This window comes from uncultured Chloroflexus sp. (assembly GCF_937951745.1).
Classification (GTDB): Bacteria; Chloroflexota; Chloroflexia; order Chloroflexales; family Chloroflexaceae; genus Chloroflexus.
In genome coordinates this window covers 1-57,671 of record NZ_CALFBQ010000041.1, presented here as the reverse complement: position 1 = coordinate 57,671, position 57,671 = coordinate 1, and the positions used below count along the sequence as shown (strand labels likewise).

The 57,671-nt window shown below is 58.2% G+C and carries 52 protein-coding genes and 1 tRNA gene (1 of these 53 running past the window's edge); 32 read left to right on the top strand and 21 right to left on the bottom strand.

Going from position 1 to position 57,671, the window contains the following annotated elements:
* On the bottom strand, positions 1-512 hold the 5' end (the start) of the coding sequence (locus Q1A59_RS10370) for a histidine kinase N-terminal 7TM domain-containing protein (protein WP_298406614.1). The gene continues 1,768 nt to the left of window position 1, outside the view; the window shows 512 of its 2,280 coding nt (coding positions 1-512); it begins with the start codon at positions 510-512; its stop codon lies beyond the left edge, outside the window.
* A 245-nt stretch (positions 513-757) separates the two neighbouring features.
* Between Q1A59_RS10370 and Q1A59_RS10365 the strand changes: the two genes are divergently transcribed.
* From Q1A59_RS10365 to Q1A59_RS10315, 11 genes are all read left to right on the top strand, one after another.
* Entirely contained in the window at positions 758-1,231 is a 474-nt protein-coding gene (locus tag Q1A59_RS10365) for a putative iron-sulfur cluster-binding metallochaperone (protein WP_298406616.1), read from the top strand.
* Positions 1,232-1,307: 76 nt separating this feature from the next.
* A complete protein-coding gene (locus Q1A59_RS10360; protein ID WP_298482872.1) occupies positions 1,308-2,213 on the top strand; it encodes a GGDEF domain-containing protein in 906 nt (301 codons plus the stop codon).
* Between the two features lie 45 nt (positions 2,214-2,258).
* Positions 2,259-2,783, top strand: a complete 525-nt coding sequence (locus tag Q1A59_RS10355) for a type 1 glutamine amidotransferase domain-containing protein (protein ID WP_298406620.1) — start codon at positions 2,259-2,261, stop codon at positions 2,781-2,783.
* A complete protein-coding gene (locus Q1A59_RS10350) occupies positions 2,780-4,180 on the top strand; it encodes a glycosyltransferase family 4 protein (protein WP_298406622.1) in 1,401 nt (466 codons plus the stop codon). Before Q1A59_RS10355 ends, Q1A59_RS10350 begins: the two co-directional genes overlap by 4 nt.
* Positions 4,180-6,021, top strand: a complete 1,842-nt coding sequence (locus Q1A59_RS10345; RefSeq protein WP_299644946.1) for an SLC13 family permease — start codon at positions 4,180-4,182, stop codon at positions 6,019-6,021. Before Q1A59_RS10350 ends, Q1A59_RS10345 begins: the two co-directional genes overlap by 1 nt.
* A gap of 79 nt (positions 6,022-6,100) precedes the next feature.
* Entirely contained in the window at positions 6,101-7,168 is a 1,068-nt protein-coding gene (locus tag Q1A59_RS10340) for a hypothetical protein (protein ID WP_366144824.1), read from the top strand.
* Between the two features lie 444 nt (positions 7,169-7,612).
* A complete protein-coding gene (locus Q1A59_RS10335; protein WP_298406628.1) occupies positions 7,613-8,995 on the top strand; it encodes a circularly permuted type 2 ATP-grasp protein in 1,383 nt (460 codons plus the stop codon).
* A gap of 19 nt (positions 8,996-9,014) precedes the next feature.
* Entirely contained in the window at positions 9,015-9,797 is a 783-nt protein-coding gene (locus tag Q1A59_RS10330; protein ID WP_298406630.1) for a helical backbone metal receptor, read from the top strand.
* Positions 9,794-10,666 (top strand): DUF547 domain-containing protein, encoded by an 873-nt coding sequence (locus Q1A59_RS10325; RefSeq protein WP_298482868.1) that lies wholly within the window; start codon positions 9,794-9,796, stop codon positions 10,664-10,666. The genes Q1A59_RS10330 and Q1A59_RS10325 overlap by 4 nt, the downstream gene beginning before the upstream one ends.
* An 86-nt stretch (positions 10,667-10,752) precedes the next feature.
* Positions 10,753-11,283 (top strand): glycine/sarcosine/betaine reductase selenoprotein B family protein, encoded by a 531-nt coding sequence (locus tag Q1A59_RS10320; RefSeq protein ID WP_298406633.1) that lies wholly within the window; start codon positions 10,753-10,755, stop codon positions 11,281-11,283.
* 18 nt (positions 11,284-11,301) lie between these two features.
* Positions 11,302-11,580, top strand: coding sequence for a hypothetical protein (locus Q1A59_RS10315; RefSeq protein WP_298406635.1), 279 nt, complete (start codon positions 11,302-11,304; stop codon positions 11,578-11,580).
* 38 nt (positions 11,581-11,618) lie between these two features.
* On the opposite strand, the gene Q1A59_RS10310 is transcribed toward Q1A59_RS10315, so the two are convergent.
* On the bottom strand, positions 11,619-13,076 hold the full coding sequence (locus Q1A59_RS10310; protein WP_298406637.1) for a 1,4-alpha-glucan branching protein domain-containing protein: 1,458 nt from the start codon (positions 13,074-13,076) through the stop codon (positions 11,619-11,621).
* 44 nt (positions 13,077-13,120) lie between these two features.
* Positions 13,121-14,761, bottom strand: coding sequence for a serine/threonine-protein kinase (locus tag Q1A59_RS10305; RefSeq protein ID WP_298406639.1), 1,641 nt, complete (start codon positions 14,759-14,761; stop codon positions 13,121-13,123).
* A gap of 150 nt (positions 14,762-14,911) precedes the next feature.
* On the opposite strand from Q1A59_RS10305, the gene Q1A59_RS10300 reads away from it, so the two are divergent.
* The 8 genes from Q1A59_RS10300 (at position 14,912) to Q1A59_RS10265 (ending at position 24,674) form a co-directional block, all read left to right on the top strand.
* Positions 14,912-15,577 carry a winged helix-turn-helix domain-containing protein gene (locus tag Q1A59_RS10300; protein ID WP_298406641.1) on the top strand — a complete coding sequence of 222 codons (666 nt, stop codon included), beginning with the start codon at positions 14,912-14,914 and terminating at the stop codon, positions 15,575-15,577.
* 16 nt (positions 15,578-15,593) lie between these two features.
* Complete coding sequence (aroA, locus tag Q1A59_RS10295) at positions 15,594-16,901, top strand: 3-phosphoshikimate 1-carboxyvinyltransferase (protein ID WP_298406643.1); 1,308 nt, start codon at positions 15,594-15,596, stop codon at positions 16,899-16,901.
* Positions 16,898-17,479 (top strand): hypothetical protein, encoded by a 582-nt coding sequence (locus Q1A59_RS10290; RefSeq protein WP_298406645.1) that lies wholly within the window; start codon positions 16,898-16,900, stop codon positions 17,477-17,479. The genes aroA and Q1A59_RS10290 overlap by 4 nt, the downstream gene beginning before the upstream one ends.
* A gap of 21 nt (positions 17,480-17,500) precedes the next feature.
* The gene (gene galE / locus Q1A59_RS10285) at positions 17,501-18,484 is read left to right on the top strand and encodes a UDP-glucose 4-epimerase GalE (protein ID WP_299644945.1); all 984 of its coding nucleotides are present in this window, start codon (positions 17,501-17,503) and stop codon (positions 18,482-18,484) included.
* Positions 18,474-20,489 carry a protein kinase domain-containing protein gene (locus Q1A59_RS10280; RefSeq protein ID WP_298489961.1) on the top strand — a complete coding sequence of 672 codons (2,016 nt, stop codon included), beginning with the start codon at positions 18,474-18,476 and terminating at the stop codon, positions 20,487-20,489. The genes galE and Q1A59_RS10280 overlap by 11 nt, the downstream gene beginning before the upstream one ends.
* Before the next feature lie 93 nt (positions 20,490-20,582).
* Complete coding sequence (locus tag Q1A59_RS10275; RefSeq protein ID WP_298406651.1) at positions 20,583-21,530, top strand: MoxR family ATPase; 948 nt, start codon at positions 20,583-20,585, stop codon at positions 21,528-21,530.
* Between the two features lie 219 nt (positions 21,531-21,749).
* Entirely contained in the window at positions 21,750-24,287 is a 2,538-nt protein-coding gene (locus Q1A59_RS10270; protein WP_298406653.1) for an ABC transporter permease, read from the top strand.
* 120 nt (positions 24,288-24,407) lie between these two features.
* A complete protein-coding gene (locus tag Q1A59_RS10265) occupies positions 24,408-24,674 on the top strand; it encodes an acyl-CoA-binding protein (RefSeq protein ID WP_298406656.1) in 267 nt (88 codons plus the stop codon).
* Positions 24,675-24,767: 93 nt separating this feature from the next.
* Here Q1A59_RS10265 and Q1A59_RS10260 read toward each other — a convergent pair whose 3' ends face one another.
* Positions 24,768-25,052, bottom strand: a complete 285-nt coding sequence (locus tag Q1A59_RS10260) for an RNA-binding protein (protein ID WP_298406658.1) — start codon at positions 25,050-25,052, stop codon at positions 24,768-24,770.
* Between the two features lie 349 nt (positions 25,053-25,401).
* On the opposite strand from Q1A59_RS10260, the gene Q1A59_RS10255 reads away from it, so the two are divergent.
* Together Q1A59_RS10255 and Q1A59_RS10250 are read left to right on the top strand one after the other, a co-directional pair.
* Entirely contained in the window at positions 25,402-26,409 is a 1,008-nt protein-coding gene (locus tag Q1A59_RS10255) for an MFS transporter (RefSeq protein ID WP_299644944.1), read from the top strand.
* Between the two features lie 132 nt (positions 26,410-26,541).
* Entirely contained in the window at positions 26,542-26,667 is a 126-nt protein-coding gene (locus tag Q1A59_RS10250; RefSeq protein WP_299644943.1) for a hypothetical protein, read from the top strand.
* A gap of 813 nt (positions 26,668-27,480) precedes the next feature.
* Here Q1A59_RS10250 and Q1A59_RS10245 read toward each other — a convergent pair.
* Positions 27,481-28,026 carry a hypothetical protein gene (locus tag Q1A59_RS10245; protein ID WP_298406661.1) on the bottom strand — a complete coding sequence of 182 codons (546 nt, stop codon included), beginning with the start codon at positions 28,024-28,026 and terminating at the stop codon, positions 27,481-27,483.
* 180 nt (positions 28,027-28,206) lie between these two features.
* Between Q1A59_RS10245 and Q1A59_RS10240 the strand changes: the two genes are divergently transcribed.
* Together Q1A59_RS10240 and Q1A59_RS10235 are read left to right on the top strand one after the other, a co-directional pair.
* Positions 28,207-29,298 (top strand): NAD(P)-binding domain-containing protein, encoded by a 1,092-nt coding sequence (locus Q1A59_RS10240; protein ID WP_298406663.1) that lies wholly within the window; start codon positions 28,207-28,209, stop codon positions 29,296-29,298.
* 55 nt (positions 29,299-29,353) lie between these two features.
* Positions 29,354-29,429, top strand: a tRNA-Arg gene (locus Q1A59_RS10235).
* Positions 29,430-29,535: 106 nt separating this feature from the next.
* Here the strand turns inward: Q1A59_RS10235 and Q1A59_RS10230 are convergent.
* Positions 29,536-29,877: a potassium channel family protein gene (locus Q1A59_RS10230; protein ID WP_298406665.1), complete on the bottom strand. Its 342-nt coding sequence runs from the start codon at positions 29,875-29,877 to the stop codon at positions 29,536-29,538.
* A 196-nt stretch (positions 29,878-30,073) separates the two neighbouring features.
* On the opposite strand from Q1A59_RS10230, the gene pepF reads away from it, so the two are divergent.
* A complete protein-coding gene (gene pepF, locus Q1A59_RS10225) occupies positions 30,074-31,882 on the top strand; it encodes an oligoendopeptidase F (RefSeq protein ID WP_298489959.1) in 1,809 nt (602 codons plus the stop codon).
* 63 nt (positions 31,883-31,945) lie between these two features.
* Positions 31,946-32,704, top strand: a complete 759-nt coding sequence (locus Q1A59_RS10220; RefSeq protein WP_298406670.1) for an expansin EXLX1 family cellulose-binding protein — start codon at positions 31,946-31,948, stop codon at positions 32,702-32,704.
* Positions 32,705-32,718: 14 nt separating this feature from the next.
* On the opposite strand, the gene Q1A59_RS10215 is transcribed toward Q1A59_RS10220, so the two are convergent.
* Positions 32,719-34,323 carry an ATP-binding protein gene (locus Q1A59_RS10215; protein WP_299644942.1) on the bottom strand — a complete coding sequence of 535 codons (1,605 nt, stop codon included), beginning with the start codon at positions 34,321-34,323 and terminating at the stop codon, positions 32,719-32,721.
* Between the two features lie 149 nt (positions 34,324-34,472).
* Here Q1A59_RS10215 and Q1A59_RS10210 point away from each other — a divergent pair, with 149 nt between their 5' ends.
* The 4 genes from Q1A59_RS10210 (at position 34,473) to Q1A59_RS10195 (ending at position 37,265) form a co-directional block, all read left to right on the top strand.
* Positions 34,473-34,826: a response regulator transcription factor gene (locus tag Q1A59_RS10210; protein ID WP_298406672.1), complete on the top strand. Its 354-nt coding sequence runs from the start codon at positions 34,473-34,475 to the stop codon at positions 34,824-34,826.
* Positions 34,827-34,998: 172 nt separating this feature from the next.
* A complete protein-coding gene (locus tag Q1A59_RS10205) occupies positions 34,999-35,790 on the top strand; it encodes an HAD-IIA family hydrolase (protein ID WP_298406674.1) in 792 nt (263 codons plus the stop codon).
* Between the two features lie 55 nt (positions 35,791-35,845).
* Positions 35,846-36,091, top strand: a complete 246-nt coding sequence (locus tag Q1A59_RS10200; RefSeq protein WP_298406676.1) for a hypothetical protein — start codon at positions 35,846-35,848, stop codon at positions 36,089-36,091.
* Positions 36,092-36,344: 253 nt separating this feature from the next.
* A complete protein-coding gene (locus Q1A59_RS10195; protein ID WP_299644941.1) occupies positions 36,345-37,265 on the top strand; it encodes a sortase domain-bontaining protein in 921 nt (306 codons plus the stop codon).
* Between the two features lie 309 nt (positions 37,266-37,574).
* Here Q1A59_RS10195 and Q1A59_RS10190 read toward each other — a convergent pair whose 3' ends face one another.
* From Q1A59_RS10190 to Q1A59_RS10140, 11 genes are all read right to left on the bottom strand, one after another.
* On the bottom strand, positions 37,575-38,642 hold the full coding sequence (locus tag Q1A59_RS10190; RefSeq protein ID WP_299644940.1) for a methyltransferase domain-containing protein: 1,068 nt from the start codon (positions 38,640-38,642) through the stop codon (positions 37,575-37,577).
* A 41-nt stretch (positions 38,643-38,683) separates the two neighbouring features.
* On the bottom strand, positions 38,684-39,325 hold the full coding sequence (locus Q1A59_RS10185; protein WP_299644939.1) for a phosphatase PAP2 family protein: 642 nt from the start codon (positions 39,323-39,325) through the stop codon (positions 38,684-38,686).
* Between the two features lie 11 nt (positions 39,326-39,336).
* Positions 39,337-40,491, bottom strand: coding sequence for a glycosyltransferase family 1 protein (locus Q1A59_RS10180; RefSeq protein ID WP_298406684.1), 1,155 nt, complete (start codon positions 40,489-40,491; stop codon positions 39,337-39,339).
* Positions 40,492-40,493: 2 nt separating this feature from the next.
* Positions 40,494-41,549, bottom strand: a complete 1,056-nt coding sequence (locus Q1A59_RS10175; protein WP_298406686.1) for a lysylphosphatidylglycerol synthase transmembrane domain-containing protein — start codon at positions 41,547-41,549, stop codon at positions 40,494-40,496.
* Positions 41,550-41,645: 96 nt separating this feature from the next.
* The gene (locus Q1A59_RS10170; RefSeq protein WP_298406688.1) at positions 41,646-42,602 is read right to left on the bottom strand and encodes a GDP-mannose 4,6-dehydratase; all 957 of its coding nucleotides are present in this window, start codon (positions 42,600-42,602) and stop codon (positions 41,646-41,648) included.
* On the bottom strand, positions 42,599-44,074 hold the full coding sequence (locus Q1A59_RS10165; RefSeq protein WP_299644938.1) for an O-antigen ligase: 1,476 nt from the start codon (positions 44,072-44,074) through the stop codon (positions 42,599-42,601). The genes Q1A59_RS10170 and Q1A59_RS10165 overlap by 4 nt, the downstream gene beginning before the upstream one ends.
* A gap of 11 nt (positions 44,075-44,085) precedes the next feature.
* A complete protein-coding gene (locus Q1A59_RS10160) occupies positions 44,086-45,585 on the bottom strand; it encodes a sugar transferase (protein WP_298406693.1) in 1,500 nt (499 codons plus the stop codon).
* Positions 45,586-45,649: 64 nt separating this feature from the next.
* On the bottom strand, positions 45,650-45,793 hold the full coding sequence (locus Q1A59_RS10155; protein WP_298406695.1) for a hypothetical protein: 144 nt from the start codon (positions 45,791-45,793) through the stop codon (positions 45,650-45,652).
* A 189-nt stretch (positions 45,794-45,982) separates the two neighbouring features.
* On the bottom strand, positions 45,983-50,584 hold the full coding sequence (gltB, locus tag Q1A59_RS10150) for a glutamate synthase large subunit (protein WP_298406697.1): 4,602 nt from the start codon (positions 50,582-50,584) through the stop codon (positions 45,983-45,985).
* A 378-nt stretch (positions 50,585-50,962) separates the two neighbouring features.
* Positions 50,963-51,841, bottom strand: coding sequence for a J domain-containing protein (locus Q1A59_RS10145; RefSeq protein ID WP_298406699.1), 879 nt, complete (start codon positions 51,839-51,841; stop codon positions 50,963-50,965).
* 161 nt (positions 51,842-52,002) lie between these two features.
* Positions 52,003-52,386 (bottom strand): hypothetical protein, encoded by a 384-nt coding sequence (locus tag Q1A59_RS10140; RefSeq protein WP_298406701.1) that lies wholly within the window; start codon positions 52,384-52,386, stop codon positions 52,003-52,005.
* A gap of 278 nt (positions 52,387-52,664) precedes the next feature.
* Here Q1A59_RS10140 and asd point away from each other — a divergent pair, with 278 nt between their 5' ends.
* On the top strand, positions 52,665-53,711 hold the full coding sequence (gene asd / locus Q1A59_RS10135; RefSeq protein ID WP_298406703.1) for an aspartate-semialdehyde dehydrogenase: 1,047 nt from the start codon (positions 52,665-52,667) through the stop codon (positions 53,709-53,711).
* The gene (locus Q1A59_RS10130) at positions 53,708-54,760 is read left to right on the top strand and encodes a hypothetical protein (RefSeq protein ID WP_298406704.1); all 1,053 of its coding nucleotides are present in this window, start codon (positions 53,708-53,710) and stop codon (positions 54,758-54,760) included. Before asd ends, Q1A59_RS10130 begins: the two co-directional genes overlap by 4 nt.
* Before the next feature lie 99 nt (positions 54,761-54,859).
* Here the strand turns inward: Q1A59_RS10130 and Q1A59_RS10125 are convergent, their stop codons facing one another.
* Entirely contained in the window at positions 54,860-55,288 is a 429-nt protein-coding gene (locus Q1A59_RS10125) for a response regulator (protein WP_298406705.1), read from the bottom strand.
* Positions 55,289-55,551: 263 nt separating this feature from the next.
* On the opposite strand from Q1A59_RS10125, the gene Q1A59_RS10120 reads away from it, so the two are divergent.
* Positions 55,552-56,409 (top strand): carotenoid biosynthesis protein, encoded by an 858-nt coding sequence (locus Q1A59_RS10120; protein WP_298406707.1) that lies wholly within the window; start codon positions 55,552-55,554, stop codon positions 56,407-56,409.
* Here the strand turns inward: Q1A59_RS10120 and Q1A59_RS10115 are convergent.
* Both Q1A59_RS10115 and Q1A59_RS10110 read right to left on the bottom strand, forming a co-directional pair.
* A complete protein-coding gene (locus Q1A59_RS10115) occupies positions 56,330-57,136 on the bottom strand; it encodes a lysophospholipid acyltransferase family protein (protein WP_298406709.1) in 807 nt (268 codons plus the stop codon). The genes Q1A59_RS10120 and Q1A59_RS10115 overlap by 80 nt on opposite strands.
* 54 nt (positions 57,137-57,190) lie before the next feature.
* The coding region (locus Q1A59_RS10110; RefSeq protein ID WP_298406711.1) for an NAD(P)H-dependent oxidoreductase at positions 57,191-57,671 on the bottom strand (481 nt) is incomplete at its 5' end.

The following is a 57,671-nucleotide window of genomic DNA, read 5'->3' as shown; positions in this document are numbered from 1 at the left end:
GGCGCTTGCCACGAGGCGCGGGCCAGCACGATGATCCCAATGGCGAGACAGACGTAAGCATAGACCGTATGAAACCAAAATGCCGGCCCCCTTGTGACCGACAGCCAGAGGAATGGGCGTGAGGTGTCAGCTTCGACGGTGGCCCACCAGAGGTTATGCAGATTGTTGGTGAGTGCAATGACCAGCGCTATCAATTCGGGCACAAAGATGCCGCGCCGGAGCCAACGTGGCACCCGCCACCATTCACCCGAATAGGCGAGTGCAATAAGGAGCCAGCACGGCCCGATCAGTACCGTCCCTACATTTTGCAACAATGACCAGAAGAGAGTACCTTCAAAGGTCGTGTCAGCAATACTTAACGCATGGCACATATTCCACCATCCAACTGCAGCGAGTAGGAGGGTGAAAGGGCGGCCACCGCGATAGTAGCGGTTTTGCCACATCATGATCGCTAGACCGGCCGAGATAACTGCCGGAATGAGATAGATCATCACAAATGGGATTGCCGCCATTGGTGCGTTCCACTCAGATGTGATCGCTGCCATCTTTCGTCTGAAAAAAACTCTTTTGGCCAATCTGATGTGGTAAGGCGAGGGTTGCGTCGTTTTTACGATACCTCCTATTGTACTTCAAACGAATAAACGGCAAACAACGATTTCCTTACACTATTGATATCAGGATCACTTGACCTTCCACTAGCTAGAAGGCGTATGGTAACGACAGCCGTGTCATTGCCGGTCGCGAAGGAGTCATCACAATGCGAAAAAGCCGCGCGTGCTCGTCACCTGCTGAAACAACAAGCCATGAAACACATGCGCAGTTGGGGCTGTGTCCAGCTTGTGGTGCTAAGGGGGTGTCTGTTTCGATACAGACCGTGAAAGTAATGGCTGCAATCAGCTTGCGTTGGTTGCGATCAACGTCGTATCAATTTTGTCATACGCCTCACTGTCCGGTCGTCTACTACTGTGTAGCTGATGCACAGACACTTACGGTTGATCAGGTGCGTGAACGAGTATATCAAAAAGAAACAGATCAATCTAACGTTTTTATCTGTTACTGCTTCCGGTATCGTGCCAGTGATCTTCAGCAGGCTACCGCCGCTGAATACGAAGCCATCATTGCCGATATCAGAGCGGGTATAGCCGCCGGCCAATGCGCTTGCGAGTTACGCAATCCACAGGGATCGTGTTGTTTGGGGAATGTATACCGCGCGCTCCGCGATAGAGGCTGACCCATCACTGTCTTGTCGAGAAGGTTGAAGTGTGCTATCGTTGACGCAGGATCGGTCATCTAACTGCAGGCAGGCTATGGTATCCGCCACCCAGCTCTTTCCAATCTTGACGAGCGATCAGGCGTTGATAGCACAGCTCAGTGCGCTATTGGGTTCAGCGTGGCAGGTTGTGCCGGTAGCCACGGTTGCATCCTCGTCACCGCATCTTATCGACTTGCGCGAACAGATACCGCCCGATCTCGCCGCGCAAGCCGAGCAGTCGCCTTTGATTGGTCTCGTAGCAGATGTGGATGCTGCCGTCGCCGCGTTACAGGCGGGCGCTCATGAAGTGCTGACAGTAGCTGATTTACAGCCGTTATGTTTGCTGCGCGCGTTGGCGACTGCGCAAACGCGCTGGCAGATTGAGCAAACGCGCCGCCACCAGTTGGCCGAGGCGCGGGCCCAAGCGCATGCCTTGACGGTGCGTTTGCAGAATGAGCAGATCCGCGATCCGCTCACCGGTCTGTATACGCGCCGCTATCTCAACGAGACGCTGGAACGCGAGTTGCGGCGCGCCGATCGTGAACAGGTGGTGTTGAGTGTGGCGTTGATCGATATTGACCAACTTGAACAGGTGAATTGGCAATTTGGCCGTGCGCTCGGTGATGCGGTGTTGCAACATCTGGCGAGTCTGATTGGCCGGCAAGTGCGTGGCGGCGATATCTTCTGTCGCTACGGCAGCGATGAATTGCTGCTCGTATTACCGCGGGTGACGTTAGAAACCATCTTGCACCGCGCCGAACAGTGGCGCGATGCAGTGGCGCGGACGGTGATTCGCCCTAGTACGCTTGATCTGCAAGTGACGATTTCGATCGGCGTAGCCGCCTTCCCTCGCGATGCGCGCAATGCGGCTGATTTATTGAGCCGCGCAGGGGAGGCATTATACGCGGCGAAGGCGGCTGGTGGGAATTGTGTACGGCCGTGGCCGGGTTCGGGCAAGTAGAGACGTTGCACTGCAACGTCTTTCCATAATACAGGAGCACCAGTCATGCGACTAGCAGGCAAACGGATTGCAGTTCTATTGGCCGAAGGGGTTGAAGACCTTGAGTTTTACGTGCCACTGATGCGCCTGCAAGAAGAGGGCGCTGAGGTGTTGGCCGCTGGGCTTGATCTGCGCCCGGTGCGTGGTAAGAATGGGCTAGAGATGACCCCCACGACGACCATTGCCGAATTGCGCGCCGATGACCTGTTTGGCTTGGTGTTGCCCGGTGGTTGGGCGCCGGATAAGCTCCGTCGCTATCAGGTGGTGACCGATTTGGTGCGAGCGATGGATGCCGCCGGTAAGGTGATAGGGATTATCTGTCACGGCGGTTCGATCGCGATTTCCGCCGGGATTGTGCGCGGTCGTCCGGCCACTGGCTCGACCGGGATCAAAGACGATTTGATTAATGCCGGCGCGACATGGGTGGACGAAGCTGCCTTCCGCGATGGTCATCTGGTGTGGGGGCGGGTGGTGGCCGATATTCCCGCCTTCTGCCGCGAGCTGGTGGCGGCTTTGGTGGAGCGTGCATGACCCCGCGTATCGCTTATTGTTCACCCGTCAACCCTGCCCCGTCGGGTATTTCCGATTATAGCGAGGAGCTGCTGCCCTACCTCGCCCAATACGCTGAGATCACGCTGTTTGTTGCGGATGGGTTGCGTCCGACAAACCCGCAGCTTGAGCGGCAGTTCACGGTCTTGCCTATCCGCAAGCTTGAACGGCTAGCCCGGCGGGGAGCGTTTGATGCGATCGTCTACCATATAGGCAACAGCCCTGCTCATGCCAGTATCTGGCGGGTTGCGCAGCGCGTTCCCGGCGTGATCGTGCTGCACGATTTCGTGCTGCATCACTTTATGCTATGGTACGCGGCGAATGTGCAGCACGACGTGCAACGTTACGTGACAATGATGCGGGCGCGCTACGGCGCGGATGGCGAACATGTTGCTCAGCTCATGATCCGTTCGCGCTTTAGCGAAGCAGCGTTTTCGTTTCCCTGCAACGAAGATGTGCTGGCCGCTGCCAAGGCGGTAATCGGGCATAGCCGGTATCTGTTAGATCGGGTAGCTGCCATCCGGCCCGATCTGCCGCGTGGTCTTGTGCCGATGGGAGTGCCGTTGCCGCCAGTGATTGATCGAAACGAAGCGCGCCGGCGGTTGGGCATTCCGCTTGAGCTGCCGTTATTGGCTACATTTGGCCATATCAATGCTTGGAAACGGATCGAACCAACGCTGCGGGCACTGGCTCTCTTGCGCCGGGAGGGGATCGATGCTCACTGCGTGTTAGTCGGTTCCGTGTCGCCTAATTACGACCTCAAGAGCGTGATCCAACGGCTTGGCCTGCAAGCCGCAGTAACCGTCACCGGCTATGTTGAGCGTAGCCAATTTGAGGATTATGTCGCGGCGACCGATGTTTGCCTGAATTTGCGCTACCCGACCGCTGGCGAAACGAGCGCCAGCCTGTTGCGTCTGCTCGGCGCGGGCAAGCCTACGCTGGTCAGCGCAGTTGATGCTTTCCGCGAACTACCGCCCGACGTTGCGGCGCAGGTGGATGTTGACGAGAGCGAGACCGATATGATCGTCGCCTACTGTCGGCGCTTGCTGGCTGATCCGGCGCTGGCGGCGGCCTTAGGAGCACGGGCGCGAGCCTATGTAGCAACCAATCATACCTTGCCCGGCGCGGCGCGGGCGATGATTGGCTTTTTGGCCGAGGTCTACGGTTGGCCGGCCCCGCGTTTACTCCGCACCGAGCCGCTCTGGGATCCGGCCCCACCTTTGGCGGCAGTAGCTTCGCCTGCATCGCCGGTGCAGCCGGCGGCGTCGCCTTCGCTGTTGGTTTATGCGGCAGCGCGTGCTGCTGCCGACATCGGGTTGACCGAAGACGATACCGCGGCGCTGCGTTCGGTCGCGGCACGGATTCATGAATTGACGTAATGACAAACGATATTGCCTTTGTGTTTATCGTGCTGGGGGTGATGATCGCGCTGTTTGTCAGCGATCGCATCCGGCTCGATCTAGTCGCAATGATGGGGATGCTGGCGCTGATGCTGAGCGGCATTCTCACCCCTGCCGAAGCGGTGGCTGGATTTGGCGATACAACCGTGTTACTGATCGCCGCGCTCATGGTGGTTGGCGATGGCTTGTTCCAGACCGGCGTGGCGGCGTGGATTGGTCAGCGATTGGGCCTGCTTGCCGGTAACAACGAGCGCCGAATTCTGGTGACGTTGATGATTCCGGTGGCCGTACTGTCGGCATTCATCAGCTCAACTGGCACAGTAGCGATTATGCTGCCGATTGCAGTCAATTTGGCCCGTCGCGCCGGCATTAGCCCGTCACGCTTGCTGTTGCCGCTGGCGTATGCGGCTTTGGCTGGAGGAATGCTAACGCTTGTCGGAACGCCGCCTAATCTCATTGCTGCCGATGCGGTGGTAGCTGCTGGGCGGCCTCCGCTCGGCTTTTTTAGTTTTACCCCGATTGGCGGCTTGGTTGTGATCGTGATCACGCTCGTAATCGTGCTGTTCGGTCATTGGTTGTTGCCAGCGCGGGTTGCGTCGGCGACGGGCGAGACGCGCGGGCCAACACTGGCCGAATTGGCTGCCGAGTACTGCTTAACCGAGGGTCTGGCACAGGTGCGGGTCGCCGCCGATTCGCCGCTAGCCAGTTTGACGCTGGCCGAGGCACGTTTGCACAGCCGGTATGGGGTGACGGTGGTGGGAATTCGCCGCTGGCCGGCCAATCGGCCAGCTCCCGGCCCGGCGCGCGCAGTCACTGCTGCAACGCGGGTACTGGCCGGCGATCTGCTCGATGTGATCGGTGATGAGGCGGCGGTGGCGGCGCTCTGCCGTACCGAGCGATTGATCCCGCAAGCGCCGCAGCCCGATCTGCCGTTTGGGCCGGATTTGCCGGTGATGGAAGTGGCACTCACCCCGCGTTCGCGGTTTATTGGCCAGACGGTGGTTGCTTCGGAGCTGCGCCAACTATTTGGGGTGACGGTATTGGGCGCGCGCCGGTTGGGCCAGCCGCTTGCTGGCGATCCGGCCCACGAGACGTTGCGCTTTGGTGATACGTTGCTGGTTGCTGGTCCGCCGGCCCGGCTTGAGACAATCGTGCGCGATCAACGCACCTTTGGCGATCTGGCGGTGGTGGCGCTGCCGCGTGATCTGGCTGTCAGCGGCGACCGGCTCAGCCGGCGTGCGCTACTCGCGATCGTCATTATGCTGGCGATGTTGGTCGTAATGGCGGGCGGGTGGCTACCGACGGTCACAACGGCGCTGATCGCAGCCGTGGCAATGGCGATAACCGGTTGTGTACCGCTTGACGACATCTACCGTCGTCTCAGTTGGGAGAGCTTGGTGTTGATTGCGGCGATGTTGCCGATGGCGACGGCTCTCACTAAAACTGGCGGCGCAGCTCTGATCGCCAGCGAGCTGGCGATGACGCTCGGCGCGTTCTCGCCGCTAGTGGTGCTGGCCGGTGTGTTCATCATCACCAGTTTCCTCAGCCAATTCATCTCAAATACTGCTACTGCCGTGTTGATGATGCCGATTGCGCTGGGGATTGCGCAGCAATTGGGCCTAGCGCCGGAGCCGCTCATCATCACGGCGGCGATTGCCGCTTCGACGGCGTTTGCCACTCCGATCGCCTCGCCGGTTAACACGCTCGTGCTGGCACCGGGAGGCTACCGCTTTGCCGATTATGCCCGCGCCGGTATTCCGTTGCAAGTGGTGGTGCTCGTGATCTGCCTGTTGGTGGTACCGTTGCTGTTTCCGTGGTGATCGAGCTGGCATGCTTTATGCTACAATCAGCCATGCTGGTTTATGAAATGATACCTGTTACTATATAAGGAGGTTTATGGTGAATGTCAGAAAGATCGGCATTCTCGTCGGTCGCGAGTGGTCGTGGCCGCCCGCCTTTATCGAAGAGGTCAATCGGCGCAATGTTGGTGTGCGGGCCGAGTTCATCAAGCTGGGTGGAACGCGCATGGCCGAGTTGTGCGACTACGACGTGATTGTCGATCGCATTAGCCATGAGATTCCATACTACCGCACGTTTCTCAAGACGGCGGCGCTGAGTGGCACCCGCATTGTCAACAACCCCTTCTGGTGGAGCGCAGATGATAAGTTTTTCGGCGCGTCGTTGGCGACGGCGCTCGGCATTCCCCACCCGCGCACGGTGGCGCTGCCGTCGCATTCCTATATCGAAGGCGTGGTTGAAGAGTCGCTGCGCAATCTCCAATACCCGATTCCGTGGAAAGAGCACGTCGATTATGTCGGCGGCTTCCCGGTCATTCTCAAGCCGGCGTGGGGCGGCGGTTTTAAGAAGGTCTACAAGGTGCATTCGTATGAGGAGTTGTGGCGCGCTTACAACGAGACCGGCATCGAGTGCATGATGCTGCAAGAGTACATCGCGTGGGAGAAGTATGTGCGCTGCATCGTGATCGGTCGCCGCCACATTATGACGATCAAGTTCGATGCCAATGCGCCGTGGCCGCACCGCTATTTCCGCGACGATAACTACCTGACCCCTGACGAAGGCCGGCAAGTGGTGGAAGGTGCACTCAAGCTGAATCAGGCTCTCGGCTACGATATGAACACGGTCGAGTTCGCTATCCGCAATGGTGTTGCCTACGCGATTGACTTCACCAACCCCGCCCCCGACTTCGATGTCAATTCGCTCACACCCTTCTATTTCGACTGGGTGGTGCGCACGATGGCCGATTTCACCATCGAGCTGGCCTTGCAAGGCCGGGCCAAGCCGGAGGAGTTTGCATGGCATCGCTTGTTGAACGGCCCGATGGCCCCGGCTGCTGCACCGATTGCTGCACCGGAAGCTGCTCCCAATGGTGATCCGCCGGCTGCCGAAGCGCCGGCTGCGCCCAAGCGCCGGACAACGCGCAAGAAGAAGATGGCTGAAGAAGCGTAAAGGTACCCACCCCTCCCGCTGGAGAATGGCCGCGAAAACCCGCAAAAGGCGCGAGAAAGCAAGTTGTCGTTGGGTGCCTTGTGTGTCCCTTGGTGGTTATTCAGAGAGGGCCGAGGAGGGGATACCCCTCACCTTCCCGGCCTCCTCTCCCACCGTCAGGTGGGAGAAGGTAGCGGCTGGATGGCGGGCAAGGCATTGCTGGGCGGAATGCAGCAGCGCCCCTCTATGAGTGATGAAATCGCGCCGTTGTGGGAGATTGCTTCGCCTCGCTCCACTCGACTCGCAATAACAACCCCAAAGCTCTTCGCGCCTTTGCGTTACCAATGCGCCACACAAAAGGAATCTCGTGTTATATTTTTGGTACCTTTTATGTCTCTTTGTGGCTATTCAAAGAGAGCTGGGGTGAGCCATTAAACGTTGTCTAAAGACCGGTAAGGAACGACCATGACCCTTGCACAGGCAATCGCCGATTACCATGCTCTGCTCGATCCGGCGCTGGCAGCCGCATCATGGCAGCGGCTAACCGAAGAAATGCGCGCCCGCCAGCTCTATTTCGGCGAGCGTCCGCTGGCTACCGTATTGCGCCCGCGGTTGATGACGGCATCGCAGTACGATTTGTTACGACGAGGAACGCAACAAGTCGCTGAAGCGGCGCGTGCGATCGTAGCCGCAGCATTTGAACACAACGAAACCGGCCAAGCGGTGCGCGATACGTTAATGCTCACCCCCCTCGAAGAGCGCCTGATCGCGATGCATCCCGGTTATCTCGAACCGAGCGCCCATTCCCGGATGGATACCTTCCTCACTGTGGATGGTTCGTCGCTGCAATTTGTTGAGTATAACGCCGAGAGTCCGGCGGCGATTGCCTACGAAGATTTGCTGGCGCAGGCTTTTTTGGCCATGCCAGTGATGGAAGAGTTCGCCAAACGCTATTCGCTGATGCCGTTGCCTGCCCGCCCGTACATGCTGCGCACGCTGATGGATTGCTGGCGAGCAGCCGGTAGCCCCGGCCAAGAGCCGCAGGTGGCGATTGTTGATTGGCGCGGCGTGCCGACTGCTACTGAATTCGAGATGTTCCGGCGCTATTTCAATGAGCACGGCTTGCCGGCGGTGATCTGCGCGCCGCAAGACCTTGCCTTCCACGATGGCCAGTTGTGGGCGCGGTTGGAAGACGGTAGCGAAACGCTAGTCACAATCGTCTTTAAACGGGTGTTAACCAGCGAGTTTCTTACTCACTACGGTGATGATGCGCTCAGCCATCCGCTGGTGCAGGCGTATGCCGCCGGCGCATGCGTAATCGTCAATTCGTTTCGCGCCAAATTGCTGCACAAGAAGTCGCTGTTTGCCCTGCTGTCTGATGAACGGTTCCACGATCCGCTGAGCGCTGAACAGCGCGCTGCGGTTGCTGCGCACGTGCCATGGACGCGCGTCGTGCGATCCGGCCAGACGACCTATCAGGGTGAGACGATTGATTTGCTGGCCTTTGCCCGAGCTAACCGCGAGCGGTTGGTGCTAAAGCCGAACGATGAGTACGGCGGCAAGGGGATTACCATCGGCTGGGAGGCGAGTGCCGCCGAGTGGGATGCTGCGCTGAATGCTGCCCTTGCCTCGCCGTTTGTAGTGCAAGAGCGCGTGACCATTGCGTATGAGCCGTATCCGGCACTGGTTGATGGGCAGGTCGTGATCGGCGAGCGGTTGGTTGATAGCGATCCGTTCCTGTTTGGCACCGAAGTTAATGGCTGTCTGTGCCGGCTGTCTACGGTGACGTTGCTGAATGTCACTGCCGGCGGCGGCAGCACCGTTCCGGTCTTCGTGATCGATGGTTGATGACTGTGCGGAGGACGTGATGCAAGTGCGCGATGCCGTTGGCCGGACAATCGAGTTGGTCGCGCCGCCGCAACGGATTGTCTCGTTGGTGCCGAGTATGACCGAGTGGCTGTTTAGCGTAGGCGCCGGCGAGCGGGTAGTGGGGATTACCGACTATTGCATCGAGCCGTCAACAGCCATCGCGCATCTGCCGCGACTGCGCGGTACTAAGAACCCGGATCGGACAGCGATTCTCGCGCTGCACCCCGATTTGGTCATCGCCGAGCAAGAAGAGAACCGTGAGCGCGATGTGCTGGCTTTAGCTGCTGCCGGTGTCAATGTCTATGTTACCGCCATTCGCAGCGTGGCCGATGCCGCCATACAGTTGGCAGCGCTGGCTGACGCGCTTGGGGTGGCGGTCACGGCTGCGCCAATGGTTGCCGCGATGCAGGCAGCTATGGCCGATCCGCCGCCGCCGGCGCGCCGGGTACTGGCGTTGATTTGGCGTGATCCGTGGATGGCGGTGGGGCAAGATACCTACGCTGGCGATCTCTTGCGCCTCAGTGGCGGGATCAATGTAGCCGCAGCGCTGCCGGGCCGCTACCCGCGCGCGCCGCTGCCCGAACTGCTCGCCCTCAATCCCGATATGATCCTCTTGCCGAGCGAGCCGTATCCTTTTAGCGAGCGCGATCTGCCGGCGTTTAGCGACATTGCCGCTCGTTGCCAAATCGCGTTCTGTGATGGCATGGCGCTAACGTGGCCTGGCCCGCGCACTGCCGCAGCAATCGCCTCGTTCCGGCAACTGCTAGGGAGTAACCTATGAGCCAACTGGTCTGGTTGCGCGAAACGGCATTTGGGTTGGCGCTGGGCGATCGGGCGCGCAGCGTGCTCAACGCTGGCCCCGTGCCGGTGACGACGGTCGCTGGGGCAGCGTTGGCCGCCGAACTCAAGCGGGTAGTCAACCGGTTTAAGGCACAGGCGATGGATGCTAGCGGTACGCAGGTGGCCTACGATCGGCTCCGCACGGATCCGGCTTACCTCGCTTTCCGTGCTGAACTCACCCCGCAGTTGCAGCGCTTCGATCCGGCTTCGTTGCCGGATCGGGCGACGCGACTGGCCTTCTGGATCAACCTCTACAACGCGCTGGTGATTGATGCCGTCATTGCTTTTGGCGTCCAGACCAGCGTTGCCAATGAATTGGCCGGCTTGAGCTTCTTTCAGGCGGCGGCCTATCTCATCGGCGGCCAGCGTTGTTCGCTCAACGACATCGAGCACGGCATCCTGCGCGCTAATCGTGGCCATCCCTTTATTCCCGGCCCCCAATTTGCCGCCGGAGATCCGCGCCTCGCGTGGATCATCGATCCGCCTGATGTCCGTATCCACTTTGCACTCAATTGCGCCAGCCGTTCGTGCCCGCCGATTGGCGTCTACAGTGCTGAGCAGATCGATGCCCAGCTCGATCTGGCGCTGCGCAGTTTTGTTGAGGCTGACGTGACCATCGATCCGGCTCGCGGTGAGATCCATCTGTCGCGCATCTTCGACTGGTATCGCGAAGATTTTGGCGGTCCCAGTGGGATTGTACAACTCTTGCGGCAGGCGCTGCCCGATGACGAACGCCGAGCATGGCTGCTACAAGCGCAGCGAGGCCGCTTGGTCTATCGTCCGTATGACTGGTCGTTGAATCGCGGTTAACGCTGGCCGGGATCGACCAACCGACCAAAACGAGGGTATACTACAAGCGCAGGATCACCAGTAGTATAGGTATTGCAGAGGATAATATGACCGGCGACTGGCGCAATCGCTCACTCAAAGATCTCTACCGGCTGACCGGCCAGATCTTCTCGCAGCTACCGGCATTGGCCCGCTTGTGGGGTGGTGCGTATCGTGCGCTCAGTTTCGATACGGTACCCTTCACCCCCCTGCGTAAACCGCTGGCCGAAGCTCGCTTTGCGCTAGTGACGACCGGCGGCGTTCACCGGCACGATCAACCGCCGTTTGATATGGTCGATCCACGCGGTGACCCTACCTATCGCCGCATTCCGGCTGATACGCCGGTGGCCGATCTCACTATCACGCACGACTACTACGATCACACCGATGCCGAGCGTGATCTCAATATTCTCTTCCCGCTAGAATTGATGCGCTCGTTGGCGCAGCGCGGGATTATTGGCAGTCTGGCCGATTGCTACAGCTTCATGGGCCATATCGAACCACCCCATCTCGAAACCTTACTGCGGCAAACTGCTCCTGAAGTCGCCAGCTTCCTCAAGCAAGAGCAGGTTGATGCTATCTTGCTTACCCCAGCCTGAGGGTTGTGCAATCAGTCCGTGGGACTGATCGCACGCATCATCGAAGACGCCGGCATCAGCACGATTTGTATCGTCAGTCTCAAGCCGATTGCTGAACAGGTGCGTCCGCCACGTACCCTGCATCTGGCATGGCCGTTTGGTCATCCGTTAGGCGAACCGGGGAACCGGGCGCAACAGTTGACTGTATTGCATGCGGCGCTACACAGTCTCTACTTCGCCGAGCCGGGAGAGATTTTAGAGCCGGGTTGGCGCTGGCGGCGCGAAACGTACACCATACCGGCGGGGTGGGAGGTATGAGTGATGCCGTCCGGCATCTTAGCCGGCTACGTAATCGCTCATCCCTTGCCAAACAAGCGGTAATTCAACACCGGAAAGATCGCGTCGTGCGTTTCGATCTGCTCAAGCGTAAAGAGATCGGTCGCGCTCAACGACTCTTGGCGCGCAAGCGCGAATAGTTGCTCGAAGCGATCGAGGTGTCGTTGCCAGCCCAATTCTTGCGGATCTTCAGCCCAATCACTCTGTTCAGCTAGCAATATTTCGCGTGCCGCTTGCGTCAGTACCCGTTCGCGAAATCCTTCGACTGCCGGGTAGTGTGCGATTAAATCAGCAAACCGTTGTTCAGCGTCGTGGAGTGCCTGCCAATAGCGCTGCGCGCTTGGCGACTGCCAACGCGAGAGGGAATGAGGGAAATGGGCATCAGTGTGCAGCGAAACGGTCTCGCCCGTGCGTAGGCCGGCCAGTATCGTTCCGGGATGCGTCAAACCGAGACGAGCATCAGTCGCGCAGCGGGTTAATACTGCTTGCAGCCATGTTGGCCCTTCAAACCAGCAGGTTCCCCACCAGCGAGCATCAATTGGTACCACGATCGTGGTGTCAGCCGGCAAGTGATTCAACCGGTACAGGAGTTGCTCGACGAAATGGTTGGCATGTTCTTGCGCGCGCCGCAGCGCATCATACGGATCATATGGTTGTGGCTCATTGAGGCCATTGGCCGTATAACCGGTTGGATCAGCAGCGTTCCGGTAGAGCGGATCACCCGGATATCCTAGTTCGGTAGACCAAATGTGGCGGGATAGTTCGCTCTCAACCCCAATGGCTGCAAGTCGACGCGGGATGATCCAGCCGGGCAATTGGCCAGCGCGCACGTAAGTTGGATCCACAATGACATAACGTAGATCCAAATCGAGCGCTATCTGCTCGATTCCCGGTCGCCATGCGCAACCGGGCAGCCAGAGTCCTTCCGGTCGTTTGAGGTGGCGCGAGATATAGAGCAAGCCGTGCTCGAGTTGCGCTCGCACGAGGCTCTCACGGCTTAGCAATGGTAAAATGGCGTGGCTGGCCGGCAAACAAAGCGGCGTAAGCACCTCGGTTATAACTAATTCTTGCAGCCGCCCGGCCAAATTGCGCTGGTAGCGAGTATTGAATGTGCGCAGCGTTTGGCGATCCCAATCAAGGTAAAACCGTGCGAGATAAGCACCGTGGCGATTGCCTTCCGCTTCAAATCGAGCGAGTTCGGCTTGATGGCGAGCAATTTTATCTTCCAGCCACTGCGTAAAATGCTTGCTGACAACCCGGTCGCGCCACTGTTCCAGTGCAACTGGTGAGCATGCCAAGGCGAGCGTGATCGGTAGATGGTGGCGTTGCAATTCACCGACCAGATCGAGCAGGGGAATCAGCATCTGTGCGGTAAAAGCGTGCAGATACTCTTCGCCAATAGGATGCCGTCCGGGATGACGCACGTATGGGATATGCACTTCAATGACAAACGCGACCGGCATAATGCCCTCGCTCATTACATTCCCACCGGCTCTCGTAATCCATTATAGTACACAGGCGCTTATGGGTTCACCGGTGTTACTGGTACTGGCGTTGGCAGTGGCGTAGCAGTTTCTGTCGGCGTAGCAATACTGGTGGTAGCCGGCGTGCCTTCTGGCGTCGGGGTGCCGGTGGTAGCCGGTGTGCCCGTTAGGGTTGGCGATGGTGTTACCGTCAGCGTTGGCGTCTCTGTTGGCGATGGTGTTACCGTCGGTACTGGCGGCGGTGGTGGCGGCGGCGCAGTTGGCGACGGTGGAACCGGTGATGGGGTGTCGGTAGGCAGAGGTGTTGCGGTTGGGGGGGCTGTCGGCACGGTTGTAAACGTTGCCGTAGCCGTCGGCAGAGGCACGGCCAAGGTGGGTGACAGAGCGGATGGAACCGTCGGCGCCGGTGGGGGTGCGGCGTTATCGCTGAAACTGCGTGCCACAAACACGATTAATGCAATGGCGACCACCAGCAAGATACCGCCGATAATGAAAAACGGCAGTTGATCGGCCCGATCGCTGGGTACCGCAATATTCCCGTGCTCGTACGGATGGGCCGGTGTATTCCGCCGGGCAGGGGGTTTGGCGGGCGGGGCCGGTGGCGCAACCAGCGGTTGGTTGTTTGGTGCGTTAGGCGGTGCAGCCGGGCGGTTCGGTACAACGCTGGCCGATAGCGCTGCTGGCCGGTTGGAGCCTGCCGGTGGATATGAGCTAGGCGCTGGTTGGGGCGCTGGCGGCTCGGCCATTGCCCGTGGTTGGGCCGTCAATGCTGGTATTGTCGGCTCGGCTTGATCGAGGGCCGGCAGTGCGACAAGCGCCGCCAGATCGGCAGCCGTGGCGGGAACAATCCCGTTCCGATCAGCAATATCGCGGAGCGCAGCGATAAAGGCTGCGCCGGTTTGGAAACGCCGTTCGGGGCGTTTGGCCAGTGCGCGGGTCAGCACTAAATCAAGATCAGTCGGTAAATCGGGGGCGATGGAAGAGATCGGCGGCGGCGGCAGTTGGGCATGGGCGACGATCAATTGCGGCGTTGGCCCGCTAAACGGCACCCGTCCGGCAATAATCTCGTAGGCTACCACGGCCAGCGAATAAAGATCGCTGCGTCCGTCAACCCGGCGAGCCTCGGCCTGTTCGGGTGAAATGTATTCCGGCGTTCCCATAAAGACGCCGGTACGAGTCAGCCGTTGATCATCGGTTTCGGGGGTTTGGGCAATGCCGAAATCAGTCAACACCACCCGGCCATTGCGATCAACCATAATATTATGCGGCTTGATATCGCGATGGACAGCGCCAGCGTGATGAGCGTAATCGAGCGCGGCGGCAATTGGTTCGAGTAGGGCAATCGCATAGCCAAGCCCAAGCACGACATGCCGTTCGAGAATGGTATGCAAGGGCAAACCGTCAATGTACTCCATCGCGATATAGTGCAGCCCCTGATCCTCACCGATATCGTATACCGTCACGATATTCGGATGGCGCAGATTAGCGGCGGTACGCGCTTCGCGCTCGAACCGCTTGATAAACTCTGCGTCCATGCTTAGTTGTGCAGCCAGCACCTTGAGGGCAACGATGCGCTGAAGTTGGGTGTCACGCGCCCGATACACGCGCGCCATCCCGCCGCGGCCCAGCTCCTCGATTAACTCGTACCGGCCAATGCGCCGCCCGCTAATACTGCTCACCCGTGTCTCCGATCACCCATTAGTGGAATGCTGTGAATTCAACGTCTGCCACAGGCGAATATGCCATGGTATAATCAGCAAGGTCAAAGCGATTGTACCACATCGCATCTGCGCATTCAAAAGCATGTTGTAGCTGGAGGCTGGTGAACGATGCAATCCGCTCCCGCCCCGCAATTGATTGTCAAACGTAGTAACGGCGACTATCGGGAAATCGTGTGGGATCGATCGGTCATTACCGTTGGCCGTGATAGCTCGAATGACATTATTATCGATCATCCGCTCGCTTCCCGGCGTCATGCGCGCTTTGAACAGACGGAAGAAGGGTTTTTTATTCGCGATCTTGAGAGTACGAACGGCACCTTCCTTAATCAAGAGCGCGTGAGCGGCGCGCGCAGCCTGCATCATGCTGATCAAATCTTGATCGCCGATACCGTTATTGTGTTTAACGACCCCGCCGCAACGATGAAGGGGATGCTTGACCCTGCGCTGTTGCGGGCAGTGCGGGCCGAGATCCGGGTTGATGAACCAACCAAGTCGGTGTACATTCGCGGTGAGTTGCTCACGCCGCCGCTCACGGTGAAAGAGTTCCAATTGTTGGCCTTGCTCTACCGCCGGCAGGGTGAGGTGGTGAGTAAGGAGGAGATCGCTAATCAGGTGTGGGATTATGCCATCTTTGATTACAATGCGATAGATGCGCTTGTCTACCGGTTGCGCCAGCGAATCGAACCCGATCCGTCGCGACCGCGGTATTTGGTGACACAGCGCGGGTTTGGGTACAAGCTGATTGTGGCTCCCGACGCTGAGCCGGCGGGCTAGAGCGGATGAGGCGGCGATGACAGGGATAACATTAACTGCGCCGAGCCGGTTGCGCGGTGTGGTTCAGGTGCCGGGTGATAAGTCGATTTCACATCGCGCGGTGTTGTTTAACGCTATCGCGACCGGCAGTGCGCAGATTGCCAATTTTTTGCCCGGCGCTGATTGCCTTTCTACGGTGGCTTGCGTGCGGGGGTTGGGGGTGACGGTTGAACAGCTCGGTGAGCGCGAGCTGGTGGTGCATGGCGCCGGCTTGGGTGGCTTCCGCGAGCCATCTGATGTGCTCGATTGCGGTAACTCTGGCACAACCTTGCGCCTGCTGGCCGGGTTGCTGGCTGGTCAACCGTTCTTTAGTGTGTTGACCGGCGACGCCTCATTACGCTCGCGTCCGCAGCGCCGGATTGTTGTGCCGTTGCGCGCGATGGGAGCGCAGATCGATGGCCGCGCCGAGGGCGATCGGGCGCCATTGGCGATTCGCGGCGGCGCGCTGCGCGGTGGCCAGTACGAGTTGCCGATCGCATCAGCTCAAGTCAAGTCGGCCCTCTTGCTGGCGGCGTTGAACGCCGATAGTCCCATCACCCTGACCGGTCGCATTGACTCACGTGACCATACTGAGCGCATGCTGGCGGCGATGGGGCTTGATATTACGGTGACTGCCGAGCAGATTACGTTGCGTCCGCCAACCGCGGCCACTGCTCCAGCGGCGCTCTCGCTGCGCGTGCCCGGCGATCCTTCGTCAGCCGCCTTTTGGTGGGTAGCGGCGGCGATCCATCCCGATGCCGAATTGGTTACTCCCGGCGTGTGCCTCAATCCGACCCGCACTGGCGCGCTCGATGTGTTGCGTGCGATGGGAGCGGCGATTGAGGTTGTCAACGAGCGCTTAGAAGGGAGCGAACCGGTTGGCGATGTGGTGGTGCGTTCGTCAACCCTGCGCGGCACAACCATCGCCGGTGAATTGATCCCGCGCTTGATCGACGAAATCCCGATCTTGGCAGTGGCCGCGGCCTGTGCCGATGGTGAGACGGTCATCCGCGATGCGCACGAGTTACGCGCCAAAGAGACCGACCGTATCGCGACGGTGGCAGCCGGTTTGAGCGCGATGGGTATGTTGGTCGAACCAACCGCCGATGGGATGGTCATTATTGGTCGGCCCGGCCAATTGCACGGTACAACCCTTGATAGCTATCACGACCACCGGTTGGCGATGGCATGGGCGATTGCAGCGCTGGTAGCGCGAGGCGAAACCACCATCTTAGAACCGGCAGCCGCTGCGGTGAGCTATCCCGGCTTCTGGCAAGCGCTCGCTGCGGTGCAGGAGACAGTATGAGCGATGGCTTCACCTTTACGGTCGAGATCTTCACACCTACGTTGCTTTACACCGGCAGTTATACGCTGCCCTTGTACCGCAGGGTGAGTGATGCCCTTAACAACCGGATGAGCCGCTTTGTGAACCTCCATGAGGTCAGCATCGCCCCGCTCTGGCGTCCGCAGCACGCGCAGCGGGTGCCACAAGCCTTAGTGGCATGGGGTGATGCGCTGCTCGTGGCAGTGTTAGCAGAGCCTGAACCGCCGCCGGATTATCGCGTTTTAGCGCCGCCGCGGGCTACACAGCCGGTGATGTTTTTTGCTAGCGAATTTGCAGTGCGGGCCGAAATGTATCGCCGGCCAGACGTTGAATTGGAAGAGATGTTGACGGCGTTGGCCGATGATTTCATTCCGCTCCGCAACGTGACGATCTTCCCGATCAATGGCGGTGCGCCGTTGCACCGCTCGTTTGTTTGTTTGGCACAGCGCGCTATCCAAGCCCTCTACAGTGTGCGTAGTCCGGCTCAGTCTGAACCGGCGCCGGAAGCGCCGGCGGCTGCGGTTGAACCTGCTTCAGATGGAACCACACCCGAAGGTTAATAGACGAGGGAGATGACTACTATGAAGGTATTGGTTACTGGCGGCGCTGGTTACATCGGGAGCATTACTAGCGCCGAATTGGTGCGGGCCGGGCATGAGGTGATTGTCGTTGATAACCTCTATCAAGGGCATCGCGCTGCTGTACCGCCAGAGGCGATATTTGTCGAGGCTGATTTAGCCGATCGCAATGCGCTGCGCGAAATTTTCGCTGCTTACCCCGGCATTGATGGGATTATGCACTTTGCCTCGTATACGCTGGTCGGTGAGAGCATGGAACAACCAATGCTCTATCTGCGCGATAATCTCGTCAATGCTGCCAATCTGCTCGAAGTCGCTATTGCCGCCGGAGTGCGTCGGTTTATTCTCTCGTCAACCGCGAATCTGTTTGATCAACCCGAACGCATTCCTATCGCTGAACACGAACGGATTGTCCCCGGTTCGCCCTACGGTGAGTCAAAGTTTTTTATCGAGCGGATGCTGCACTGGATGCACCGGATCTATGGGATGCGCTACGCTTGTCTGCGCTACTTTAATGCTTGCGGCGATACGCCCGACCGCGGCGAAGATCACGATCCGGAAACGCATTTGATCCCGATCGTGTTGCAAGTGGCGTTGGGCCAACGCCCGCACGTTACGATTTTTGGCGATGATTACCCGACCCGCGATGGTACCTGCGTGCGCGACTACATCCACGTGCTGGATCTGGCCAGCGCCCACATTTTGGCGATGGAGTCGCTCGACCGCTTGGGTGAACGTCGCTATAACCTCGGCAATGGTCAAGGCTTTACCGTGCGGGAAGTGATCGAGACAGCGCGCAAAGTGACCGGCCATCCGATCCCGGCGGTGGTGGGGCCGCGCCGACCCGGCGACCCGGCAGTATTGGTCGCCTCTTCTGAAACGATCCGCGCCGAGCTGGGCTGGCAGCCGCGCTACCCTGATCTTGAGTCGATTATTGCATCGGCTTGGGAATGGCATCGCACCCATCCACACGGTTATGATGACTAGCATCTCTTCGTCACCCAGCTTGCCGCGCATCTTCGGCCAATACGAGATTGAGCAGCGGATTGGGCGCGGTGAGTCAAGCCGCGTCTTTCTCGCTCATCATATCCGGATTCGCGAGCATAAAGTTGCGCTGAAGGTGTTGCTCAGCCAAGAGGCGGCGCGAATTATGCGGTTTGAGCAAGAGGCGAGCATCGCTGCTCGCCTTCGGCATCCACATATTTCACGCTTGATCGACTACGGCGTGCAAAATCCGTTTCACTACGCGGTGTTTGAATATATCCACGGCAGCTCGTTACGTGATCTGCCCAAGTTGCTAGCATCAACGAATGCAAACGCGCTGAAGAAGGGTTCTTATTTGCCCTTGTCGCCCGAATTGGCGCTGCGCTATTTTCAACAGATCGCTGCTGCCCTTGATTATGCCCATAGCCTTGATATTGTCCATCGTGATCTGGCACCGGGCAATATCTTGATCGATCCCGATGCCGAGAAGGCCTACTTGATCGACTTCGGGATTGCTCGCGATCCTGACCAGTCGTTGACCTCAACCGGCATGATTATGGGCACGCCCGGTTTTATCGCACCAGAGTGTATGCGCGAGGCGCAAAAAGCTACCCATTTATCCGATATATTCAGTTTGGGTGTAGTGCTGTTTTATATGCTGACCGGCGAGGAGCCATGGTTTAAAAAGCCAAAACCGGGAGATAGCTGGCTGGAGTTGCCACAGGTTCGCTCATTAGCTGAAGCGGGGCAGAAGCTGCCGGAGGAAGTGGATCGGATTATTCGCACCCTGTTGGCATGGGAACCGCACCATCGCTATGCTAGCGCTAGGGCTGCGGCCGCCGATCTTGAAGCAGTACTTGCTCCCTATTTGTCGCAAACACAGGTCGTTCCGGTGGCTGCGGCCAGTGTTGCGCAACCGGCAAGCCAACCTAAACCGTTCACCCTCATCGAACCCAATGAGGTTGAGCGTGCGTTGACCGGTGCCGTGTTTCACGAACCGCTCGAGCGCGCACAGCAGCGCGCGCGTAAGCTCGATGCCTATCATATTAGCCAGTTACTTGACCAGTGGGCCCAAGAGCACCCGTTCCGGCTGCCGCTGCTTGGCCGGTTGGCCCGTTTGCATAGCGTCCGGCACTACAATGTCTTCTTCTTCCATTTGCAATTGCTGGTTGAGCAGCGCCGCGACGCTGGGATGGAGGAAGAACCTGACACCCAACAGAAAGAATTACCGCCCCATCGTGAAGTGGAGCGTTGGCAGATCGAATTACCGCCACCCAAGGAGTTTCAAGACAAGGCGGGTAGCCTGCTGGTTGTGCCCGGTTCCGAACAAGTGGTTAATTGCCCGGCTTGTAAAGGAGAAGGCGTGATCGTGTGCTCGATGTGTAAGGGCATGCGGCGCGTGACGGTGACTGAACAGCCGTCTGCCAGATCAATGACCGCCGAGCAACCAGCCGGCACGACGGAGGACGCCGGCGCATCGACGGTGGTACGCCAACGGGTCATTGCTTGTCCGCAATGTAATGGGCGCGGTTCGCTCCCTTGCAAGCGATGCGCCAGTTTTGGCCGCGTCGTGCAGCGCAAGTTGATCGAGTGGTCGCGCCGCATCGTGCGCGATGAGGCTCAGAACGATCTACCTGATGTTGATGAGACATGGCTGCGCCGCACATGCAAAGCTGAATTGGTGTATAAACACCGGGTGATTGGGCAAATTCCGCCTGAATGGCTCCAAATCACCGAAGTGAAAGCGATGATCGATCGCCAGCGGCAAGCGCTCGATAACGATAGCCGCATTGTGATGGCTGAACTGCAAATCCATTTTATCCCACTAACCGAGATCGGATTCGATCTTGGCCGGCAGGAGCAATCCTACCGGTTGGCGATCTATGGGTTCGAGAATCTGATCCCACCTGATTGGCGGCTGTTGCACTGGGAGCGAATTCTCTTTTCTGCCGGCATCGGTGTGCTGTCGCTCTTTTTGATTATTAGCTTGGCCTTTCTGACGCTGTGAAGATCCCCGTTGCGACTGTAGCGCCGTTGCATTGCAACGGCGCTACGATTGGCGATAGGACCATCGTGTTCCCCACGCATTGGAGAATATGCTATGCAAACTGCGCAGTTGGCGTCGGCGTTGTTGAATGAAGCGCGCAAGACACTGGTTGGGCAAGAGGAACCCTTGACGTTGCTCCTGACGGCATTGCTCAGTGGCGGGCATGTGTTGCTCGAAGGTCCGCCCGGTACGGCTAAGACGCTCATGGCCAAGACCTTGGCTCAGATGATCCAAGCCGAGTTTCGCCGTATTCAGTTTACGCCTGACTTGATGCCATCTGATATCGTGGGCACTCAAGTCTTCGATCTGAGCAGTAGCCAATTTCGCCTGCGGCAAGGGCCAATTTTCACCCAAGTGTTGCTTGGCGATGAAATTAACCGCGCGCCGGCCAAGACGCAGAGCGCGTTGCTTGAGGCAATGGAGGAGCGGCAGGTGACGATAGAAGGTCAACGATTGCCTTTACCGGAGCCGTTTTTTGTGATTGCGACCCAAAACCCGATTGAGTACGAGGGGACGTACCCGCTGCCCGAAGCCCAGCTTGACCGCTTTCTGTTTAAGGTGGTGATTGATTATGCTCCGCGCGAAGTTGAGACCGAGGTCTTGCGGCGCTATCACCTCGGCTTCGACGCACACCAGTTGGCTGCTGCCGGGTTGCGCCCCATTGTGACGCCGGAGGCGTTGGCTGCCTGCCGGGCCGAGATTGCACAGGTGCAGGTTGAGCAGGGGATTCTCGATTACATTGTCTCGATTGTGCAGGCGACGCGCACTAGCCCTGAATTGTTGGTCGGCGCATCGCTGCGGGCCGGAGTGGCGATGTTGCTGGCGGCAAAGACGCTGGCGGCAATTCACGATCGTGGCTACGTGACGCCTGATGAGGTGAAGATGTTGGCCCGTCCGGTGTTGCGCCACCGGATCGTTCTGCGGCCAGAAGCCGAGATTGAAGGGCTGAATGCCGATATGGCGATCGGGCGTATCCTCAATCGGGTGGAAGTGCCGCGGTAAGATGTTCTGGAAAGACGTACCTTAATTGTTGCTTATGGGTGGTTGGCACACAGGGTCGCTGTATGCTAACCACCCAAAATTATCTCTGGAGAATACGCGCATAGCGATCCGGTTCATGAAAAAATAAGAGAACAGTGGCAAAATGATAGAAGGACACAATCACTGCCCAGTGCCTGATCATCGTCTGTATTGCGCGTTTCACAACCATAACGAGGTCGTATGCTTTTCCGTAGTTCCATCCGCTGGATTGTGCGCCATCCGTGGCAGATGTTGCTCTGTATTCTAGGGGTAGCATTAGGAGTGGCAGTCGTAGTGGCGATTGATCTGGCCAATGCCAGTGCGCGCCGCGCTTTCCAATTGGCCGGCGATACTGTGGCCGGCCAATCAACCCATCAAATCATTGGCGGCCCATCCGGCCTGCCCGAAACGGTCTATCCCGAACTCCGGCGGCGCTTTCCAACCTTGGCTGCGGCGCCAATTGTCGAGGGGTATGTGATTGCCCCCTCCCTCGGCCCCGGTGTTTATCAGCTTTTTGGAATTGATCCATTTGCCGAAGCGCCCTTCCGGCCCTATCTGGCCGGCGGTGGTGCGGTTGATGTGGCCGCGCTATTGGTTGAACCGGGGGCGGCGCTGCTGGCTCGTGCCAATGCCGAACGGGCCGGTTTGCAGCTCGGTGATGCGTTGCCGATCCAGATTGGCCCGCGCACGGCTACCGTGCAGGTGGTGGGAGTGCTGGAACCGGCTGATGATCTTAGCCGGCGCGCGCTGGCCGGGATGATCGCCGTTGATATTGCCAGCGCGCAAGAGTTGCTCGATAGTGTCGGACGGTTAAGCCGGATTGACCTGATCGTACCTGAGTCATTTGATCTGGCGGCGCTGGCGCCGCTGTTGCCGCCCGGCGCGACGGTGCAACCGGTGGCGGCCCGCGCCGGCGCGTTGCAACAGATGACGGCTGCTTTCGAGCTGAACCTTACTGCGCTCAGTCTCTTGGCCCTGATTGTTGGCATGTTCCTTATCTATAACACAATGACGTTCAGCGTCGTGCAGCGGCGCGCGCTGTGGGGGACGCTGCGCTGCGTGGGGGTGAGTCGCGGCCAATTAGCCGGTTTGGTCTTGGCTGAAGCGTTGCTGATCAGCTTCTTGGGCGTGGCCGGTGGGTTGGTGTTGGGTGTGGTGTTAGGACGCGGCTTGGTTGGCTTGGTGACGCAAACCATCAACGATCTCTATTTTGTGGTGACAGTGCGCGATCTGAGCGTTGAGCCGGCGGTGTTGCTGAAAGGCGCAGTGCTGGGGATAACAGCGACGCTGTTGGCGGCGCTGGCTCCGGCCTTGGAAGCAATGTATACCCCACCGCGTACCGTCTTGCGTCGTTCGAGTATCGAAGAACGGGTGCGGCGGGCAACGCCGCGCTTGGCCGGCGCTGGCGTTGGCTTGCTCGCGATCGGTGGTGCGCTGCTAGCAATGCCGGCGCCTACCGGCGCTGTTAGTCTCTATGTCGCCTTCGGCGGGTTGTTTGCTGTCGTTATCGGAGCGGCCTTGCTCACCCCGCTGGCGCTAGTGGGGCTGATGTCCCTGTTACGTCCGGCGTTAGGGCGGGTATTGGGGTTGCTGGGCCGGATGGCAGCACGCGATGTGGTAGCAAGTCTCTCACGCACTGCGGTTGCCGTCGCTGCCTTGATGGTTGCGGTGTCAGTAACGATTGGCGTTGGTATCATGATCGGCAGCTTCCGCCAAACTGTGATCAGTTGGCTTGAGCAAAGCCTCGTCGCTGACATCTACCTCTCGCCGCCAAGCAATGTCGCCAACCGGATCGACACGACGCTTGATCCGGCCTTGCCAGCGGTGTTGGCAGCTCTGCCGGGAGTTGAGTCGATGACGACCTTCCGCAGTGTGCAGATTGATTTGCCTACCGGGCCGACAACGTTATTGGCGGTGGATGGAGCGACCGAGCAGGGACGGCGCGCGTTGCGCTTCCAACAGGGTGGTGATGCGGCGACGTGGGCCGCGTGGGAAAACGGCGCGGTGTTGATCTCAGAGCCACTCGCCTTTCGCACTGGTTTAGGGGTGGGTGATACCTTGACGGTGCGTACCGATCGCGGCTTGCGCGACCTGCCGATCGCTGGCGTCTATTACGATTATGCCTCTGATCGGGGTGTGGTGCGGATCAATGCCGCTACCTATCGCGCTTTGTGGGACGATCCGGCGATCTCGTCGCTGGCGATCTACGTGCGCGATGGCTACGACGTTGATGCCGTCATTGAACAAGTGCGGGCCATAAGTGCTGCCTATGGGATGGTGTTGGTCAATTCAAGCCGGGCGTTGCGTGAAGGGACGTTGGCAGTCTTTGATCGCACCTTTGCTATCACGTCGGTATTACAATTGCTGGCAACCATTGTCGCCTTTATCGGTATCTTAAGCGCATTAATGGCCTTGCAACTCGAACGCACCCGTGAATTGGGCGTCTTGCGCGCAAACGGTTTAACACCCGGCCAACTGTGGGGCGCAGTGCTGGGCCAAACCGGTCTGATGGGGTTGGCTTCCGGTCTGCTGGCTGCGCCGTTGGGGTTTGCGTTGGCGCTCGTGCTGACCTATGTTATCAATAAGCGTTCGTTTGGCTGGACACTGGAACTCGCCGTTGATCCGGCCCTGTTTGGGCAGGCGTTGGCGGTTGCGATCGGGGCGGCTTTGCTGGCCGGTATATGGCCGGCGCTGCGTATGAGCCGGATTAGTCCGGCGGTGGCGTTGCGTGATGAGTAGCGTATTGCGCCTTGTTATGAAGGGCGGCAATTTGACTGCCGCACTTCATCGTTTTCTTGGTATAGATATAGTAAATATGGTACGATACTGCTATCATTCGCGCACAGTGAGGAGAGGAATATGAGCGATCTGCGAGCGGCTTTTGAACGAGCAGCGCAAGAGGTGCAGGAGTTGCCGCGCCGCCCCGATAACGAGACATTATTGCAATTGTATGCGCTCTATAAGCAGGCCACGGTTGGCGATGTGCAGGGATCGCGGCCCGGCGTGCTGGATATGACCGGGCGGCTGAAGTATGATGCGTGGACAAAACTCAAAGGCCTCTCAACCACCGATGCGATGAATCGTTACATTGAATTGGTTGAGCGGCTTAAGCAAACGATCAAGTAGACGACGATCCGTATACAAACAATAAACCGGTGAACAATGGCGTTCACCGGTCTTGTTTTTTGCCAGCGCCTTGAGTGACGTGGCAGCTACTTTCTAGTAGCGGCGGCCAAAATTGCCTCGCGGCGCGCTGCGCGGCTTGTCTTCAGCCTCATTCACGCGCAGATTGCGCCCGCCAATCTCAAGGCCGTCGGTCGCCCGGATGACGGAGGCGACGTTATTGGTCTCGATCTCAACAAACCCGAAGCCACGCGAGCGACCAGTATCGCGGTCGTTAATAACACGCGCGCTCTGCACCTCGCCGTGCGGCTCGAAGATCGCACCTAGCTCAGCATCACCGACACTCCACGGCAAATTCCCGACGAACAGTTTCACTAACATTGCATACACTCCACAGAGACTTGGTTTGGCAGACACGTTCGTGGCATACCAAAAACCGGCTATCACAGACCTCTCGTACAGCCGCCGCCGATAGATATATCGGGCGTTCGCTCCGGCGATCGACAACGTTCCTACTTCGAGCGATGAAGCACTGCCGATCGACCTAAAGCTTGAGAGTTCTCTGATGCCGGTCTCGCAGCACACGACGTTGATTGACTTCTATACTATACCACACTTTTACAGAATTGCAAGAGGATAGTTTCGATCAGTCGCGGGAATGATCCCTTTTCGTCGAAACAAGGCTACGATTCATTGTGTGGAAGCGCAAGAATAAACAGTAGGATAAGCTATGACCACGTCGTCAGAAGCGGTGCTGGCCCGTTATGCCCGGCGGAATTTCTGGTTGAATGTACTCGATGGCAGCGCCTTCACCTTCGGTATCAGCCTTGTTTCGCGGTTTACCGTCTTGCCGCTGATCGTCGAACGGTTGACCGATGCGCGATGGGTGCAGGGATTGATTCCGGCGATCTTTTTTGCCGGCTGGTTATTACCGGGATTGTTTACCGCGCCGTTGATAGCAGCGCAGCCGCGGCGCAAGCCGTGGGTGCTACTGGCGACGATCGGTGAACGCCTGCCCTTTTTGGCGATGGGCATTATTCTGCTAACGTTGCCTGATTTACCGACGAGCGTGTTGCTGGTAATCGTGCTAACGCTGTACGCCATCTTCGCCACGAGTGCCGGTCTCACGTCAATCGCGTGGCAAGATCTAATTGCGCGGGTCATTCCGGGCCGCCGTTGGGGAGTCTTCTTTGGTCTACAGGCTGGTTTGGGCGGTCTGCTCGGCATTGGCGGCGGTGCGCTGGCAGCAGCGATTTTGGCCCAGCAACCATTCCCGCAAAGTGCTGGCATGCTCGCCTTAATTTGCTTCGCAGCGATGGTGGTCTCATACCTTTTTCTTGCTCTGACGGTCGAACCGGCCCAAGCGCCGGCGCCGACCCGCCCGTTTCACGTCTTTTTGCGCGGCTTGGGGCCGCTCTTGCGGCGTGATGTCGCTTTCCGGCGCTATCTGTTCTGCCGAGCGGCGATTGCGCTCGGCTTGACCGGCCATAGTTTCTTGACAGCGGCTGCGCTAGAGCGGTTTCAGGTACCGGCGGCAGAGATTGGTCTGTTTACCAGCATGATGCTGGCTGCGCAGGCACTTGGCAATATCGGCTTGGGGGCGCTGGCTGATCGATGGGGCCACAAACAGGTATTAGTGTTGTCGGCGGGGATGGGGATGGCGGCGCTGGTGTTAGCTCTTATCGCGCCGGCAAGCGCGTGGTTTTACCTTGTCTTCGCCTTAGTCGGCGCGGCCTAGGCTGGCTACCAGCTCTCCGGCTTTACGCTTGTCTTTGCCTTTAGCCCACCAGCCGAACGAACCACCTACATTGGCGTCGCCAATCTGGCATTGGCCCCGGTAGCCGCGTTGGGGCCAGTAGTGGTAGGTCTTGTGGCGACAGTAACCGGTTATGGTGTGATGTTTGCCCTGCTCGCGCTGGTAGGCGTGATTGGTATGGGGTTGTTGCATTGGCACGTGGCAGCGCCGGCTCGCACCGGGCAAGTGCCGGCAGCGTGATAGACTGCCATCCCCCGCTCCCGCTTGTTGTTGCGAGCCGCCGGTCAATGGCGAATCAATCCCCCGCGCGCACGGGCGGGATAACTCAGCAACCCAAGCATACGCCAGCAGCCTCGGCAATCCCCCGCGCGCACGGACGGGATTTGCGCCAACGAGTAACAACGCGGTCTGCAAACGGCAATCCCCCGCGCGCACGGGCGGGGTGGGATGGTCAGTCGAGACATGCGCAAGGAACAGATATTGGCAATCCCCCGCGCGCACGGGTGGGATGATCACGCCGCCGGCTAATCACGAAGCTCAACTGGCAATCCCCCGCGCGCACGGGCGGGATGGGTGGCGAGCGTCTTCCGTTTCAGTATCGTGCGGCGATCCCCCGCGCGCACGGGTGGGAACCGCGCCGGCACGGCGATCGGCAGTGTTAAAACGGCAATCCCCCGCGCGCACGGGCGGGATAACTCAGCAACCCAAGCATACGCCAGAAACCCCGGCAATCCCCCGCGCGCATGGGCGGGAAAGTCTGTACACATCGTTCCCACTGAAGTACAAACCTAGCTTCTGGCGCTGCGCGCTGCATAATGACCGGCGGGAAGCGGTGTGCGCCCAATCTGGCCTAGTTCCCGCTGCAGCGGGAGATTGCTGCGGTCGGGCGACCTCTAGCGCAGCTAAGTGCTACCACTCGCTGGCAATGACCGAAGGGCGATCCGTAGGTATGGGTAATCCTGCATGCAAGCAAGCCTCCTTGCGTCACTACTCGCTCGCAATGACCGGTTGGAGATCACTTGCGCAATGACAGGAGAGAACACCGTCATCCCCTCACACACCGCTGGCAAACGACATTGTGTTACGCGGTGGTTGTGGTATTGCGACCGGTAATGCCGGCCCGCAGTAACACAGGCGATCGTCGCGCCAGTCAGCTAACCCGATTTCGGTCAGCCATGCCGTGACAGTGGCTGCCCGGCGTAGGGCAGTTGATTCGGCTAATGGGGCGAGTTGTTGGAGGATGCGTGCAACATCGTGGCGGGTCAAACCTTCGAGGGTGTCGCGGAGGGCGGCAATCACCGAGCGGGTTGGCTCGTACCGTAAGAGTTGCCGGCGCAGGGCAGCGCGCTGGTCGGCGCGGTTGTAACGCGTGAAAGCAAGACCAAACTTGGTTAGTCGCGCCGCCTCGGTCTGCTCACCCATCTCGATTAAGCCAATGATCCGCGCTGCCTGCATATAGTAGAGACCTTGACGCTGACCCTTGGCGCCGATGTACTCTCCGATCTCCTCTGCCGTTACTCTCCCACGCGCAATCGCTTCCGCGACTCGCGCAACGTCCCAAAGCATATCGGCCTGTGGAATGTCCGCTGTGGCCAGCATCGCAGTACCTCCTCTTCCTTGCACGTACCCGCTCGTACTATGTCTTTACCATACCATACTCGAACGTTTGTGTCAATAGGAATATTCGCGCAAGTATTCACATCTTAGTGCGCGCACGGTTGTGTCTTTTGCGGGTATGATACAAATGGAGATAGCAATGCACGTTGGAGGTGTTCATTCATGACCTACGATCTTCCGCTCACTTCTACTCACGAGGTGGCGATTGTTGGCGCTGGCCCAATTGGTCTCGAACTAGCGGTGTGCCTCAAGCAAGCCGGGGTTGATTACATCCAGTTCGATGCGCGCCAGATTGGGTATACGATGACGTGGTGGCCGCGCAATACCAATTTCTTCAGTACGACCGAGCGGCTGGCGATTGCCGGTGTGCCTATTCCTAATAACCATCAGCAGCGTATCACCGGTGAAGAGTATTTGGCGTATCTGCGCACGGTGGTTGAGCTGTTCGATCTGCGTGTGCAGAGCTACGAGCCGGTCAGCGCATTACACCGCGAGCGCGACGGTTTTACGCTCATCACCCAGCCACTTAGCGGGCCGCGCCGCTATTACGCGCGCCGGGTGGTGTTGGCGATTGGCGATATGCACTTTCCCCATCGCCTCAATATCCCCGGTGAGGATTTACCACACGTGAGCCACTATTTTCGCGATCCGCACGACTATTTTCGCCGCCGGTTGCTGATCGTCGGCGGCAAGAATTCGGCGGTTGAAGCGGCATTGCGTTGCTGGCGGGCCGGCGCGCAGGTGACGTTGTCGTACCGGCGGGCGCAGCTCGATCCCAATCGGGTTAAGCATTGGCTGTTGCCCGATTTTGCCGCCCAAGTTGAGGCTGGCACTATCCGCTTTCTCCCTCAGACGATGCCAATTGCGATCGATGCCGGCGGTGTGACGCTGGCTCGTACCGATGCCGATGGTCAGCCTACGACCGAGCAGTTCTATTACCCGACCGATTTTGTCTTGCTGGCGACCGGTTTTCGTGGCGATCAGAGCCTGCTTGAGCAGGCTGGCGTGATTTTGCAGGGGCCAAACCGGGTTCCAGTTTATCATCCCGCAACGATGGAGACGAATGTGCCCGGTTTGTATCTGGCCGGTACGGTGGCTGCCGGGATTCAGCAACGCTATACGCTCTTTATCGAGAATTGTCACGAGCACGCCGGCAAAATCACTCAAGCGCTCACCGGGCAGTGGCCGGCGCGGTTGGGTGATGTGGCCGCGCGTACTTATCAGCTCAGTTTTGAGCAGATCGCGGCGAATTGAGCATTCGCTCCCTCTTGCCAAAATTGCCGAGTGTGCAGTATAGTAATCGGCATGCGGGGCTGTAGCTCAATGGATAGAGCACCGACCTTCTAAGTCGATGGTTGCGCGTTCGAGTCGCGCCAGCCCCGCCACTGCCTTGTTGATCTTATTCCCTCGATGTGGAAGGCCCCTCTTCGATCGGTTGGGTGAGTGTAGCCAGCAATTGTTTGCTGCGTTCGATCCGTTGGTTGATCTAGGCTAACTCGGCTTGCATGCGATCGACTGCATCTTTCTCAACAAAAAACGCTCAACGTTGGCTGTGAGCAGCCCAAAGAGCGCGATGCCGATAATCATCACAAAGACGGCAACGCCACGTCCCCGCCCTATGGCCGGGTAGGTGTTGCCGTAGCCGACGGTGATGATGGTGGTTAAGGCCCTCCAGCCGGCATCAGCGAATGTAGCGATCGGACCGCCGGAGCCTTGTTTGGCTACTACCATCAGCGTCGCGCCACCTACCACGAGCGCCAGACTAGTGACGCCAATGACAGCCGGCATGCGCTGGCGTAACATACGGCGCGATTGGCGCCAGAGACGGGTCACAATGGTACGCTCGAAACGGGCCAACAGGATCGCGCGTCATTCAGGTAGCGTTGCTCTTCAATTCGGTGTCGTGATGGCTCTGTTGTAGCAATCTTTCAGGGCTGAGCGTTTAGATCGGTGCGGTTGGTGCGATTTTTGGCAAATAAACAGGTATAATACCTCGCGAACCGCAATCGTATTGAAGGAGACCATTGCAATGCAGACAGTGCGGGAACGCAGCGAGATTCCGGATCAGTATAAGTGGGATCCGTACAGTATCTTTCCCTCTCAGGCAGCGTGGGAAGCGGCGATCGATGAGACTGATGCGCTCATCGCTACTGCCGTGCAATTCCGAGGCCGACTGGGTGAAGGCCCGCGCATCATTGCCGATTTTCTCAGTCTGAGCGAAACGATTATGCGCAACGTCGGCCAGATCGCGGTCTTTGCGACAATGTTTTACACGGTTGATACCAACGACCGCGAGGCGAGCGCGATGCGCGATCGGGCGACTGGCTTGCAGGCGCGGGCGAGCGCGGCGCTGGCCTTTGGTGAACCGGAGTTGTTAGCGATCGGTGGCGATCAGTTATTGGCATGGGCCGAGCAAGATGAGAGTCTGGCGACCTATCGCCATTATTTCGAGCGACTGCTCGCGCGTGCGCCACACGTTCGCTCCGCCGAGGTGGAAGAGTTGCTTGGTCAAGTGCGCGATCCCTTTGCCGCTGCCAGCGCGGTGCATGGCGTGCTGGCCAATGCCGAATTGCGCTTTCCGCCAGCGTATGATAGTAACGGCGAGGCGCACGAGATTACCCAAGGTACGATCAATGCGTTGATTACCCATCCCGACCGCACGTTGCGCAAGAATGCATGGGAAGGCTATGCCGATGCCCATATCGCGGTCGAAAATACGATGGCGCAGTGTCTGGCTGCCGGTGTTAAGCAGAATGTGTTCATGGCCCGCGCCCGCCGTTATGCTTCGGCATTGGAAGGTGCGCTCAAGCCGAATGTTATTCCGCTTGAAGTCTTCCATAATCTGATCGCCACCTTCGAGCGCCATTTACCGGTGTGGCATCGCTATTGGCGAGTGCGCCGCGCAGCGCTAGGGGTTGATGAACTACACGTCTACGATACCAAAGCGCCGCTTGCCACGCCATTGGTTGTGCCATACGAGCAGGCAATTGATTGGATTTGCGCGGGTATGGCGCCGTTGGGCAGCGAGTATGTGCAGATTATGCGCCGCGGTTTGCACGAACAGCGGTGGGTTGATGTCTACCCTAATCGCGGCAAGCGGGCTGGCGCATTTTCGACCGGCGCCCCCGGTACCCATCCGTTCATTATGATGTCGTACAACGACGACATCTTCAGCCTCAGCACACTTGCCCACGAATTGGGCCATTCGATGCACTCGTACTATACGCGCCGCACCCAGCCGGTGATTTATTCGAACTACGGCTTGTTCCTCGCTGAAGTGGCTTCTAATTTCAATCAGGCGCTCGTGCGCGATTACCTGTTCAAGACGCTGACCGATCGTAATGCCCAGATCGCTCTGATCGAAGAGGCGATGGCTAATTTCCACCGTTACTTTTTCATTATGCCGACACTGGCCCGCTTTGAGCTGGCCATCCACCAGCGCGCCGAGCGCGGTCAGCCGCTGACCGCTACTATCTTCAATGAGCTGATGGCCGATCTCTTCGCCGAAGGGTATGGTGCTGAAGTTGTGGTTGATCGGGCGCGGGTCGGTAATACATGGGCTCAGTTTTCTACCCATCTCTACGCCAATTTCTACGTCTATCAGTATGCGACCGGCATTGCCGGCGCGCATGCGCTTGCCGCACCGATCATTGCCGGTGAGGCCGGTGCGGCTGAACGCTATATCAACGAGTTCCTCAAGGTCGGTGGTTCCCGCTTCCCGCTCGATACCCTGCGCCGGGCCGGGGTTGATCTCGCTTCGCCTGAGCCGGTCGAGCGTACCTTTGCCGTTATGGCATCGTATGTTGACCGGCTGGAGCAGTTGGTCAACGAGGTCTAACCCGCCGGGTGGCGCATTGGAGAGCGCTACCCGCGGCTATGCATTCCCTGAGAGGTTCCTGCGATGCGCCGCTCTTATGGGTGGATGCTGCTGGTCGCTCTGCTCTGGCTGGCGTTGTCACCAGCGACAGCCCAATCCCCGTATCGCGTCTTAGTGCCGCTCGTGGCTCGCTCAGTCCAGAATCCGCTCTTCAGCGGCGAGGCGACCTATTATCTCGAAGCCGACGGGAGCGGCGCCTGTCTGTTTGACCCGATCCCCGGTGATCGGATGGTGGCAGCGATTAGTTATCTCAATTACGGCAATGCCGATTACTGTGGCGCGTATGCCGAAATCTTTGGGCCGCAAGGAAGTGTGGTGGTGCGGATTGTTGATATGTGTCCGGATCATCCCGGCTGCGGGCCGAACCATCTCGATCTGAGTCCAGAGGCGTTTGATCGGATTGCGCCACGTGCATGGGGGAGAGTGCCGATCACGTGGCGCGTGATCAGCCCGTCGCTGAGCGGGCCGGTGCAGGTTCATCTCAAAGATGGCAGCAATCCGTGGTGGTTAGCATTTCAGGTGCGCAATCATCGCAATCCGGTTGCTAAGCTCGAATATCGCACACCACAAGGACAGTGGGTCCAACTGAGTCGCACCACCTATAATTACTTCATCCGGCAATGCAATTGCGCTGGCGGCGAATTTGGCCCCTTCACGCTACGAATTACCGACATATATGGCAATGTGCTGACTGAGACGGTGCAGTTTACCTCTTTCTCAAGTACAAGCAATTCGCCGGGTGAATTGGTCAACGGGATCGGCCAATTTCCCTACGGGCCGTGAACGTTGCGCACCGCTTAATCGGGAAACAGTTCATCAACCGCTTGTTGCGCTGTGACCATATCGCTGGCGCGGCGTGTGCGCTGTTCGATAAAGCGGTAAAACTGTTCGTCATAGGCACGAGTTTGCACCACCACCGGCATCGGCACCGCATGGCCTAGCACTAACGCCTGCTGGCGCGTGTCGAGATTGGCTAGCACGGCCCGCAAGCGCGCGCTGCCGCCAACGCCGGTAAATACGGCGTCAATGTCCTGTTCATCACTGAGCAGCGCCGTGATCCGGGTGCCAAGCTGGCTGAGCACTTCGCTGTCGATCGATGAAGGGCGTTGGTCAACGACCAGCAGTGTCACGCTGTACTTGCGCATCTCGCGGGCAATTGTACCAAAGATAGTTTGGCGGGCAAGACGCGGATTGAGAAACTTGTGCGCCTCTTCGATCGTGATCATCAACGGTCGGGGTCGGTCAGCCTCACTTTTTGTGTGCAGGTACCGCTCGGTTTGCTCGCGCCAGCGCTGGTGAATCCGGCGGGTCAGCACATTAGCGACGAGCATGTACGCCAGTGGGTCATCATAGCGACCAAAGCTCAGCACCACGTGTCGTCTGTCTAGGAGTGCTTTGATCAGATTATCGACTGGTGAAAGATCAGCCTGTGCCTGCACAAATCCCAGCCGCTTGAGTTGCAATGTCTTGCGTTTGAGCGCATTGAGCGAGGCGAGGCTAGCGCTCTTCTCGTCGGCAAAGTTCTTTAGCTCTTCTTGATCCATCGTCCAGAGCTCGGCCAACCATTTTGCGCCGTACTTGTCTACCAATAGCTCCGCCGTTTCGGCAGCGGTTGGATTAAGATTTAGCTCTTCGCTTAACAAGAGCACATCTTCCGGCTCGATCTGGTCATAACCGATCACAATTTCGCCGTCGATGCGCGAGCGGTCAAACGCGCCGCCGGCCAGCGCGTAGAGCAACACCTTGCTGCCGAAGAGTTGGCGCAATCCTTTGACGAAATTGGCTCCCTCTGAGCGAGCTGACCATCCATACTCGTCGTGCATGTCGAAGATCAGATTAGAGGCCACGTCGCTGAGAATAACGCCGCACACCAAGAGTCGGGTTAGAAAACTCTTGCCGGTGCCGCTCTTACCAAACACCCCGTTCGAGCGTTCGACTAGCCGGTTCAGATCAATACATACCGGCGCTGACATATCGAGCGGCGTGCCGATCATAAACCGGCTGCCCTCTTCGTGGCCGAAGACTTGGGTGAAATCTGCGTCGCTCGCTTCAAACAACGGCGCAAAATGGTGTGGCACCGTCTTGACCGGCAACAAATCGGCGCTGCCGTCGAGCGGTAACATCAGGCGCAAATCAAGCCGGACTTCGCCGTAGGTGGTCGTGCCGGCCAGTACGTGACTGAAGAACTCGTCATCCGGCGGCGGATCGGCCATTACCTTGGGTGTGGTCGCGCCGAGACGCACATCCGTCACCATTGAGAAGAAGGTGAAACGCTGCCCCTTCACCACCACAAACTTGCCGACCCGCACATCCTCGACCGGTGTGCCAGCGTCAAGCCGGACGGTCAACCCCTCTAGCAGCGATCCCCCTGTGACGACGCCGAGGCGCTGTCGTTGTGGCATAGCAACCTCCTTCACAATCTTGCTCTGGTGAATCTTAGCACAAGTTCACAGGGTCACATGAATGGAGTGTCAGGTCAAAGATGTGGAAATTGGAAGGTCATTCTCGTTTCATGAAGTGATAATTGTTCTACATACTGAGAGAGACAATTATGCGCATTCTCATCGTAGAAGACGAATCAAGCGTGCGCTCGTTTTTGCAAAACGCGATGAAAGCGTTGCGGCGCAGCGTAAAGATCGATACGGCAACCCATGGAGCTGATGGTCTCAAGCTGGCGCGCCGTCAATGGTATGATCTGATTATCACTGACTACCACATGCCAAAAATGAATGGATTGGATATGACTTACTACCTCCGCCAAGAGGGTTACACCACACCAATTGTGGTTATTTCGGCTGATCCGATGATCGAACAGGATTCCTTGGCGGCAGGTGCCTCACTGTTTCTCCTCAAGCCGGTTTCGCTCGAAAATCTCCGCTATATGCTCGATGTGTTTGGATTATGAGGGCTGAGTTGATTGGGCTGCCTGTGTGCCATCCCATAAGAAGCGTGCTACAATGCGCATCTGCGCGGGGCAACATACCGGTTGCCCCGCTTCTTGCCTTGATCAGCCGGTGTCGCCAGATATGGTACCATCTCAAACGAGATTGGCGATGTGTGATAGTGTTGGAGACACCATGCAATCAATCCCCCGCTACGATGGCTACATCTTTGATCTTGACGGCACCATCTATCTCGGCGACACCCTTTTGCCGGGCGCTGCCGAGCTGTTAGCAACCTTGCGCCGTGAGGGGCGCCGGATCACTTTTCTCTCGAATAACCCGACCAAAACTCGCCGGCAATACGCCGAACGCTTGCAACGCTTTGGCATTGCTGCTGATGAAAGCGAAATTGTCACCAGCTCGGCGGTTATGGTAGAGTGGCTGTTGGCTAACGCGCCGGGTGTGCCGCTGTTTGTGGTTGGTGAAGCGCCGCTGATTAGCGAGCTTGAGGGAGCTGGCTTCCCGATCAGCGAACGTCCGGGTGAGATTAAGTTCGTGGTAGCGTCGTTTGATCGCACCTTCACTTACCGCAAGCTCCAGATTGCCTTTGATGCCATCCGGGCCGGCGCGCGCTTGGTCGCGACCAATCCCGATCGCTTCTGCCCGGTGCCCGGTGGCGGTGAGCCAGATGCAGCCGCGATCATCGCTGCCATCGAAGCTTGTACCGCAACACGCTGTGAGGTGATCGTTGGCAAGCCATCGCCAATTATGGCCCGCACGGTCAGCAATCTGATCGGGTTGCCACCTGCGCGATGCCTGATTGTGGGTGATCGTTTGATGACCGATATTGCGATGGGGGTGACAGCCGGGATGGATACGGCGTTGGTCTTGACCGGCGATAGTCAACGCGCCGATCTTGAACGCTCACCTTACCAGCCGACCTACGTGCTCGAGCGAATCGATGAATTGATTGGTGACTTGGCTTGACGATCGGGCTGCTTCCAGTTACGCTATCAATAATAATCGATAGAGAGGAAAATCCATGACTGCCGCTCGTCGCACCCCCTCTGCTTTACCCCAACCTCCATTTACCGGTGATCAGCCGTCATCACCGCCTGCTGACGCATCTGATACCTCGTGGTTGCTGGCGATGCGGGCGTTGTTGCTGCTGCATAGCACGGTTTTGCCGCCCGATCCACTAATCGCAGCCTTGTCTGACGCTGACGTGATCGCATTGCGCGGGAGTCTGATGTTGCTCCAGCATGATGAGGCGGTTAATATTGCCTGATCAACGCCAGTGCTGATAGGTGTGTAGGCTCAGTCGCAGTGTAGAATAAGCGATTAAGGGCGGGGTGCAACCCCGCCTTGTTGACTCTTCAACGCCGTCGTCTGCCAGCCATCTTGCGTCGCCCAGCCACTACGATCCGCCCCCCCATACATCCTTTCGTCTGCGCTATGCGTAGCGTAAGATGCGGCGCAATCCGCTCCGGCGGGTCGCGTGGTATACTGAAGACAGAACACAGCAATGAGGATAGTTGGCAATGCTCCACCGTTTTCCTATGCTTGGTGAACGAATTTGGCACATCATCGCTCGCCGGCGCGTCACGCCGGTGAGGCGCGGGCCGTGGCTGCTCGGTACGACGCTGATGGCGCTTGGCGCCGCCTTACTGATCTATGTCTTGGTGGCGACATTGCAGATCGAGTATTACCGTTGGGCTGCGCGCGGTGATTCGCCCCTCCCTGTGCCGCAGCTTACCACCAACGGTTTCCGTCCGGCTAATGAACGTCCGTTGCCGTTGCTGACCGGTCTAGCGCCGTCAGCGCCAGCTCCTACCGTTGCGCCGTCAGCGCCGGCTGGCGATATTCCACCTCCTGCCGTCGCTGCTCCAAGCACGTTACCTGCGGTAAACAGTGGTTTGTTGATTTCCGAACCGCCTGAGCCGGTGCGCGCCGAGTGGGTGGCCATGGTTGATCGACTGGTCATTCCAGCAATTCGGGTCGATTTTAAGGTAATAGAAGTTGGTTGGGATACGATCGAAGAAAACGGTCAATTGATCTCGGTGTGGCAGGTGGCCGAGTATGCGGTTGGCCAGCACCGCGGTTCGGCCAATCCCGGCGAAGGCGATAATATTGTGTTAGCCGGTCATGTTGGTGGCTACGGTCGAGTGTTCAAAGACCTCTTCTACCTTAAGCCCGGCGATGAGGTGATTGTCTATAGCCGTGGTCAACCGTACCGCTACCTCGTCAGCGAGCGGATCATCGTTGATGAGGAGGGTGCGCCACCTGAACAGCGTCTCGCCAATGCCCGCTATATTGCACCTACCGGCTATGAAGTGGTGACAATGGTGACGTGTTGGCCACCAAGCGGCCCCGATAAGTTCAAGCAGCGGGTGATCGTGCGGGCGTTGCCGGTGCAGCCAACCAATAACGGTACGGTAATGCCGGAGGGCCCTACTCGTTAATCGCATCAGCACGGTGACCCATCGCGCGAGGTGTTGCCCCTACAAGGCGGTTTTAAGGGCACACGGCCATGTCAAACATCCCTCTTATTGCCGCGTATGTACTGCATGGTAGGGCAGTTTTCAAGCCGCCCTGTTCCTCCACTGTCTGCGGCGCACGAGGTAGGGCGTAGGAGTGCTGCACCTAGCAACCGGCGAATTGCTGTCACCTTTACACCACCTAGCCGGCCAGATAGCACTCACTGAAGCCTCCTGTCATGGTAGTCAGGGCTTTGCTTCACAGAGTTCTCTGATAATTTGTAGTCAATGCTCTTACAACCGCTCGCTAATCAGCGTAAGATTACCACCGCAACGACGATAAAACTGATCCATCCATGCTTGTGGTGGTAATAACGCCGGATCAGGTCGCCGCTTGAAGCGGCTCTGGATCGTTCGGGCAATGTGGTGTAAGCTAAAACGACGGTTACGCTGCAAATCTCTCATCTGTTGCTCTGTCAGCGGTGGCAAGTTGTTCTTCTTGCTCCATGCTTGCAGTTTTTCAACCGTTACCCCATACGTTTCATGGTGAAACATTGCTAATTCGCGCAGTCCAGCTTGTTGCAAGGCGCGCCGATAATCGTCTAACTTTGGGCGCAACTCCTGAATGTGATAGGCTGTTTCACGTGCAATGTTTGGCGCATCTTGCTCTGGAGTGATGTGATCAGCAATGCACGGCTCATGAATGGCAACCAGCTTGCCGCCACGGCGTAGTATGCGTGCTGCTTCTCTTACTACCTTTTCCAAACTGGTTGAGTGATGGAGCGCTGCCGAAGCAAAGACAATATCATAGCTTTGATCGGCGAGCGGGAGATGTTGGCTGTTGGCAATCAGAATATCGTAGGAAACACTGGCCTGCTGCATCAGTGCTAGTGAACGCCCAACTCCAATCTGATCGTCATCGTTGATTTCAACCGCAACGACGTCGCAACCGCGAATGGCAAACTGCTTGGCTGCCCATCCACGCCCCGCCCCGAGATCGAGGACACGGCTGTGCGGTTTTGGCCGAATGATACTCAGAATAAGGTCAAATTGGTATGCAATTTCAGGCCATGGTTCACTCGCAACGTATGGCAGGCGAAAATCGATGTCAACATGAGTTTGATCATAACAACCGGCATCCTTTGCCATTTGTACCCATCCGCTAGCTTCGGTTGCCAGCCGTTTCCAGTCATCATTATCAACATAGATATAGGCTATGCCCTTACGTATGCAATAGCGCTGGTTACAATGAGTACAAATGAGTTCACCATGTTCGATCCACTGAGTCGCATACGGTTCGGTCCAGCGGAGTGGTGCTTGGCAAGCGGGGCAACGAAGGTACTGAATGAGTGTAGGGCGCATGCAATATTATCCTGCTTCTTCACGATAAGAAGAATGTTTATTTACACCAACCCAAACAGCCGGAACACGACCAATACACAAACCACCGCCAAACTCATTCCGGCGATCACCTGCATCAAGGTGTGATTGCGGGTGCGCAACCGTGCCCATCCCAACACAATAGCCGCCGCCCAGCAAATGCCGCCGAGCGCTGGCAAGTAGATGCTGGCCAGCGTAGCGCACGATCCAATGCTGGCCGAGTGAATGCTAATCTTCCAAAACAGATTAATGACAAACGAGATCGCATTCATCACCGCTACCGATACCAGCATTGCCAACAACGGCAACGGTGCGTTCATCGCCCACAAGATGGCCGTGCCTACCAGCACATTCACCATGCCAAACAAGTAGAGTTCATTGCGTTGGGTGCGCACCGAAATATCGTCATCGCTATACGCGCCTTGGCGCAGGCGAATATTGAAAAAGATGGTCGGCGGCACCACGTGCAATAACGCACACACAATCGACCACCACAACCCGCTCACCCGGTTGTCGCTGCCAAGCACGCCGACGATAAAAATACTGACAATACTCAGCGGCACGGGGTGCAGAATTTGCGAAATGCGCCGGGCTATCGCATAGCCGCGCCCCGGTAATGCGCCGCGGCTAAGAGCTTCTGCAGTCAGATCGTTTGGTTGCATCATGCTCATCATCCTCAAGTGGCAGCGGCTTTTGCCGCTAGCTCACGGTAGATTGCTACCAGCGCCTGTCCGGTCTGTTCCCAGCGAAAGGTAGCGGCCTGCGGTGGCCCGGCGGCGCGGAGCGGCGTCGGATTAGCGAGCACAGCACGGATACCGGCAGCAATATCTTCGACCTCTAACGGATCGACCATGATCGCGGCTGATCCGGCCACCTCAGGCAAACTTGCTACCTTAGCAGTGATAACCGGGGTGCCGCAGGCCAACGCTTCGAGAACCGGAAAACCAAACCCTTCGTACAATGACGGATAAACGAAGGCTTCAGCTAGATTATACAATGCCGGCAGATCGTCATCGGCAACAAAATCGAGGAAGTGAACGCGCTCACGCGCGTTAGAGCGCTCAACTGCGGCAAAAATCTCGTCGTATAACCAACCACGCCGTCCGGCAATCACGAGGTTTAGGTCGGGGTTGTCAACGGCTACGAGCGTGAATGCCTGCAACAGACGCACGAGATTCTTGCGCGGTTCGAGCGTGCCGACAAAGAGTAAGAAGCGATCGGGCAAGCGCAGCCGCTCGCGAACCGGAGCCGTCTCAGCCGCTTGCATTGGTCGGAACCGTTCATCCACTGCCGGATAGAGCAGGCGGACGCGCCGGCTGAGAATGCCATACAGCCGGCCTAAATCGTTCGCTGTTGCTTTCGAGTCGACCACGATTAAGTCGGCGCGCTGTAACGAACGCGGCACTGCTGCGCTCAAATAGCGGCGCAACGTTGGTTCGGCGCAGGCTGGTTCGACCAGAAAGGTCAAATCGTGGATGGTGAGCAGCGTGCGGGCTTGGGTTGGCGGCAAGACAAAATCTGGCGCATGCACCACATCGATCGGTCCGATCAGCCACTCGACCCGGATCGGCAATCGCAGCCGTTGCCAGAGGATCGTCAACAGGCGCGGGCTGATCGGGATGGGCCGTAAGGTGATGTTTGGGTAAGTCGCAGCTAATTCGTGGGCATAGCGGGCAAAAGGACTCTGCGGATCAAGCCCGCCAGCGGCATAAAAGAGGTGGAAGGCGAGATCTGGCCCTGCCTGCGCCGCCGCGCGCACCAGTTCGCGCGTATACCGGCCAATGCCGGCCCCCTGCCACATCCCCGCTGTAACATCGATCCCGATCCGCATCGCTACTTCCGCCGACTGAACAAGTAGAGGATAAAGCCAAAGACGACGATGCTCCAGAAATTGATCAGCCGGTCGAGCAAGGTCACGGCGCCACCCAGACTAGCGGCGATGCCGAAGAGGGTCAGTACCGCGGTGATGGTGCCTTCCACCACCCCCAAGCCAGCTGGGGTAATTGGTAATGCCGTTAAGAGCGATGAGGCAAGGGCGACAAAGATAATCGCCGCCAGCGTCAGGTTGAGACCGGTGTGATTGAGCGACTGGATGACAAACCAGAGCCGGAATCCCTCCAGCAGCCAGATCGCGCCGGTAAAGGCGAATAGCCGCGGCAAAATGGCCGGTGTAAACGACTTTAGGGCCGATTGCTCGAAATTGCCGTAGACATTGTGCAGCCGGCGCGGAATAAACCAGCGGATCTGTGGCCCCAGCCAACGCATGCCGGCCAGTCCGCTAACAATGACAACCACGAGCAAGCCGCCGAAGAGAAAGACGATTTGCGTACCTTCAGGCATCTGCGCGCCAAAAGTGAGGTAGCCGGAAAGCACCAGTAAGCCGAACAAGCCAATCATATCGAGCAGCCGCTCGGCGAAGATCGTGCCAAAGGTGGCCGAAAATGAGACATTGCCGTTATGCTTGAGCAAATAGCCCCGATACGCATCACCAAGCTTAGCCGGCACAATACAATTGGCAAACCACGACAAATAGATGTACTCAATCAGCGCCGGCAACGACGCCCAACTGCCCCGGCCCGCTTGGATCGGTACCCCAGCGTTGGCCAATAGCATCCGCCACCGCAACGCGCGCAGCGGGAATGTCATGTAAAACACCACCAATCCCAATCCAAGCAGGATCGGGTTGGCTGAGCGCATATATTGCCACGTCGTGGCGATGTCAATATCAAGACTGCGCACAGCAAACGCAACGATTGCAATCGCAATCCCAAACGAGATCAGCGTGCGTGGTTGGCGCAACCGCTGGCCGAGCGAAAAGCTGCTGCGCTCTTCACCACGTGCTCCGCGTTCCGTGGCCGGTATCTCAACCGATGATGGTTGATCGGTCATAGGTATCTGTGCCTTCCCGTGATTCGTTACGGTTGCTGGTTCGCTATCTGGCATAATCCTACTCGATCCTATGACGTAGATGCAAATATCAATAAGTTAACGTTCGATCTCTGCGCAATACCATGCCCAGAAGCGTTCCACGCCTTCTTCAATTGCCACCGTTGGCGCAAAGTCGAGGAGCTGGCCAGCTTTTGTCGTATCAGCGTAGGTGATCGGTGGTTCAGTCGCCGGCAACGGTTTGATCTCGATCTGGGCCGGATAGCCGGTAATGTGTTCGAGCAAGCTGACAAAGCGCCGCAGTTCAACCGGCTGCGAATGGCCGAGGTTGAAAATTTCGTAAGCTCGTGGGCGGTCGAGCGCATTGATAACACCGGCAATGATGTCGTCAATGTAGGTGTAATCGCGAAACAGGTTTTCACCGCCATTGAAGAGGGTAATTGGCTGCCCACGCACCATGCGCTCGACAAACAGGTACGGCGTCATATCGGGCCGGCCACGTGGGCCATAGACAGTAAAGAAGCGGACAACGCTGATCGGGAACCCGTACAGGCTGTGAAAAGTGTAAGCCAGCACTTCAGCCGCCTTCTTGGTCGCCGCGTATGGCGACAGTGGCCGGTCGGTGGGGTCGTCTTCGCGGAAGGGGATGCGATCAGTCTTGCCATAGACCGATGAGGTCGAGGCGATCACCATGTTCTCGACCTCGGCACGGCGCGCTTGTTCCAACATCACCAGCGTGCCGCCTACATTCACCGCTTCATACAACACCGGATTGGCGATCGATGGCCGGGGGCCGGGCATTGCGGCGAGATGGGCGACATAGCGCGGTCGGTAGCGAGCAAAGATCGCCGCTACGGTTTCGCTATCCCGAATATCGCCCTCGATGAAGGTGAACCCCGGTTGTTGCAGCGCCTGCGCCAGATTGCGTCGCTTGCGCGCTGGGCTGTAGTAATCAACCAAATTGTCAAGACCGATCACCTGTTCGCCGCGCGCCAGCAGGTGATCGACCAGATGGCTGCCAATAAATCCGGCTGCGCCAGTGACAAGATACGTCATACATCCTCGTTATCAAGTGGCTGGGAAGCAGGCTCGGCGGTGATGGTTGCCAGCAGCGCAATCACGGCGCCAAGCTGTACTCCCATATTCAAGACGTGCAGATTTTCAAAGAGATTGTGACCGCTCAGCGCCCCAATAACGCCTATCCCGCCAAGCGCGATGCCGCGCGTTGGCCAATCATGCGCCCGCCGGATCGCGCCAATGGCAATATACCAGACACTGCCGAGCCAAAGAAGATAGGCGAGCGCGCCGATCAATCCGCTTTCAGCCGCAACGTGGAGATAATAGTTGTGAGCATGGCCACGTGAATCATACCACGGTTTGATCCATGTTGGTGTTTGCCCGCTGTACACCAGCCGTTCATAGGCGATACTGAAATTGCCCGGTCCCACCCCGAACAACGGGCGCTCTTGAATCATGTGCCACGCCGCTTGTAGATGGGCCATGCGCTCAACCACGGCAAAATTGGCCGGGGTGATTTCGACGCCGCGAGTGTCGAAGGGGCGCAGGTTTGCAAGGATGGAAGTGACGCGACTGCTGAGTGCTGCCGGTATGAAGCCACTATTGAGCAGCAAGAGACCCCCAAGGCCAGCGATGAGCGCAGCCGCGCCAATCCGCCCTCCTATCCGGCGTCCGTACCGTCTGGCAAACGCAATGCCTAACGTCAACGCCCCGACTAACGCCCCGATCCAGCCGCCGCGCGAGAAGCTAGCCAGCAACCCGCCGAGCAAACAAGCCCCGGCAAGGGCAATCGCACCGAGGATCAGCCACCAGTGATATTTGTGCCAGCGTCGCGTTTCGATCAGGGCTAAGCCCATTCCGGCAGCCAATGGCCATGCTTGATTAAGGTAGCCGGCGAACGAGTTGGGCTGGCCGATGGTGCCATACGCGCGCATTCGTCCGCCACCAATCGCGAAGCTTTCCGGGCCGATGCCAGTCAGGTATTGGCCGATGCCGATCAGGCCGGTGATCGCTGGCGCAGCTAGCAAGCAGGATGCGAGGACGGCCCGGCGCCATTGCGCGTGGGCCGGGTCTTGCAAGGCCCACCCTGCGGCGAGGTAGATGAGCAGCACAGTACCCCAACGCAATGTCTCTTTCAAGCCTTCACTGCGGCTCAGCGGGGTTAATGCAGCGGCGAGCGCCAGTGTCCAAATGAAGATCGCTAAGGTAATGCCCGGTATCCCCAGCATTGGCCAACGCTGGCGTGTGTGCCACAACAGGCTCAACGCAACCAGTCCAAAGCAAAACTGGGTAACGCTGACGCCGCCGGGCAGCATCACTAGTTGTTGAAAGGGAACGGAGAGAACGGCTAACGCTACTGGCCAGATCGGATCACTGACAGCAAGCCCCAACCCAACCAGCCCTAGCAGCCAACTCACTGCAAGGAAGGGCGGCAGAACAGCTAAGCCAGCGCCGATCGCAATCGCACCCGCCAGCCACAGCCAACGCGACCAATCTCGTTGTGCCATCATTGGGAACTGCATCACCACGCGCCGCGGCCAGACAAAATCGCTGGAATAACCATCATGAGGATGCGCAGGTCAAGGCTCAATGACCAGTTTTCGGCGTAGTAAATATCAAGCCGAACCTGCTCGTCAAATGAAATTTCGCTCCGTCCCAGTGCCTGCGGTAAGCATGCCAACCCCGGTTGCACTTCCAGCCGGCGATGGTGCCATGGTTCGTAGCGTGCGACCTCTTCGGGCAACGCCGGTCGGGGGCCGATCAAACTCATCTCGCCGCGCAGCACATTCCACAATTGTGGCAACTCGTCGAGGCTGGTGCGCCGTAACCAACGCCCCACCCGCGTTACGCGGGGGTCATCGCGGATCTTGAAAAGTGGCCCATCAGCTTCATTGTGCATCAACAACTCTTGACGGCGCTGCTCGGCGTCGGGAACCATTGTGCGGAATTTGTAGCAGGTGAATAGGTGACCATGCTTGCCGACTCGTTGTTGACGAAAGATCACCGGCCGGCCCGAGTCAATCCAGATCAAGAGCGCAATAATTGCGGCCAGCGGCAGCGTGAGCGGCAGACTCAGCAATACTGCTGCCAAATCAAAGGTGCGCTTGAGCGCCAGATTCAGGCCATGCAATTGAATCTCTTTTGGTTGCAGCAGCGGCACGCCGCTCAGATGCATAATATCAACCCGGTCAAAGCTCAATTGATAAATATCCGGTGCGATTTGATATTCAACGCCCAATTGGTGGCAACGCGCGGCTAATTCGGGTAAGCGATCGTAGTTCCAAAACGGCAAGGCAATGATGACCTGCTGGATCTGTTGTTGTTCGATAACTTGCTCGAGATCGTCAAGATCGCCAAGATGTTGAAACACGCGCGCGCGATTACCAGCGATGATTGGTTGCTCGCTCAGATAACCGGCGAGGGTATAACCGACACCCGGTGATGCAGTCAGCGCGTGCATTACCAATTGGCCCAACCCGGTACCGCCTACCACCAACACTCGTTCGCGGCCCAAACCACGCGACCAAAACCAGTGCCGGATACCGATCAGCAAGAGCCGCCAACTCAGGAGTAACCCAATCATGGTGATGGCGGCAAACGCGAAGATGAGCCGTGAATAAAAGAATGGCCGGTAGAGAAAGACGACCACCATAACCAGCGCGATCATCGTGATCACGCTGCCAGCAATGGCTTCAGCTTCATCGAGCAACGTCATCCGCCGGCTTGAGCGGTAGAAGCCGCGCATGATGAAGTGCAGCCCCAGCAGCAGTTGCAGCATGAAGACGATAGGTAAGAACGCGCTGAACGGCACCTGATTTTCAATCGCCACTTCAGCGATGATCTGGTCAAATGGCGGTGGCCAGAGTACTTGATAGCGCAAGATGTAGGCTATCGCAAAACCGACGAAGATCAGCGCTTGATCCACCAAAAATAAACCAACCATCGTCCAGCGTCGTCGGTGATGCAACCGCTGGCGGGTGGTTGGAGGTTGCTTCTCTTGTGCCGGTGGGTGTTCTATCATGTGCAAGCCTGTGTGCCTGCCCAACCGCGCCGAACGTGGAGTGGTCGTCACTTGCTGCATCAGCTTAAGAAGCATCGTGCTGATACGAGGGTGTGTCTCCGGCTTGCTCAAACTGGATGGCACCTGCCTGCCGATGTTCAAAGTAGAGCATAATCCCCGGTGAAGCCGCAATCAGAACCATCAGTGCTATCAAGCTGATCCAGAGCATACTTGGCTCTTCTCCATTGCTAATCACGAAATGGTAGCGACGATACTACTGTATCAGGCAAGGTGATAGTTGCCCGATGCTGTTATGACGCAGCGCCCTATCTTACCATGACCCGGCTAGTCTGCAAGCTGATAAAAAGCTGACAGATGGGACAGAATTTTTGTCCCATCTGCCGGTGCTGCGTGCCGGTTACGCTGCATGCACTTTGGCTGGCTCTTCGGTGCCTTCGGCAGCGGCTTCAAGTTGGGCCACGGCATCGCGTGGCCGTACGGTGAGGAAGAGATTACGATAACGATCCCAGCGGGCCAGAATCTCACTACCGCGCGGACTCTTGGTCAGCTCGACGTGACGGCGAATGAGGTCGCGCAACCGCATCTCATCGCGATCACTGAGTGGGCGCAGTTCAATCAACTGCGGGTTATAACGCCGGCCAAACGTGCCGTGTTCGTCGAGCACATAAGCCACGCCGCCGGTCATACCGGCACCGAAGTTACGCCCGGTCGGGCCGAGCACAACCACCGTGCCACCGGTCATATATTCGCAGCCGTGATCCCCGATGCCTTCCACCACTGCCGTTGCGCCGGAATTGCGTACCGCAAAGCGTTCGCCGACTCGTCCTGCTGCGTACAGTTCGCCGCCGGTGGCGCCGTACAGCAACGTATTGCCGGCGATCACATTCTCGTGCCAGACGTATTGCGCGTCTGGCGGCGGAGCGATGGTGATCAACCCACCGGCCATTCCCTTGCCGACATAGTCGTTCGCGTCGCCAATCAGCCGCAGTGTTACCCCCGGCGCATTGAAGACGCCGAAGCTTTGGCCGGCGTGGCCGTGGAACGTGATCGTAATCGTATTGGGCGGCAAACCTTTGTCGCCGTACAGATGCCCGATTGCGCCGGCCAAGCGCGCACCGACTGAACGGTCGCAGTTATTGATCTGGTACTGTAAGCGTACCGGGCCGCTGGCTTCGAGCGCGCTGGCGGCATCGCGCATAATCCGGTCGTTGAGGCTCTCTTCCGGCGGCAGTGCGTTTGGTTTGCCGCCGTGGCGGATCGGGCCGCGCCCGATCAGGCTGGCCGCACCCAACACCGGCGTCATATCGAGCAGATCGGCGGTTTCAACCTCGGTGTGGCGCTGGCGCAGCAAGTCGGTGCGCCCAACCGCTTCTTCAATCGAGCGTAGGCCAAGGCTGGCGAGAATCTCGCGCACCTCTTGGGCCAAGTAGCGGAAGAACGCCATCACCATCTCTGGCTTGCCGGGGAACTTGGCCCGCAGATCGCCGCGTTGGGTGGCGATCCCAACCGGACAGGTGTTGTTGTGACAGGCCCGCGCCATAATACATCCTTCGGCCACCAGCGCAGCGGTGCCGAATGAGAACTCGTCGGCGCCGAGCAAGGCCGCTATCACCACATCGCGCCCCGTCTTGAGGCCGCCGTCGACGCGCAGCCGTACCCGCTCGCGCAACCCGTTGAGGATCAGTGTCTGCTGCGTTTCTGCCAACCCAAGCTCCCACGGGATGCCAGCGTTCTTGATGCTGCTGAGCGGCGAGGCGCCGGTGCCGCCAGCGTGACCACTGATTAAGATCGTGTCGGCATACCCTTTAGCTACACCAGCCGCTACCGTTCCCACGCCAGCCGTTGCCACCAACTTGACCGAAACACGCGCATTCGGATTCACCTGCTTGAGGTCATAGATCAACTGGGCCAAATCCTCGATGCTGTAGATATCGTGGTGCGGCGGCGGGCTGATCAGGGCGACGCCGGGCACGGTATGGCGGATACGCGCGATCTCTTCGTTGACCTTATGGCCGGGCAACTGGCCACCCTCGCCGGGCTTGGCCCCTTGCGCCATCTTGATCTGCAACTCGCTGGCGCTGGCGAGATAAGCCGGCGTGACCCCAAACCGGCCCGACGCTACCTGCTTGATCCGCGAGTTGCGCTCGTCGTGGTAGCGCTCCGGCGCTTCGCCACCCTCGCCGCTGTTGGCCATACCTCCCAGCCGGTTCATCGCGATCGACAGCGTCTCATGCGCCTCTGAGCTGGTCGAGCCATGGCTCATCGCCGCAGTTGAAAACCGCTTCACAATCGCCTCGATCGGCTCCACCTCATCAATCGGCACTGGCGGGCCAGCCGGCACAAACTCCAGCAGGTCGCGCGGCTCGACCGGTGGCCGATTGTTGACGAGCTCGGCATAGGCGCGATAGGAAGCATAGCCCTCGCTACTCAGCTCTGGCCCAGTACTGTCGCCATTCAGTGCATGCGGGTTGCGCACCGCTTTGTGGAGTGCATGCACAACTGCCGGACTGAAGGCGTGGTATTCGCCATCCTTCTTAAACTTGTACAAGCCGGGGTGCGGCAACGTCACCCTCCCGGTCTGGAAGGCGCGGGCATGGCGGGCAGCCAGATCGCGGGCAATGCGATTGAACGAAATGCCGCCGACTCGTGATGGCGTGCCGGTGAAACAGCGCTCGATCACCTCGTGGGCCAACCCAACTGCCTCGAAGATCTGCGCGCCGCAGTAGCTGTCGAGGGTCGAGATGCCCATCTTTGACATAATCTTTAACAAGCCCTTTTCGAGCGCGTGGATAAAATGCTCTTCAGCTTCCAGCGCGAGCGTATGGGTGCGCGCCTCGCTCTGCTTGTGGTCGAGGCTATGCTCGGCGCGCTGGCGCACCGCCTCGCGCTCGACCGCGATCCGGCGCACGCTGGCCAGCGCCAGATAGGGATTAATCGCCTCGGCCCCATAGCCGATCAAGGCGGCAATATGGTGGACTTCACGCGCCTCGCCGGTCTCGACCAGCAAGCTCACCCGTGAGCGCAAGCCGGTGCGGATCAAATGGTGGTGGACAGCGCCGGTGGCGAGTAAGATGGGTAATGCAGCGTGATCGGCATCAACCCCGCGATCGCTCAAGATTACGATAGCCGCCCCATCGCGCACCGCCTGCGCCGCCTCGTCACCGATCCGGTCGAGCGCCTTGAGCAGACTCTCGGCCATAATCTGGCGGGCCGGGAAGAGCAGGCTAATCGTCTCCGAACGTAACAGCGGATCGGTTTGGGCACGGATCGCCTGCAACTGGGCATCGGTCAGGATTGGCGATGTCAGTTGCAGCAGATGGGCATGCTCTGGTGTCTCGAGCAAGATCGAGCGGCGGCGGCCAATGCCGACGCTGAGCGACATCACCAGCTCTTCGCGCAGCGGGTCAATGGGCGGATTGGTCACTTCGGCGAAGCGCTGCTTGAAGAAGTGGAACAATGGGCGGCCCAATTCCCACTGTGAGAGGGGCGGGATCGGTGTATCGTCACCCATCGAGCCGACCGGTTCGTGGCCGGTCATTCCCATCGGCTTGAGGATCACGTTCAGCTCTTCGGAGGTATAGCCAAACGCCATCTGCAACGGTTGCAGGTCTTCTGGTTCGTCAGTGGCGATTGCGGGCAATTCGGCTGGGAGATAGCACAAATGCTCGTTCAGCCATTCGGTGTAGGGCTGGCGCGCAGCTAACAGCGCTTTAACCTCGCTATCGGTGTAAATCTGTCCGGCAGCGGTATCGACAGCCAACATCTGGCCGGGGCCGAGTTTGCCTTTACAGACAATCCGCGTTTCAGCGATCGGCACCGCGCCGACTTCCGATCCTGATACGACCAAGCCGTCATCGGTCACGATATAGCGCGCCGGGCGCAAGCCGTTGCGATCGAGCGACGTACCCACGATCACGCCATCCGAGAAAGCTAGCGCCGCCGGGCCGTCCCACGGCTCGATCAGACAGGCATGGTACTGGTAGAAGGCGCGCAGAGTGGGATCAATATCCTGCACCTTTTCCCACGCTTCCGGTACCAGCATCGCCGTAGCATGGCGAATATCGCGTCCGGCCATAACCAGCAACTCAAGCGTATTATCCAGCATTGCCGAGTCAGAACCGCTCTCATCAATCACTGGCAGCAGTTCGCTCATTGGCGGCGCACCACTAGGCAAGAAATCGTCGGGCAACGTGATCGCTTGCTCGCGGGCGCGCATCCAGTTCACATTGCCTTGCAAGGTGTTGATCTCGCCGTTATGCGAGAGCATGCGGAAGGGCTGGGCCCGATCCCACGTTGGGAAGGTGTTGGTGCTGTAACGCTGATGATAGACGGCCAGCGCCGTGGTGAAATCAGGATCGCGCAGATCAAGGTAGAAATCGGCTAAATGGGAACCGAGCAGCAACCCCTTGTAAACAACCGTGCGCGACGAGAAGGAGGGGACGTAGGCCGGCAGACCGGCGCGGCGGAAATACTTCTCCATCGCCTTTCGGGCAAGAAAGATCGTGCGCTCGAAGGCACGATCATCAAGCCCTTGCGGGCGGCCAACAATCACCTGCCGGATCGTCGGCATCGCCTTGCGCGCGCGCTCGCCGAGCACATTGGGATCGACCGGCACCTCGCGCCAGCGCAGCAACGGCAACTGGTGTTCGGCCAGTGCTTGCTCGATCAGCGCGCATGCGGCGGCGCACTGGGCGGGATCTGCGGGTAAGAAGAGCATGCCAAGCGCGAGATCAGTCTCAGCGACGTTAATACCAGCGGCGGTCAGCTCACGGCGTAAGAGCCGGCGCGGTAATTGAGTCAGCACGCCAGCGCCATCACCGGTGCGCGCATCATCAGCCACTGCGCCGCGATGTTCAAGGCGGCTCAATGCAATGAGGGCCAGCTCAAGAATATCGTGGCTCTCCCGACCATTCACACGGGCCACGAAACCGATACCGCAAGCATCGTGCTCAAAGCGCGGATCGTAAAGTCGGGCTGGGTCTCGCGCAGGAAGGTACATCGCTCGTTCCTTGCTCTTCACTAAAAGTAGACGAATGCCAAGTACAGAAAAAGACAAAAGCGCGCTCGCTGCTCCTCGACGATGAGAGAGAAGGGCGAGCGCGCTCTCGCTTTTGCAATTTACCGTAGAGATAGTGATACCGCCGCACAATGACGGCGATCACATCTCGGCGACAAAGCCAATCCAGTTCGATTTACGAATGATAAAGATGGAAGATACAGGAAAGTGCCACACTCGATCGTTGAGTGTGACCACTGTACCGCCCGGTACGGCTAAACAGCACTGTTATCGTGGATTATTACCAAATAATATACCGCACTTTGGGCAAGCGTGTCAAGCGGTTTTGTGCGAAAGTACCAAATCAGCCGGCTCGCCGGATCATTGCTGCTCGGCTAGATTTCCAGTGAGCCGCTGCAACTCTTCGATCAACTGGCGGGCTTTGGGGGAAAGATTGGTCGGCAAAACGGCGCTCACGGTGATGTATAAGTCGCCGTACCGCGGGCTGCCCATCAGCGGCATGCCCTGTTCGGCGATGCGAAATACCCGCCCATTTTGCGTTTGCGCAGGAATGGCCAGCTTCAGCGTTTTACCAGAGAGCAATGGAAGCTGAATTTGCCCGCCCAGCAATAACGTGTACATGCTCACCGGCACGGTTGTGTACAGATCGTTGCCTTTGCGCTCAAAGCGAGGATGCGGCTTGACCGTTACCACGAGATACAGGTCGCCGCGGCGACCGCCGTTCAGGCCGGGTGCGCCTTCGCCGGGAACACGCACCCGCTTGCCGGTATCAATGCCGGGGGGTATCTTAACGGTAATGGTGCGCGGAGTGCCGTTGGGGTTGGAAAACTGCAACGAGCGTTGCGTGCCGTGGTAGGCCTCTTCAAGCGTCAACTCGACGTTCTGCTCGACATCTTGGCCGTTAAGGCTGACATTGAACCCGCCGCCGGGAGAACGCCGGGAGCCAAAGAGGGTTTCAAATAGATCGGCGACATCGGTAGCGTTGCCGTAATCAAACCCGCCATACCCAGCTTGCTCATAGCGGCGAAAATCGCTGCCGAACCGATCATATTTGGCGCGCTGATCTTTGTCAGACAGTACCTGATAGGCTTCGTTAATCTCTTTAAACCGGGCTTCGGCCTGCGGATCGCCCCGATTAACATCGGGATGGTACTTGCGCGCTAGCCGCCGGTAAGCTTGCTTAATCTCTTCATCGCTGGCCGAACGGCTTACGCCAAGCACCTGATAATAGTCCTTCATACACCTGCCTCGCGCCGCAGAGTTTGCCGCCACATGGGTCTGTTTTCGATTGTAGAGAGCATTGTCGCCAGCGTCAAGACAGGCTGTGTTAGATCTGTGTTAGCATAGCAATGGCGCGGGGTATACCCGCGCCAGAGCAGCCGTGTTGCCGCAACGGAACATCAGACAAACTCGAACCGTTCCAATTCGTTGCGCCGGAACGAGGCTAACGCAGCAAGATCGCGAATGGTGCGCTGGATCAGGTCGCGTTCGAGCGGATCATTGTAGCTGCGCACCAACCGCCGGATCGCTTCGTGCCATTCTGGCGGCGGTGTGTAACGGTAGATCGGCTGGCCGCCCATCGTGTTGGTTACGGATAAGAATCCGGATGCGGCTAGTTCGTCGAGCGCCTGTTGCACGCTCCAAATATCGCGGAAGAGCCGTTCGGCGATTGCGGCTGCCGATAGCTCGCTGCGAGGGTTTTCATGAAACATGAGGAGTAAATGCAGCTTAGTTGGTGTATCGAGCACGTGCTCTAACAATCGTTGGACGTGCGGATCGATCATAGTGCTGCTCCTTCCTGCGTGATCAACAGTGATCAGCGTTGCTGAGGGAATAAATAACGACTCCTGCGTCGTGGGAGGAGCACAAATAGCGAGGCAAAAATGAATAATGTTTCAGATCTCACAGAGATTATACACCATCATGGGTTGAAATGCTACTCTTTTACCGGCTTTTTTTACAACAAACGTGGGCGAATAATAACCATTAGTAGTTGTTTATGCAACCGTTCGTCTTTGAGTATAATGAAAGCGACTGAGTTCTAGTGACAGGAGGTCTCGGAATGGCTACGATCCCGGTTGCAGTGCTGGGCGCCACCGGCGCGGTGGGCCAGCGCTTTATTCAATTGCTCGAAGGGCATCCGCTCTTTGAGGTGGTGGCGCTGACCGGTAGCGAACGCAGCGCCGGCAAGAAATATCGCGAGGTATGCCGGTGGGTGCTCGATACGCCGATGCCGGCAGCGGTGGCCGATCTGACCGTGCTTGATGCCGATGCTGATCTGCCGACGCCACTGGTCTTCTCGGCTCTGCCCAGCAATGTCGCCGGGCCAATTGAACAACGGTTGGCCGCCGCCGGCCATATTGTCTGTTCCAACGCCTCCAACCACCGCATGGAACCTGATGTGCCGCTGGTGATCCCCGAAGTGAACCCCGACCATCTGCACCTCATCCCGGTGCAACGGCGCCGGCGCGGCTGGTCAGGCGCGATTGTGACCAACCCAAACTGCACGTCAACCCCGGCGACGATGGTGTTGCGTCCGTTGCTCGATGCCTTTGGCGTGCGCCGCATGCTGCTGGTCAGTATGCAGGCCCTCTCAGGCGCGGGCTATCCGGGTGTGCCTAGCTACGATATTGTCGATAATGTCATCCCGTTTATCGGCGGCGAAGAGCCAAAGCTCGAAATTGAACCGCAAAAGATGCTTGGCCAGTTGCGCGATGATACGATTGTGCCGGCGAGTTTTGCCACTTCCGCGCACTGTAATCGGGTGCCGGTGCTCGAAGGTCATCTGGTTTGCCTATCAATCGAACTCGAACAAAAGGCGACTCCCGATGAAGTGGCAGCCGTCTTACGCCAGTTCCGCGGCTTGCCGCAAGAACTGCGCTTGCCTACTGCTCCTGAACAGCCGATCATTGTGCGTGATGAACCCGATCGTCCGCAACCACGCCGTGATCGCGACGCTGGCCGGGGTATGGCCACGGTCGTGGGCCGGATCCGTCCGTGCTCGCTGTTTGATATCAAGTTGATTGCCCTGAGCCACAATACGATCCGGGGTGCGGCGGGCGCGTCGATTCTGAATGCCGAACTGATGCATGCGCAGGGGTGGTTATGAATGTGCGGGCAACGATTGCCGACCTCACCGGCGATTATGTAATCTATCGCGATTTGCAGCCGTGCGACCCTGCTTTGCCCGGCTTGGCCACGTTACGCACGGTGTTGGGCTTGCCGACCAATGTGACGCCACGTAAGCGGGATGTGGCCTATGCGCGCGTGATTCTTGCTCTTGCCCGCGCGGCGCAGGCGTTGCGCAACGGCCCGCCGCTCACGACTGTGGCTGTGATTGGCGATACCGAGAATGATCGGCTCTTGACCGTTCATTTGCAAAGCTTAGGCGCGATCACTGCATATGGCTTTATCGGCGTTGACCGGCCAGTAGCGCCGGCAACCCTTGAGTGGGCCGATGCGGTAGCGACGGCGACCCGCTGGGCTTTGGTGCAGCAGTGGGCGGCGGAGCTAGCGGCACGGGGGGTGGATTGGGCGCAAACCGCCGTGCTGATCGATATTGACAAGACCCTCCTTGGCCCGCGCGGGCGGTCAGATGGCGCGATTGATGATGCGCGGGCCGAGGCGGCCTTGATGGTTGCCACTGAGTTATTGGGCGACCAGTTTGATCGCAGCTTGTTTCGCCGGAATTATGCCGAGTTGTGCCGGCGGGAATGGCACAGTCTGACCCTCGACAATCAAGACTATACGGTGGCGCTGGCCCTCTTCGCTACGGTCGAGGTGTTTGATTTGCCGGCGATTGAAGTGCAATTGGCCGCCGGCTTGTCGCCGACGCTACTCGAATTGTTGATTGCAGCGCAACAGGTACCGGTTGAGTTGCAGGCGCTGCGCAAGCAATTGATCGAACGAATCGAAGCCGGTGATCCGACGCCGTTTACCCAATTCCGCCGCGCCGAATTGGTGACAACTGCAGCGCGCATGGCCGATGGCCGGCTGGCCCTCAGCAGCGAGCTGTTCCGGCTGGGGCAAGAACTGCAAGCCCGGGGAGCGTTGCTGTTGGCCGCTTCCGACAAACCGGCTGAGTCGGCGTTGCCGTCGCCGGAACAGGCCGCAACCGGTTTGCTGCCGTTGCATCGCACGCCAGCGGTGTTAGATTAGCGTGGCTGGCTGAAACACAGCGTGCGGCAGGTGCCTGCCGCGCGCTACTCTAACGTTGCTTGCGTGTTACCTTCGTCGTAACGAAGCGGATGAATTGGCTCAATCCCCATTGATCACGCGCTCGTGGACGATGTGGGCCGAGGGTAGCAGTCGCTTAATTCGCTCGATCAATTCGTCGATAAAAAAGGGCTTGGTCATGTAGCTATCGACCGCCGCTTCAGCGGCTGCATTCCGCACTTCAGCCGAGTCGTAGGCGGTGACGATCAGCGTTGGCGGGTAATACCCTTGGGCGTGCAACTCTTTAATCAAGCGCACTCCGCTCATGCCGCGCAAATTGTAGTCAGTGATCAGCACATCGAATGGCTGCTCCTTCCAGCGTTCGAGGCCCTCTTCCGCGCTTAATACCGACACGAATTCGTATGGAATGCCAAGCCCCCGCATGGCAAATTCGATGATGCGCCCAATATTATTATCATCCTCTACAAGGAGAATGCGCACTGGATGGCCATTAACTTGCGCGTGTGTCATTGGTCACCCCCCCTGTCGCTTATCCTGCGCCATTGCAAGGAATGAGAGGTAGAGGCGGCGCTGGTAGAATTAGTACTTTAGTCCCATATTAGTGTAGCACATGTTTGTGATTGTCGCTATAACAGTTTTGTCAATTTGCTGCTGGAGCTTGTTATGCTGGAGTTAGGTCGTTGATAGGCTTTGACAGGCCATGAAAGCGAATTTATAATCAACTATAGGGGCTGCCGAATGGTATGACCCGTCTGTCAGGAATATATTACCCTATGCTTTCTGATCAATCTTTGTTGCCACAGTTTCGTCGCAGTGTTATTCTTCTGCTCGCCGTTTACCTCTTTATCTATCCGTTCGCTATCGTATTAGTCGCGCTGGATCGGGTGCCGGTATGGGGCACGTGGATGGGTGGTGCCTTGTTGATTTTGCAAGGCGCGTTGATGGGCGTGTGGCTGACCGTGCGCTATCGCTGGTGGGGGGTGCTGGCAGCCGGCTTGATTCTAGTCATCTCGTGGGCGGTTGAGCACATTGGCGCAACCACCGGCTTTCCTTTCGGGAGTTATTCGTACACTGATGTGTTGCAACCGCAAATCTTCGGCGTGGTGCCGCTGGCTATCCCCTTTGCATGGCTGTTAATTGTCGTGGCCGCTGTTGGCGTCGCCGAGCGGATCCTCAACCGTGATGGCCGTTCGGTAGACGATCGCCTGCTTAATCCGACCCGCGTCTTAACGGCGGCGTCGTTTGCGTTGCTGCTTGACGTAACTATCGAGCCGTTCGCCGTCTACATTAATCGCTATTGGGTCTGGACGAGTGACGAGACCGGTTTTTACTACGGTATCCCTGCGTCCAACTTTATCGCGTGGTGGGTGACGAGCTTGATCTTATCGTGGGTGTTGCTGGCGTTGCGCCAGCAAGCGGCGCGCCACAGCCATGCGCCGCAGCATTTTATGCCGTGGCTACCGCCGGTGTTGTATTTAACCAACCTCACAATGTTCGTGGTCGTTAATCTTGCCCGCGGCCAAGTGTTGCCGGCTCTGATCGGCGGCTTGATTATGCTCGTGCTCGCAGGCGATTGGCTGCTGCCGCGGCTGGCCCGCCGTCTGCGTCGTGTCGCCGAAACCAACCCGTAACTGTATCCCACGTGCGGTCAATCCCCCACCGTCCGCTGAGCAGTGGCTGGAATCGGCCTAGCCGCTGCTCGATAACGTCGGCGCGGAGCGTGTCAACTGCCGCTGTCAGCCGCGCAGCAACATCGGTGCGGATCGCTTCGATATCTTCACGGCTGGCCGGCGGGTGGGGCGGGCCGATTTGTACAAAGGCATGCGGCCATTGCTGACCAAGAAATTCGTAGCGCAGTGCGATCGGGCAGAGGGTGACATCGCCAGCTAGCGCGGCGATGCGGGCAATGCCGGGGTAGATGGTCAGCGGGCGGTAGTCGTTGGCTTCGATCCGGCCTTGCGGGAAGATGTAGAGCGCCCGATCGCGCCGTTCGCGCAATAGGTTCGCGGCATAGATCTGCGCGCGCTGAGATTCGGCGGGATCGCGCCGTTCAATCGAGAAAGCGCCGCACCACGTAAAGAAGCGGTACGCGCGCAGTTGCCGCTCTTCCATCATGAGATAACTGTCAAATGCCCGCTGCATAATCGCGCGGTGAATGAGCATCATCATATACCCATCCCACCACGCCGAATGGTTCAGATAGAAGATGTACGGCCCTCGCTGCGGATCGGGGCGCGGACCGTATTGGGCGAACCAGATGTGATCGAAGCTGCGCCTGAGTGCCGGACGAGCTAACAAATAGTAGATGACTTCATCGGCGATCCAGATTTTGTTGGCTGGGATGCGAGGCGTGACCATAGTGGCTTTGTAGTAAAGATAGACGGCGTCGGGCAGATCAGCGCTCTGCCCGTACTATGGTAGCGCATGCGGCGCTAAGGCTGCGCGCGCGGCCTTATACGCCGCTTGAATGCCGGTGTGTGGTAACGGCGTGTCGTTGGTCAGCGCAAATGCACCGGCAAGCGTAAAACCGCATGTCGCAACCGCAGCCCGCAATTCGTTAAGCACAGCGGCGGCATGCGGTCCGACTGCAACCAATGCTGCGTAGCGTCCGGCCAGATCGGCGGCATAAGCGGCGCGTAGCAGGTCGTTGAGGCGGGCCGGCAGTTGCGGCACGGTGGCCGGCGTGACAATCACGATTAACTCCGCATCGCGCATATCGGCCACGATATCGGCCAGCAGCGCGTCGGGTTGGCCGGAAGGCAACGGGCCGAGAAATGCAGCCCGCTTCACCGGTGGTAATTGGCCGAGCAGCGCGCTCAATACCTCTGGCGCCGGATCATCTTCATCGGCGCTGCCGCAAATACCTAACGTAAACAGATATCCGTCATGCATC

Coding starts and splice junctions, on each gene's coding strand:
- Q1A59_RS10365 (WP_298406616.1), top strand. CDS start 758: ATGCGAAAAAGCCGCGCGTGCTCGTCACCTGCTGAAACAACAAGCCAT.
- Q1A59_RS10360 (WP_298482872.1), top strand. CDS start 1,308: ATGGTATCCGCCACCCAGCTCTTTCCAATCTTGACGAGCGATCAGGCG.
- Q1A59_RS10355 (WP_298406620.1), top strand. CDS start 2,259: ATGCGACTAGCAGGCAAACGGATTGCAGTTCTATTGGCCGAAGGGGTT.
- Q1A59_RS10350 (WP_298406622.1), top strand. CDS start 2,780: ATGACCCCGCGTATCGCTTATTGTTCACCCGTCAACCCTGCCCCGTCG.
- Q1A59_RS10345 (WP_299644946.1), top strand. CDS start 4,180: ATGACAAACGATATTGCCTTTGTGTTTATCGTGCTGGGGGTGATGATC.
- Q1A59_RS10335 (WP_298406628.1), top strand. CDS start 7,613: ATGACCCTTGCACAGGCAATCGCCGATTACCATGCTCTGCTCGATCCG.
- Q1A59_RS10330 (WP_298406630.1), top strand. CDS start 9,015: ATGCAAGTGCGCGATGCCGTTGGCCGGACAATCGAGTTGGTCGCGCCG.
- Q1A59_RS10325 (WP_298482868.1), top strand. CDS start 9,794: ATGAGCCAACTGGTCTGGTTGCGCGAAACGGCATTTGGGTTGGCGCTG.
- Q1A59_RS10320 (WP_298406633.1), top strand. CDS start 10,753: ATGACCGGCGACTGGCGCAATCGCTCACTCAAAGATCTCTACCGGCTG.
- Q1A59_RS10310 (WP_298406637.1), bottom strand. CDS start 13,076: ATGAGCGAGGGCATTATGCCGGTCGCGTTTGTCATTGAAGTGCATATC.
- Q1A59_RS10300 (WP_298406641.1), top strand. CDS start 14,912: ATGCAATCCGCTCCCGCCCCGCAATTGATTGTCAAACGTAGTAACGGC.
- aroA (WP_298406643.1), top strand. CDS start 15,594: ATGACAGGGATAACATTAACTGCGCCGAGCCGGTTGCGCGGTGTGGTT.
- Q1A59_RS10290 (WP_298406645.1), top strand. CDS start 16,898: ATGAGCGATGGCTTCACCTTTACGGTCGAGATCTTCACACCTACGTTG.
- galE (WP_299644945.1), top strand. CDS start 17,501: ATGAAGGTATTGGTTACTGGCGGCGCTGGTTACATCGGGAGCATTACT.
- Q1A59_RS10280 (WP_298489961.1), top strand. CDS start 18,474: ATGATGACTAGCATCTCTTCGTCACCCAGCTTGCCGCGCATCTTCGGC.
- Q1A59_RS10275 (WP_298406651.1), top strand. CDS start 20,583: ATGCAAACTGCGCAGTTGGCGTCGGCGTTGTTGAATGAAGCGCGCAAG.
- Q1A59_RS10270 (WP_298406653.1), top strand. CDS start 21,750: ATGCTTTTCCGTAGTTCCATCCGCTGGATTGTGCGCCATCCGTGGCAG.
- Q1A59_RS10265 (WP_298406656.1), top strand. CDS start 24,408: ATGAGCGATCTGCGAGCGGCTTTTGAACGAGCAGCGCAAGAGGTGCAG.
- Q1A59_RS10260 (WP_298406658.1), bottom strand. CDS start 25,052: ATGTTAGTGAAACTGTTCGTCGGGAATTTGCCGTGGAGTGTCGGTGAT.
- Q1A59_RS10255 (WP_299644944.1), top strand. CDS start 25,402: ATGACCACGTCGTCAGAAGCGGTGCTGGCCCGTTATGCCCGGCGGAAT.
- Q1A59_RS10245 (WP_298406661.1), bottom strand. CDS start 28,026: ATGCTGGCCACAGCGGACATTCCACAGGCCGATATGCTTTGGGACGTT.
- Q1A59_RS10240 (WP_298406663.1), top strand. CDS start 28,207: ATGACCTACGATCTTCCGCTCACTTCTACTCACGAGGTGGCGATTGTT.
- pepF (WP_298489959.1), top strand. CDS start 30,074: ATGCAGACAGTGCGGGAACGCAGCGAGATTCCGGATCAGTATAAGTGG.
- Q1A59_RS10220 (WP_298406670.1), top strand. CDS start 31,946: ATGCGCCGCTCTTATGGGTGGATGCTGCTGGTCGCTCTGCTCTGGCTG.
- Q1A59_RS10215 (WP_299644942.1), bottom strand. CDS start 34,323: ATGCCACAACGACAGCGCCTCGGCGTCGTCACAGGGGGATCGCTGCTA.
- Q1A59_RS10210 (WP_298406672.1), top strand. CDS start 34,473: ATGCGCATTCTCATCGTAGAAGACGAATCAAGCGTGCGCTCGTTTTTG.
- Q1A59_RS10205 (WP_298406674.1), top strand. CDS start 34,999: ATGCAATCAATCCCCCGCTACGATGGCTACATCTTTGATCTTGACGGC.
- Q1A59_RS10200 (WP_298406676.1), top strand. CDS start 35,846: ATGACTGCCGCTCGTCGCACCCCCTCTGCTTTACCCCAACCTCCATTT.
- Q1A59_RS10195 (WP_299644941.1), top strand. CDS start 36,345: ATGCTCCACCGTTTTCCTATGCTTGGTGAACGAATTTGGCACATCATC.
- Q1A59_RS10190 (WP_299644940.1), bottom strand. CDS start 38,642: ATGCGCCCTACACTCATTCAGTACCTTCGTTGCCCCGCTTGCCAAGCA.
- Q1A59_RS10185 (WP_299644939.1), bottom strand. CDS start 39,325: ATGATGCAACCAAACGATCTGACTGCAGAAGCTCTTAGCCGCGGCGCA.
- Q1A59_RS10180 (WP_298406684.1), bottom strand. CDS start 40,491: ATGCGGATCGGGATCGATGTTACAGCGGGGATGTGGCAGGGGGCCGGC.
- Q1A59_RS10175 (WP_298406686.1), bottom strand. CDS start 41,549: ATGACCGATCAACCATCATCGGTTGAGATACCGGCCACGGAACGCGGA.
- Q1A59_RS10170 (WP_298406688.1), bottom strand. CDS start 42,602: ATGACGTATCTTGTCACTGGCGCAGCCGGATTTATTGGCAGCCATCTG.
- Q1A59_RS10165 (WP_299644938.1), bottom strand. CDS start 44,074: ATGATGGCACAACGAGATTGGTCGCGTTGGCTGTGGCTGGCGGGTGCG.
- Q1A59_RS10160 (WP_298406693.1), bottom strand. CDS start 45,585: ATGATAGAACACCCACCGGCACAAGAGAAGCAACCTCCAACCACCCGC.
- Q1A59_RS10155 (WP_298406695.1), bottom strand. CDS start 45,793: ATGCTCTGGATCAGCTTGATAGCACTGATGGTTCTGATTGCGGCTTCA.
- gltB (WP_298406697.1), bottom strand. CDS start 50,584: ATGTACCTTCCTGCGCGAGACCCAGCCCGACTTTACGATCCGCGCTTT.
- Q1A59_RS10145 (WP_298406699.1), bottom strand. CDS start 51,841: ATGAAGGACTATTATCAGGTGCTTGGCGTAAGCCGTTCGGCCAGCGAT.
- Q1A59_RS10140 (WP_298406701.1), bottom strand. CDS start 52,386: ATGATCGATCCGCACGTCCAACGATTGTTAGAGCACGTGCTCGATACA.
- asd (WP_298406703.1), top strand. CDS start 52,665: ATGGCTACGATCCCGGTTGCAGTGCTGGGCGCCACCGGCGCGGTGGGC.
- Q1A59_RS10130 (WP_298406704.1), top strand. CDS start 53,708: ATGAATGTGCGGGCAACGATTGCCGACCTCACCGGCGATTATGTAATC.
- Q1A59_RS10125 (WP_298406705.1), bottom strand. CDS start 55,288: ATGACACACGCGCAAGTTAATGGCCATCCAGTGCGCATTCTCCTTGTA.
- Q1A59_RS10120 (WP_298406707.1), top strand. CDS start 55,552: ATGCTTTCTGATCAATCTTTGTTGCCACAGTTTCGTCGCAGTGTTATT.
- Q1A59_RS10115 (WP_298406709.1), bottom strand. CDS start 57,136: ATGGTCACGCCTCGCATCCCAGCCAACAAAATCTGGATCGCCGATGAA.